Raw genomic sequence first — 57671 nt, forward strand, 5'->3', positions numbered from 1 at the left:
AACAGCACCATATTTGGTGAAGAATTGTAAAATTTCTTGCCCTGTTGCGAATCCAGCACCAACGATTGTCCCCATATAAGTGAAAGCAATTTGAATTGCTTCCGTTCGATTCGTACGCTGCTCCACCATTGAAAAACCTCCTGTCCTCACGAATACCTCTTTTCATCAGCGTATGATAGAAACGGGACAGGCATGACAATTGATCGAATAATTAATGTTTACATCGTTTTTAGTTGCGCAAAATGGATGGGATATGTTACGTTATGAAAAAGGTTTTAAGTAGGGGGAACAAACTATGGAAAAATTACAAACACTTATAAAAGAAGAAGCTATCGTTATCTCTGATCAAGTAATCGTAATGGACACTTTTTTGAATCATCAAGTTGACCCTGCTTTTATGATGGAACTTGGCGAGCAGTTCGCAAGTCGATTCAAAGAACATCACATTACAAAAGTAATTACGATTGAATCGTCCGGTATAACCGTTGCCTTTGCAACAGCTCTAGTATTAGGCGTACCACTTGTGTTTGCTCGTAGGAAAAAAACATTAGTTGGCGATACAGAAATGCTTGTGGAGCGGGTACCATCTTTCACCAAAGGAATGGTAACGGATATAATGGTGTCAAAGCAATTATTGTCTGAAACAGACCAAGTGTTATTTATTGATGATATTATTGCTAATGGTGATGCTGCTCGTGGCTTAATTAAAATTATTGAGCGAGCAGGGGCTACTTTAGTAGGTGCAGGTATAGTAGTAGAGAAAGCATTTCAATCTGGAGGAGCTTATTTGCGCGAAAGTGGTATACAGGTAGAATCTTTAGTAAAGATCGCTTCTCTGACAGATGGTGAAGTTCAATTTTCCTCTTAGTTACTAACATCCACTTTCAACTAGGAGCAAATTACTTTATAATAATGGTGAGGAATGGAGGGAGGCGCAAACATGGAAACGATGTCGGCTGACTTCATGAATGAAAAATTGGCAGCTGCTAAAATTCACTTCGAACGAGCGCTCGATTGTAAACATACAGAGTTTGATGATTTGTACCCTTACATGATCGAACATCCACAATTTTTTTGGTATAAACGTTATGTAGCATGGTCAGAATTATTAACAATCGTTCAATTATGCGATGAACTTGCTATAAGCTGGAAAGATCAATTTACAATAAAACAAAGTGCATATATATGCAACCGAGTAATGTCTTCCCGCGTATTAGATGAATGGTATGAAACGAATGACTCAAAGGAACATGTAGGTTAATGTTTCAAAGTAATGTTGATAATATAGTTTGTTTAAGGAGTTTGTTATGGTTACAGAACAATTATTAGATCAGTTTCGTCAAAGTGGTGAAACAGTTAGAGTAATTCGCGATGCACTGGAACAAAATGACGTCTTAGGAATTGTAGTTGCCTGGGATGATACAACCGTCATCATTAGAAGACCAAACAGACGTGTAGTGAAATTAAGTCGCGACTATACTTATCAAGCAGCAGAGCAAGAACGAACAGTATAGCGTTTTAACCTAACTAGGGAGTGTAGTAGTATGAAATGTCCAATTTGTAACGATGTACGTATGCGAGAAGTAGTTAAGGATAATATAATGATTGATGTTTGTCCGGATTGTAAAGGGGTTTGGCTTGATCGTGGAGAACTGGAAAAATTGCTAGAAAGCGAACGGCTTGCAGATGCAGCTTATGATGCTAATTATAATCCGATGAGTCATACAAATGAGCAGCAGCGTCAGCCTTATAGCCAATCCCAGCCGCCATATGGTCAAGTTCCACCGCCAGGCTATCAACAATCACATCCGTACCCAAAGCATGATAAATACAAACATGACGATAAGTATAAGTATGATAAATATGGACGTCCATACAAGAAAAAGAAAACAGTGCTAGACGTATTTGGAGATTTGTTCGATTAAATGAATTAGCGCATTCGCCAGTAAATGGGGGGTGCGCTTTTTTTGTTTGTACTTTAAGATTGCTCAAAATGCTAAATAATTATAGAACAGTAGCATAGTTTGATCGATATTGACAAACAATGTAACTGTATATAATTAATTGGAAGTGAGGAGGGGTCACGATTGTGTAATAAGTTATATGGAAATCGGATGAATCAAAGTAGTCGCATCTGGATGTTAGTCGTTATATTAATAATGTTTAGTTTGACTTCTAATGCCAAAGTGATTACAGCTGCTGAAGATAATTTGATGAAAGAAAAAACAGTTGCTATCGTTATTGATGATTTTGGTAACAATATGCAAGGTACGTTGCAAATGTTATCCATGTCTATTCCAATAACGGCAGCGATTATGCCTTTTCTGCCAAGTACGAAAAGCGATGCAGAGTTAGCTTATGAGCGAGGGCATGATGTCATTGTTCATTTGCCACTCGAACCAGAGGTGGGAAAACCAGAATGGCTTGGACCGGGCGCAATTTTTGTTCATTTGTCGGATGAAGAAATTAGGAAACGTACGATTGCTGCCATCAACGATGTTCCTCATGCTATCGGTATGAACAATCATATGGGTTCTAAAGCGACAGCTGATGAACGAGTAATGCGTATTATACTAACCGTATGTAAAGAACGAGGATTGTTTTATTTGGATAGTAAAACGACAAGTAAATCAGTTGTTGCTAAAGTGGCAAATGAATTGGGAGTAAGCTACGTCACTAATAATATCTTTTTGGATGATCAGTATACGGATGCTCATATCGATAAGCAAATGAATAAAATACATCAACTCATAAAAGAGAAAAATCAAATTATTGCTATCGGTCATGTCGGGCCTCCAGGCAAAATTACTGCATCTGCTATTAAACAAAATATACCTGCCCTAAGCAGGCAGGTAAAATTCATTCGTATTTCGGATTGGATTGCAATGTCTTACTTAATGGAGCAACCAATGATAATGCCCAATCCCTGATGCTATAGCTTCAGCAATTTTGTGTTGACTAGCAGGGTCGGTTAACATTTGACGATCCTGCTCATTACTGATGAATCCCATTTCTACAATAACGGCAGGTTTTTGTGTTTTTTTGAGCAAATAATAGGTTTTTCCTAATTTAGGTAAAAAATATGTTTGTTGTTGCTGATTCAAAGCATTTTGTATAAATTGAGCTAACAAGATACTTTCACCAGTTGGTTGATGAAGTACTAATGGTCCACTACTGCTGGGCTTTGGAGATGCATTACAATGCAAACTGACTAATATTTTACTATCAATTTCTTCCGTTAATTGTTTTCTTTGCGATAGGTCTCGTCCATGACGGGTTCGAGCATTAGACCAATGATTCTCTTCACTTAAAGCATAATCTCCCGCCCGATTAAGCACAACATTAATCCCATGATTTTGTAATACCTCATATAACTTTCTGGCAATTTGTAAGTTTACATTTTTCTCTAATACATTGCCATAATAAGCTCCGCCATCAATTCCTCCATGCCCAACATCGATAATTACTGTAGGTTGCGGAAATTCCCATTTGCTTCTTTCTTCTAATTGTGCGGTAGGAACGAACCAAGATTGCAAAAAAATAGTACTTGCTATGGCGAATTGAATAACTGATATCATATCTTTACCTCCACCTTGTTATGCTACGTATAATTAACTTATGAAATATAGCGTGCCATATTTGGTGGTAACTCATTCATCATAAATGTTTATGAAACAGATAGTTCGGAAAAGATAATAATATCGCTGCAGTGGTCAAGCATGGATTGAAATGAGGTGAAGCACATGGCGAAAGGTAATGATTTGGTTAGATATATGACAGAACAGTTCGTTCATTATGTCGATCAGCCTGTTACAGTGCGTAAAGAAGCGCGTCGGCAAGTAAAAGCGGGTCGAGAACACTGGTTATCCCGCTGGTTTGGTATTGGTGGCACAAGTGTTATGTTGTGGCGCTTAAAACGAAGCGAGCGAGCAGAACGAATTCGCAATGAAAAGATTAATGTTACTGGTATGACTTGCTCCATTACAGATAAATCTGACCAAATAGAATAAGTTCTGGCAATGGAATAAATCGTTCTAGAATTAGCGTGTCGGATGGCTGATAAAGTTTAATAAAAAGCTGCTCGCCATAATCGTGATATCCAGTAATAGAGTATGCTTCCAATAGCTGTTGATCAAACATTTCTGTAACAAACCGGATGTGACTGTTCTTATCCAGCATAGTCTTCAATTTTGACTGCAGCGATTTTATGTTGTCAGTGGTCCATTGCTTCGTTGTGAACAACGGTTCTTGTGTAAGCCAAGGTAAGCGATCATAAGGATCGAAAGATTGTAGATAGGTATGTTTTATTAGTTCAGTGTTGATAGCTACAGAGCTGGTAGGATAAGTTGTAGATAATTGCTTATAACTGTTTACTTCTTTTATCCAATCTGTATAATTAATCGGTAATGGATCATTAGTAAAAAATGTATTTAGTTCCAATTGATTTTCTTGCATGGATGTATTTAAAAAAGGACGTTTGTATTGTAAATGTTGCATATGCTGCTCATGTAATAGGGAAATATGATCCGCAAAAGTGGGATCATATTTCCCTATTCCGTATTCCACAACGTCATAGTTTGTACTGTCTTTTGACTCGATGATAATGTAACCAAGCTCCGAAGTTTGATCTGACAGAACGGCAAGCCAGCTACTTGTACCAGGTCCTAGCGGGTATACGTTTATAGTAGCAGTTGCCCAGCCGGTAAAGGTAGTATCATTTTGCAAATTTTCTATATGTTTTTGAATGGAACTGTGTAGCTTTTCATTTGTAGATATCACTGGTAATTCATGTTTACTAAGGGCAGCTACTGGATAATGAGCTTGTCCGATAAGAAAGAGTGTCAAAATACAGCATATTGCTTTAACTAAAAACTTTCTTGTACCTTTATTGTTTGTTATTTGTTTCATTTTATCACCTCGACAGTCAGTTTAAACTAGTTGTAGTAAAAAGGCTGTTGCAATATGTCTACATCAACCAATGTTTGAAACACTAATTTTGCTGATTTGCAATAGTTTACGTCAATCAATGCCTCGCAAATGAAAAAGACCGCAATTAATAGCAGAAGCTGTCACGCGTGGACTATATTGTGATCGAATTTCCGCTTTTCGTTGTTCAAACTGTTCCATTATTGCTGGTCGCTCTTCTTCATCGGTTTGCTCCAGCATTTTGTCGTAGTACGTGGAAATCAATTGTAATTCTTCCTCTAATCGTTCTGTTGCTTGTTCTGCCCATTGATAGTCGAGTGCTTTTAATTTTCTTTCCATTTGCTGTTCGATAATTTGTAGCGCCCGATTGAAGTTAATACCGTTTTTGGCGACATGAATATTAGCGGGAAGCTGCATAGACATTTTTTTGGTTAATAACAAGGAATGAAAATCTTCCATGCAATGTCCGGTAATTAAAGACACACCGAAGCTATAAATATCTTCTTTCTTTTGGTCGGATATAAATTCAATCTTCAAATTAACTCCAAGCCAAGTTGTATAAGCTGTTGATTCTAATGGATGATTTGATCGTGAAGCAGGTTGCTCGAATAAGCAGACATAGCTACCGTTTTTATTAGTTGCCGCAAAAATTTGTTCTAATTTAGCAGCGCCAAAGTAGAGATTTTCACGAGGGAATTGTCGTACATTTACAGTTGGTTGGACAAAACCCATTGTTCGAGCTAATGCTGCATCGGCGGGGGAAACTCCTAACTCTTGAGCGGCTTCGCTTTGAAAATTATGATGCTCGATTTGTGCATTTTTGTCTGCTTGTGCTTGTTCGTATTCCTCTACATTCGTAACAAATAAAAACGACATCGTTTCTGGTTCCACATCTGCTCGTTCTACAAAGCTCCAGTAGTAAGGGCGATTAGTTAGTGCCATATCTGCTTCTTTTGACAGTTTGACGATGAAGTGATTGTTATCTTTCTCGATAATGGAACAATTGGTCGCTTCCAAATAACGCCCGACATAGTGATGAATCATTTTTTCATTCATGTATAGTAATCTCCTCGCCCTTAACGTTTACCGTCTTTCGTTACCGTTATATTTGTAAAGTTTTGTCCCAGTTTATCTAATTGCTCTGTAATTTGTTGTTTGTTTTCTGACTTTAAAATAACTTCAGCAAATTGCTGCTCTAAGGTTGCACCTTCATTGACTATTTTTTCTAAAATATGGTCTAATTCTCCGATAACCAGCTCAAATAAATTAATTTTCTCGTGTAAAAGATGGACGATATGCTCTTCGATGGTGTTTTCCGTACATAAGTTATATATTTTTACATCATTCGTTTGTCCAAGTCGATGTACTCGACCAATTCGTTGCTCAATCCGCATAGGGTTCCAAGGTAAATCGAAATTAATAATATGGTGACAAAACTGAAGATTGATTCCTTCGCCGCCAGCTTCAGTTGCAATTAAAACTTGTGCTTTTCCACGAAATAAATCCATCATCCAATCTTTTTTACCACGATTCATGCCGCCACGATAGGGAACAGCCGCAATATTATGCTCTCGAAAAAATTGTAATAAATATTCTTGTGTTGCTCGGTACTCGGTAAAGACGATCACTTTTTCATTGACTTCTTGTATCACTTCTAATGTTTTTTCCGCTTTTGTATTGGCTTTTATACTACGAATTGTCTCTACTAATTCCCAAATTTTCGGTCGTAATGAAGAGTCTTCTGTCGTTTTTTTAAACATATTTACTAACGTTAAAAAGACAGCATCTCGGCTACTACAAACTTCTCTTTGCAGCGTCAATAGGGAAAGGACACTTGCCCCTGTTCCCTCACTTTCACTTTCAGAAACTTGTTCTTTTACAAAACGAGTTACAGCATCATAGAGTTGTTGTTCTTCTTCTGACAGTTGTAACGGGATGTTTTTGACATGTCGCTTCGTAAAGTTTATATCGCCGTCACTTCGCCGGTTGCGTATCATTACAGACGATAGTGCATCTTGTAATTGATCTTCGTTTTTTGGTAATCGTTTATCTACGACAAAGTTACTGGAAAATTCCGCTTGCCCTCCCAGCTGCCCAGGCTTTAATAATGTAATTAAGTTATACAGCTCATCCAAATCGTTTTGAATAGGTGTTGCTGTAAGTAATAAGCAATATTTTTTGCGTAGCTGAATAGCAAATTGATAATTAGTCGTTTTTTTATTTTTTAATTTGTGTGCTTCATCTATGATGACGATATCGTAATCCGTTTGTAGTATCGTATCTCGATGGGGGGGGCGTTTGGCAGTGTCTATCGATGCAACTACAACATCATATCCCCAACTATGTGCTTTTCTTTGGGCGACGGCAGCGATGCCAAACTTTTGATTAAGTTCTCTTACCCACTGTAATACTAGGGAAGCAGGTACTAAAATTAATGCTCGTTTGACAAGCCCACGAATCATATATTCTTTCAATATCAGCCCAGCTTCAATTGTTTTTCCAAGCCCAACTTCATCTGCTAGTATCGCTCGTCCGCCCATCTCTAATAGTACTCTTTTGGCCGCATCTATTTGATGAGGCAAAGGAGTTACATTCGGTAGCGTGGATAAGCAGCGCAATTGATCGAAGCTAGTAACCACTTTTGCTTGTTCTGCTTCCATTGATAATTGATATAAAGCCCAATCATCCCATGGACCGTTTCGATTGATTCGTTCTTTTAAATCATTAAACCAACTATAGTTATGCTGTAATTGCACCAGTGGATGAATAGCTCGCACAGCGATATCGTTTTGTTCTTCTTTTAGTTGACTAGTAGCAGGATCTGATCCTTGCGTAGAAAGTGTATGCATCAATGCGTCTAGCTCCTTTATCCCATTATCATAATAATTGCTATTAGTATGACCAATAATGACGAAAGCTAGTAGTTTATCGATGAAAATCGACAGATCATAAGAAAAATTGATAATTAATAAGAAATAAAAGGAATAACTTAAGGAAATCTTTATAATTATGCTGTCCTTTTTTTAAATAGTTTTTCCTATGCTATAGATGTACTAAATAAATCACAGACAAAATGAGCATTATTTTATATATTAAAATTTCCGTTGGAGGCGTAGATGGATGAACAAATTAATAGTCGCAGTTGTTTTCGGTGGTTGCTCTAACGAGTATTCTGTTTCTTTACAATCAGCTGCTTATATAGTGGAACAAATCGATCGAACGTTATACGACGTTGTTATGGTTGGCATAACGAAAGAGGGGCATTGGCTCACTTATCGTGGCGATACGGATAGCATAAGACAAGATAGCTGGCATCAACACCCAAGCTGCCTTCCAGCCTTTATTGCTCCAAGCCGTGAAATAGGGGGCATAGTGGAATTAGTGCAAACAGAATATCGAACGATCAAAGTAGATGTTGTGTTTCCTGCATTGCATGGTAAATACGGTGAAGATGGTACGGTGCAAGGATTGTTACAATTGGCGGGTATTCCTTATGTCGGTTGTGATAGCTTCGCATCTGTCCTCGCGATGGATAAAGTAGTAGCACATACGATTGTCCAAGCTTGCGGTATTACCGTTCCCAACTCGATGACAGTTTATGATGGTGATCGTATTTCGGAAGTGATAGCGGCAGCAACGGATCTGACTTTCCCGTTATTTGTGAAACCTGTGAAATCTGGATCATCCATTGGAATTACTAAAGTGAATGAAATTAGTCAATTAGAAGAGAGTATTGCGCTCGCTTTTACACATGATAACAAAGTGACGATCGAAGAAAATATTGTAGGATTTGAAGTTGGTTGTGCAATGTTAGGCTATGACGATCCGAAAATAGGCGTGTTAGATGAAATAGAAATTTCGACTGACTTTTTCGACTTTACGGAAAAATATCAATTGCTTCATTCTGCTATCCACGTACCAGCTAGAATAAACGAAGCGGTTGCGGAGCGAGTCAAGGAGCAAGCACGCACGATTTATAAACATCTAGGATTAAGTGGACTAGCTCGAATCGATTTCTTTATTACACCAGATCTGCAAGTTGTATTTAATGAAGTAAACACGATGCCTGGCTTTACAGAGCATTCTCGTTATCCAAAAATGATGCAAGCGAGCGGAATTAATGCACGGGCATGTATCCAATATTTAATACAAACAGCTGTTCAAGGAGGGGTTCAATAATGAGTATAACGATGGAGTATCTTGATGCGAATAAAGATTTCACAGCTATTCAACTAGATAGATCAGCTATTTATCGTGGAGAGCTTATATTGATTAACAGTGAGTTTCCACTACGGACTGCTCGTACAGATTTAATTCGAGTTCCGAAGCGGTTAATTCATCCTGTGGAGTCGGCTAGAACGGCAATGTATGTGGATCGGACATGTATGCGACAATTACAAGCATTGTTAACTGCTTGTAGGGCGAGAGGCAATATATTATTGGTCAGTGGCTATCGGTCAAATACAGAACAACATATGTTGTATGAAACTACGATGAAAGAACGTGGAGAGCAGTTTACGAAAAGCTTTGTAGCCAAGCCAAACGAAAGTGAGCATCAAAGTGGACTTGCTGTAGATGTTGGGGAGAATAGTGGAGATATTGATTTTATATGCCCTACCTTTTCTGATCGAGGAGCAAGTGGTGATTTCAAAAAATTAGCAGCACAATTCGGATTTATTCAGCGCTATACAGCATCCAAAAGCAACATTACGAAAATAGCGAATGAGCCTTGGCATTATCGTTACGTCGGTTATCCACATGCAGCGATTATGGAACAAGAACAATTATGTTTAGAAGAATATATAAGCTACGTCAAAAATTACGAAGTAAATGGTCGTCATCTGTTTTTTGAACAAGAAGATTGTGTTTATGAAATATACTATGCAGCAGCAACGGAGCGGACAACGATAATTCCAATTACAAATCCGGAGTACTTTACGGTGTCGGGCAATAATGTCGATGGGTTTATTATTACTACAGTACATCCTAAACATGGATGATGAATAGCACCCTTACACAATCGTCATATGGGGCGATTGATCGCTTTAAATTACTTGCTGCTATACTAGTGATTGCTATTCATACAGGACCGTTACTTACTTATAGTGAATATAGTAACTTTATCGTTACTAGTATTGTTGCCCGCATTGCTGTTCCATTTTTCTTTATGGTCGCTGGATATTTTTTGTTTGCCAAATTAGTCAACAAGCCTAATGATTACTGGGCTACGATTCATCAATATACAAAAAAAATCGGTTTGCTGTACGGTCTTGCGATTTTAATATACATCCCTATTAATTGGTACAGTGGATATTTGACAACAGAGCTATCATTTTTTCAAGTGATTAAAGATGTTGCATTCAATGGCACGTTTTATCATTTGTGGTATTTTCCTGCGTTGATCGTTGGTATTTATATAGTGGCTGTCATGTATCGTTATTTCTCGATGAAAGTCAATATCGTCATAGCTGCTTTGTTATATATAATCGGTCTACTCGGAGATAGTTATTATGGCGTTGTGCAGTTAGTGCCACAATTAGAACTTATCTACACCCAGTTATTTAGTTTGTTTGATTACACTCGCAACGGTTTATTTTTTGCTCCATTGTTTATTTTATTAGGAAGCTATTTAGTGATCCGACAACGAACAAAGGTATCTACAGAATGGTACGTTGGTTGGTTACTCATATCGTTATTAATAATGGCGTTAGAAGCGGTTATATTACAGTATGTACAGTTTCCTCGTCATGATAGTATGTATATATTTTTAGTGCCATCAGTCTTCTTTTTAGTTGCTTGTTTACTACAGATTAATATGTCAGCAAAAGTGACAGAGAGACAGATGAGTACTATTGTTTACTTGATTCATCCGTTAATGATTATCGTCGTGCGTGGAATAGCAAAAGTATTTGGCTGGACAGACCGGCTAGTACACAATAGTGGCATTCACTTTGTTGCTGTCGTTGTTTTATCATTAGCAGTTGCGTTTGTTATTGTCTATTTTAGCTCGAATAAAACAAGAGCAGGGGAGCAAGTTATCCCGACTCATGCTTGGGCTGAAATTGATCTTCATCGTCTGCAACGTAATGCGCAGCAGCTACAGCAGCTGCTACCTAATGACTGTTCATTGATGGCGGTCATTAAAGCGAACGCTTATGGTCATGGCTCTACGGAGATTGCACAAGCACTGTCGAAGACAGGAATTCGTCATTTTGCTGTAGCATCTATTAGCGAAGCGGTGGAGCTGCGTCAGGCAGGGATAAAAGAAAATATATTAGTGTTAGGTCGAACGTTTCCTGATCGTTTTATAGAATTACATCGTTACCAGCTCATCCAATCAGTTATCGATTATAACTATGCACAGCAATTGAATAGCTACGCTAAGTCGATTAAAGTACATGTAAAAGTAGATACGGGTATGGGGCGAGTAGGTGAGAATTATACGAATGTGACGGATATAGCCGAAATTTTTCAACTAAAACACATTAAAATAATCGGCATGTTTAGTCATCTGGCAACAGCTGATCATCAGCAACAAGCTGGAAAGAAGTATGCTCAACTGCAAATCGATCGCTTTTATCAGGTAGTCAGTGAGCTACAGTCGCGTGGCTTTGATACAGGACAACTGCATATTCAAAGTAGTTATGGTATATTACACCATCCGCAACAACAGTGCGACATCGCTCGGGCTGGTATTGCTTTGTTTGGTATAGGAGAAACTAGCGAGTTTAAATTACAGCCGGTATTATCGCTCAAAGCAGTCATTACGATGGTGAAAGCTGTTCCAGCTGACAGTCCAATCGGATATGATTGTGCCTATGTGACGAAGCGAACCAGTAAAATTGCTACCGTATCGTTTGGTTACGCAGACGGGATAAATCGAAAATGGTTTGATGTAGGAGGCTACGTTCTAGTTAGAGGTCAAAAAGCACCGCTTAGTGGAAAAATATCGATGGATCAATTGTTAATTGATGTGACGACTATTGCCGATGTACAAGTTGGTGATATCGTGACGTTAATTGGACAAGATGGGGAAGAAGAAATTACAGCGGAAGAGATGGCAGAGCGTCTGCACACAGTACCTAATGAAATATTTTGTCAAATTGGCACCAGAGTAGAAAGGGTCTATCATTATCGATAGACCCTTTTGTTTGCGGTTAGCTAACTTACGAAGTTACTTGTCGATGTTTAAAATGATAATAGCATCCAAAGCTAAACATACAAATTGCTACTATTACATAACTGTAAAAAATAGAAATGGGAAGCGATAATGTATAGTTGCCAATCATTACGAAACGTTCTCTACTGAACATGTTTTGTACACGCATCACATCAATAAGGGTCATATATTTCAATACCCATTCTACGGAGAAAACTGAAAAGTTGCGAATGAAAAAAGTAAGTGTCAATAGCAATCCACCGATAAAATAACTAATAATATAATGCCTCGTATGAACCGATACGTACAGAATGAACATGCTGAACGCAATGGCTCCGATCCAATTGGTCACTAACTGAACGAAGCTATATTGCCATAAAGAAAAGTGGTACGGTGTTTGTTCATGGTTAGTTAACGAAGCGATGGAAGCATATGGATCGGCATGTGTTGTGAACAACCAATGAATGATACTACCCAGTAACCAGCTTAATAAGACGACACTAGTGGTGAACAAGATAGTAGCAAGTATTTTAGCAAATATGACTTGTTTTTTTCCATGGCTACTACTTAATAACAACGCATCCATTTTCGATTCATATTCCCCACTAAACACAGCGGGTAGTGCTGCCAATAATATAGCTGCTTGCACAAGCGTACCTTCCATATAAGGAAAAGTAGCGATAGCTTCCCATGCGTTAGCTGTGGTCGAAGTAGTAGTCGATACATAATAAAAAATTTTAGTAACAATAAGTAGTAAGAAGCTGCAAATCGTAATTAACCAAACGACAGGTTGTTGGATAAGCTTAATAAACTCTAGCTTGATTAATGGCTTCATTATTCCTTCACCTGTCGTTTGCGCATTGTAACAATGATAAGAATGGAAGTAAGTAATATATAAACAATTGCTTGGGTAACCGTTAAGCTGGTGTATTCAACAGCGTAGCCAAATATATTAACATAACTGTAATCTGCAAAAGATTCAAACTGTAAAAATTCAAAAAATCGGAATGCTATAAATACGATTGTAACGAGTGAATAAGGTACAAAGCTTTCCATGAAAATAACAGCAAACGGTAATAAAAAGACAAAACCTCCGGCAAAAGCAGGCACTAATGGGGTACGGCTATGGGCTGAAATAAATAGAACAAATAGTGCTAAACTAGAAGTACCAATACAGACTAGTATAGTTCGTACTACTATGTAATAACCGATAGAGTACGGAAATAATGTACTACTAAAAAAAGAAGTTACATTAACAAGCGGTTTATCTATTCCATCTAATCCATAAATAAACGCATTGCATAAAAATTCTATTCCAAAGAAAGTAATAACGACGATGCAGCTGAACATAATAACAGCGATAATTTTGGCAATAGGAGCACGCGAACGTCCATAACGGCTACTTAATAGAAGTGCATCCATTTTTACATTGTATTCTCGACTATATAAGCCAGCTACACTAATAATAATCATTGCTCCAATTAGTAAGTGACCAGCTTCTTCAAAATAGTTTAAAATATTACGCCAACCATCTTTATAAAAAGCATGACTAGGATAGGATGCCATGTGTAGCAAAGCGTTGCGTTCCTTAGTTAAAAAAATGGCTTGTTGATCATAGGCTGGTGGCGGTTCATTTGCAGCTAATTTCTGCTCTATTCTAATTACTGATTCTTTTCTATGCTGGATATTCTCATCCAATTTTAGTATATCAATTGCTACCTCAAAGGGAGCTCTTATATTAACAAACTGTTCTCTCAATTGTTGTTTTGCAATAGGATCAGTTTCATCCTCTATTTGTTGGGCAAGTTCGCTATTATTTCCATACAACTCCTTATTTTCTATTGCCCAATTTAATTTTTCATCCGTTACTAGTCCGCCATACTGTTGAAAAGCTTGCCTAGTTACTTGGATTTGTTTTATGTCTGGCAATTGATTGAAAAATTGAAACACTTGCAAACCGATTAATAGTGAAAAAGCAATATAAACTATTTTTTGTGAAAATATTTTATACAATTCATGTCTGATCATCGTTATTTACCTCCTGCTTGTCCATCACATCGCCGAAGTAATATAAATAAATGTCTTCCAAACGAGGAGTTTGTAAAATAGCATCATCTGACGGCTGCTTCGTTGCAATCACTCGAGCTTCGATATCATTACCTTTTTGATGAATATGCCCCACGATATGACGTTTATATAGTTCATTTAATTGTGTTGCTGGAAGGGACACATGCCATACTTGCTGCTGTAGTTTTTCTAGTAATTTATCCGGTTTGTTTTGCTCAAGTAGCTGACCATCTTTCAAGATGATAATTTCTGAAGCGATAGCTTCAATATCCGTCGTAATATGGGTAGATAATAAAATAATTCGCTCTTGTGCCAATTCTGAGATAAGATTGCGAAACCTAATTCTTTCTTTCGGATCAAGACCAGCCGTCGGTTCGTCCAACAGCAATAGTTTGGGATCATTAAGTAACGATTGAGCGATGCCGAGTCTTTGTTTCATTCCTCCCGAAAACTTGCGGATTTTCACTTTCTTATATGGAGTTAAATGGACAACCGCAAGCATCTCGTCTATTTTTTGCTCCACTTGTTGTTTGGGTAAGCCCTTTAAAGCTGCAATATATTGCAAATAGCGATGGGCGGTAAAGTTTGGATAGAATCCGCAATCTTGCGGTAAGTACCCGAGTAAATCACGATATTTATAGTCTAATTTATAAATGTTTTGTTCATTAAACGTAATCGTGCCATTAGTTGGTTTTAGTACATCTGCAAGTATGCGCAATAAAGTAGTTTTTCCAGCACCATTTGGTCCTAACAATCCATATACTCCGTTCGTAAAAGTACAGCTGATGTCATGTAGTGCCACTTTTTCTTTATATTTTTTGGTCACCTTATTCAATTCGAGTTTCATATGTGATCCAGCCTTTCCAGTGCGTTGATATATAACGAATTTGTGAAAAATAAAGAAGGATAGCTCCCAGCATGATAGTAACTAAAATAGATGTGGGAATAGCTAGTAGCCAATCGACTAGATGAAAACTACTTTGATCCATGATGCAAAATACGAGCCAAATAATAGCAATCGCATGGGTAATAGAAGCATGGCGGAATAGCGTAGTTATTATTAGAGATAAACTGCTAATTACAATAAATGGAATCCACCAGATGAGCAATAGGGATGTCATATTAATAGTAGGTTCCACCCAATAAATAGTTAGAGAAAATAATCCATTAAGTAGTAGGTTATAACTATTAATAACGGTTAACTTAGCCAAAAACACTTGTTTACTGTTAAACGTAAATGACATTTCTAATTCGGTCATTCGGTTATTTCTGCTGCGCATAAGCTCCGTTAAACTAACAACAAAAATAAGGGGAGCAACAAAAAAGCTAACGGCATACCAATCATTCGTATAAAAGTACGATAAGATTAGGGCGAATAAAAAAGAGCCAATCGTTGTTAACCAATAAAAAGGAGAAAAGAAATAGAGTTCTGTTTTTGTGAGTCGTAATAGATCCAGCAAATATTGTTGTTTAGTTCGTTCCTTTCTTAAATGCCAGTCTAGCGTTACAGTATTTATCGTCTGTTGCATCATGGAAGGATCGGGTTCTGGTAAAATAGATTGGTTTAACCATTGTTTTAATGCTAATTCATCTTCTAATGGTACTTCCCATGACTCTAATTCGTTTTCGTTTGTTTGCTTACGCTCGCTCATCATATTCACCTCACATGTAATTGATGCTTTTGTAGTTTCTCTATTCCTTGCTTGAGTCGCGATTTCACCGTTGATAGTTCAGTGTCCGTCAATTCCGCGATGTCTGTTATCTTCAAGTCATAGTAATAGCGCAAAATAATGGTTTCTCGCTGATAATCTGGCAACATTTGTAGTAATTGTTGGATAAGCATCGCATCGTCCATTTGAGCTAAGGAATCTTTCTGCTGTCCGAGCTGCTCGGATATAGCATCTTCATACTCTACTTCTTTTTGGATCATTTGATTGCTTCGTATTTTGAAATGATCACGGCAAGTATTAAGCGCTATTTTTAATAACCAATGACGCAACTGCTCGATATTTTTCAGCGTGTGGATGTGGCGGACCATTTTAATAAATGTTTCTTGTGTTAAATCGTAGGCCAAATGGTAATCGGAACAGTAACGATAAATGTAGGCAAAAATATAGTTGTAATGCCTTTTGATTATGCGATCTAGCGCATCGCTATTTCCTTGCATCCATTGGTCATACAACTTTTGCTCGCTGAGCATATTGCTTCCCTCACTTCCTCTTATATTAAGACGATGGCTCGTATGTAAAAAGTTTTAATAATTATTTTATCATTTATTTGTTGTAATCATTTTAGGTAGTTTCTGCTATCTTTTGTAAAGTGGTTGCTTGACATAAAGGGGGAGACTGTTATCCTACATAGTAGGGGTTTTTAACCACACTGTTTTAGATCGTGCAATGGGGAGACAACAGGAGGAAACGATATGGTAAATGTACAGCAGCAACAAGACAATAAAAATATAGATAAATTATTGCGGGTATTAGTATTTGCCCTTATTTTTTCGGTTATGAATGGAACGATGTTTAATGTCGCACTTCCAATGATTAGTGAGCAGTTTTCGTTACTTCCCTCACAAGCAAGTTGGGTGCTTAGTGGATATATGATTGTGTTCGCTATCGGTTCTGTCGTTTATGGAAAGCTAGCCGATCGTTTTCAAATGAAAAATTTAATTACGTTTGGTTTATATTTATTTGCATTTGGTTCTATCGTTGGGATGTTCGCGCACCAATATTGGTTAGTTGTAGCGGGTCGATTGTTGCAGGCAGCAGGGGCTTCGGTCTTGCCAGCGGTTAGTATGATCATTCCTGTCCGTTACTTCCCGATAGAGCAGCGGGGGAAAGCGCTAGGCATCACTGCTGTGGGATTGGCACTTGGAGCTGCGTTAGGACCGATTGTAGCGGGTCTAGTATCTAACTTCGGTAGTTGGCGCCTATTATTTTTATTATCGATTATATCGCTAGCTACAGTACCTTTTTTTCGAAAATATTTGCAACAAGAACAAGTAACACAGGTGAAATTTGACTATTCGGGTGCAGCACTGTTAGCAGCAACGGTAGCTTTGTTGTTATTATCTATTACCCAAAGTAATTTATGGTTACTTGTCGTAGCAGTTTTACTTTTTGGTTTATTTCTCGCTCGTATTCATACAGCACAAGATCCATTTATTGAACCGGAATTATTTAAAAATAGTAAGTATTCTCTAGGCTTGTTTATCGCTTTTTTATCTACATCGATGAATTTCGGTTTATCTTTTATGACACCACAATTTTTAACATCACTTCATGGGCTTACACCAGCAAGCATTGGGATGGTTATGTTTCCAGCGGCAATTTGTGCAGCTTTTTTAGGGAAAAAGGGTGGTAGACTAGCTGATCAGAAAGGAAATATGTTTCTGGCTATGGTAGCAACTTCCTTAATGTTTGTCTGCTTTGCATTGTTATCATCCGCATTGGAGTTACCTGCTTATTGGATTGCACTGTTTTTAATTGCTGGTAATATTGGGGTAACATTTATGCAAATAGCAATGTCGAATACAGTTTCCAAAACATTGTTGAAGCATCAGGTTGGCGTTGGTATGGGATTGCTATCGTTGATGAATTTTATTTCTGGAGCGATAGCGATGGGGACTATTGGAAAATTATTAGATGGTCAACAGACAGCTCTTCAGCTTAATCCGATAGTTAATCAAAGTGCAGCATTTATTTATAGTAATATTTTTCTCGCCATGAGTTCTATTATCATCGTTATCATTATGTTATACCGTATCGTGTTTCGGGATGAAGTTGTACTTGTGGCAAAGAAGGGTAGCGCCACATTGTAGGAAATTAATTTGTTTATTATGGTGATGTAGTTTTATGTAAATATAGAAGTAGTTGTAGAGGGAAATAAAGAATTGGATGTAGATGGAAATAGTAGTGGTAGTGGATAATATAATGGTTATTACAATTAGGGAAAGGTAGGAGAGATCGCGTGGAAGTACCGCTTAAAGTATGGATTGTTATGGGGTTTATTGGATTATTAATTGTTGCTTTGACGTTATTCGCCATTCATTTAGCATATACGAAAAAGTGGGACAAAGACAATTGAACAAGATCAGAACTAAAAAAGCAGCTTCCTTAGGAAGCTGCTACTTGTTTAATTAGTGGGTAAAATGAATGGTCGGGACGACACGATTTGAACATGCGACCCCCTGGTCCCAAACCAGGTGCTCTACCAAGCTGAGCTACGTCCCGCAACACTTTGAATTATGTATGGTGCCGTCGAGAGGACTTGAACCCCCAACCTACTGATTACAAGTCAGTTGCTCTACCAGTTGAGCTACAACGGCACATCATCTGTTATTGATTGCAGGCACAAAATATATAATACACAGATAAAGTGAATTTGGCAAGCCTTTTTCATAAAAAAATTAAAGTTCTACTTTTCAAAAAATTCTAACAATTTAAAGTGGACGCGAGAGCTGTAAAGTTGTTGTTCGGAAAGTCAGCGAAAACAGGCTATCGGATGCATTTATTGATGAATTACACTGGGTTATACGATTATGCAAACGGTACAACGCAACAGGAGAAAGTTTGTGTGAAAAAACGTATAAAAGGTTATGTGCAATGGGTTGTAGTGATGACTTTGTATGAGAAATCGTATAAACGGTCATGTGTAGCGGCTTGAATTGTGGGCTTTGTACGAAAAAACGTATAAACAGTCACATACGGGGTTTGAATTGGTAAGTTTTGTACGAGAAATCGTATAAACCTCATCAAGAAAGGTACGGGTAACCGTTTCGCTACGTTGCTGCGAAAGCAGCTGCACCAAAAAAAGCTGGACGGAAAACCAACCTGATGGTTTTTCGTCCAACTTTTTAGATTGGGGACTTATTGGACAGTCCCAATCATTGATATCGATTGTTAAGCTGTTTCGCTATCTAATTCTGGTAGTGCGATTTGTAGTTCTACTTTGCGAATTCTATTTTTTCCGGTTTCACGGATAATAAATCGTAAGTGGTGAAACTCCAGTTCTTTGCCTGTTTTCGGTTCACTAATTTTACTGTATAGCCAACCGCCAATTGTATCTACGTCTTCATCTTCGAAATCAAGACCAGTCAATTCGGTTAATTCATCAAGCAACACTTTTCCATCGAGTAAGTAACAGTTTTCAGCTAATTGCTCAATCTCTCGGCGTTCGTCGGCATCAAATTCATCGCGAATATCACCAACAATCTCTTCTAGTATATCTTCAATGGTAATCAAACCGGAAGTTCCGCCATATTCATCGACCAATATAGCAATGTGAACTCGTTCTTGTTGCATCCGTTTAAGGAGCATTTTGACAGGTGTTACTTCCGAAACGGACAGTACAGGATGAATCAGCTTTTTAAAATCAAGTGCTTTGTTTGTATCATATTCCAAAAATAATTGCTTTGTATTTAGCATGCCGACTATATTATCTTTGCTCTCCAGAGCTACAGGAAAACGAGTATATTGTTCTTTACGAATGATTACTAAGTTTTCTTCCAATGTATAGTTTGTATATAGACAAACCATATCTGTACGAGGCACCATAATTTCTTTGGCCAATAATTCATCAAATGCAAAAATCCGACTAACATATCCAAATTCCGTATTATTAATTTTACCACTTTGGTAACTTTCATTCAAAATAATTTGAATTTCTTCTTCAGAATGGGCTTGTTCGTGTTCTTTCGTAGGTTTTAGCCCGAAAATACGTACTAAAGTAAGTGCTGACCCATTTAATATCCAAATAAAAGGAAACATAACTTTGTAGAAAAAGATAAGTGGTTTAGCAGTGTGTAAACTAATAAATTCCGCTTTTTGTATTGCCCAAGTCTTTGGAGCAAGCTCACCTACGACAACATGTAAGAAAGTTGTAAAAACAAAGGCGATCGCAACAGATAAAATAGCGCTAAACTGAGGATTAAGCTCTAATTTACTAAAGAGTGGTGCTAAAATGAGCTCTACCGTTGGTTGACCCAAAAAACCTAATCCTAAAGCCGTGATGGTAATACCAAGTTGACAAGCCGATAAGTAAGCATCAAGATTATTAATTACTTTTTGGACGGCCTGTGCGTTTTTACGTCCCTCTTGCATTAACTGATCTACACGACTAGGTCTTAACTTGACGATGGCAAATTCGGTCGCAACGAAAAAAGCAGTTAATAAAATGAGAAGAGCAAACATAAAAAGATTAAGTCCTATACCCATTATAGATATTCACAATCCTTTTCTAAATGAAATTAGTTGTATACTATATACTATAGCGAAAAAAGAGTAGCTGTGACAACTGTCAATTGCACCTTAATGGAGCGTTAATTGGTCAAAATAAGTCTAAATAGTGGATTTCTTACTATGTTCTCGTTTATTATCAACTCTTTACAACTTCATAGCTCACGCTTAAGATTAAATAGGTTGTATTTCGTACAATTAAAGTAGTACCATAGCTCTAGTAGTGAACAGAAAAGAAAGGCAGTGGAATGATGGTAAAACAGTTTTTGAAAGCTTCACGATTCCAAGTCATTCCGGTGATGTTAATTCCGGTATTGTTAGGTGCACTTGCGGCTTGGGCGTGGACGGGTACGTTTCATGTATGGTTATTTCTTTTAACGTTATTTGGCGCAGGAACCGCTCATCTATTTTCGAATATGGTGAACGATCTTTGGGATTATAAGAATGGAACAGATACTGCTGCAAAGGAACAGGAAGACGCTGTTTCTACAAACTCCGGTTTTTTAACGAGTGGCATTTGGACGTACGAGCGGTTTAAAAAGTTAACGTGGACACTATTTATTGTTGCGATTAGTAGTGGCATCATTTTAAGTGTATTTAGTGGTATTTGGGCGTTTATCTTTGGACTTGCAGGTGGGTTAATTGCTTATTTTTACGTTGCACCACCAATTCGGTTTGGATATCGGGGAAAAGGGTACAGTGAAATAGCTATTTTATTATCTTTTGGCGTACTTCCGGTAGCTGGAGCTTATTATGTACAAACATCGATGCTAGATTGGAACGCTATATTGTTATCACTTCCCATTGGTTTGTTGACAACACTAATTTTATTTAACCACCATTTCTTACATTGGAAAGCTGATAAAAAAGCTGGTAAGAAAACACTGGTCGTTGTATGGGGAGAAGCACGAGCACTTACTTTTTCTAAAATATTGTTGTTATTAGCATGTTTATCACTTATTGCATGTGTATTATATGGAACATTACCAATTTACGCCCTGCTTGGATTATTGGCAGCAATTCCGTTATACTTAGTTTATGGTCGATTAAAAAAAGAAAATGATTCAAAAGCATACGTACCACTAATGGGAGCTTCACTTAAAGCAACTATTCGTTGTGGGGCGATTCTTATTGTCGTTTTAATTATACAAGCTTTAACATTTTAATAGATAAGTCATAACGAGACTGATAGGAGAAGACTAGCAATGGAAGCAAAAGAATGGATTTTAGGCGATTTTGATACTATTTTAGATGAAGGAAAAGTGTGGAAAATGGGTGGGTTCCCCTTGCCGGATGGGAGTTACTGGGAGTACCGCGAGCCCGAAGCAGTAGTGATTGTACGCAACGGTATATTATATGTACGTGCTGCATTAAGTCGTGCTAATGATCAAATTCAAATTTTGGATAATGCCAAACATATGTATTACTCTGTAGATCCGGTACAAGTGCCAGAAAAGGGCGAAATTAGTTTTGAGTTGCAAATTAGAGCGAGATCTCGTAATACTACTCCAAATGACTTATATGATGGATATGTATCATTGAATTTACTTGATTTTACAACGGGAGCAGCACTTGATTTCTTTGCAGGTAATGATAAATATGCGAGCGTATATGCGATACTGCCATTCCCTGGAGTTACTGTTCCAGATAGTGATAAAACCAAATATTTTTGCATCTTTAAGGAAGATACTAATTTCCGGAAACAAGAATTTAATACGTATAAAATAACATATAGTAAAGAACGAAACGAAGCTGTTTTTTATTTAAATGGGGAGGAAGTAAGACGTGAGCAAAACATACCTGTTCCATTTAATCAGTTTACAGTCGCACTAGGGATTATGACAGAAAAGGATTTGACACCAGAAGGTAGTGTTTCTGTACATGGTCAGACTGTAATTGGAGAATGGTCACCGATTAAAATTGAAATGAAGCCGTAATATTTATTCGGAAACAGGCAATTGATACTAGTTTTTTTTAAGTGGAGCAGTTACAATATGGTGATAAAGATGTAACTGCTAATGAGAGGTGACACCAACAGTGACAATGCAGCCTCAAGTGATGAAGACAGTGCTTATGCACTACATGATGCCTAATGTGAATGCTTCATCCGTTGCCAATGCTAGTAGCCAGCCGTTAGGGGCGTCCACAACGTCGTTGTTTCAATCGTTATTAGACGAACAAATGGAGCAAACGGCAGCTTCAATTATGCAAACACGTACGGCTGTAGCGGGTAATAGGATGCCAACAACTGGCTATCGTGGATTTGATGTTGTACCACAACAGGCAATATGGAATCAAGGACAAGAGAGTACTGCTTACCCGGTATGGCAACCGGATTTATTTAAACATTTAACACAGTTGCCAGTAGCCAATACAGATCATGTTGTTCCTGCAATATCGGCTACCTCCAGTAAGCCAATACAGCATATTAGTGGTAGTGGTAAGGAGCAGATTGACAATTTGGTTATGTCAGCAGCTCGTTTATATGACGTAGATCCGGCACTTATTCACGCGGTCATTAAGACAGAGTCGAATTATAATGAGAATACGATATCTCATGCTGGTGCCAAAGGACTTATGCAATTAATGGATGGAACAGCGCGATATGTTGGCGTTAGCAATAGCTTTGATCCACAGCAGAATATTGAAGGTGGAACGAAGTATTTGGCTATGATGATAAAGAAATATGATGGTCATATACCAGTAGCTTTGGCTGCATACAATGCTGGTCCAGGTAGAGTTGATCGATTAGGGATCGCTACGGAACAACAATTGAAAGATAAGCTACATTTGTTGCCACAAGAAACACAGCGTTATATTACAAAGGTACTAGGGACTTGGTAGTAACATGTCAAAAGAGTCATTGTTGCAACCCACGAGAAAGTGGAGCGGCAGTGACTCTTTATATTGTTATGTATAGATGATAATAGAATAGATAAAGGCGATGAAAGAAAATGCTATATTTTGATCATGCCGCATCAACTCCACCATACGAGAGTGTAATAGAGACGCAATATGAAGTAATGAAGCAACATTACGCTAATCCCTCTTCATTGCATCAATCAGGAGTTGCTGCTCAAAAATTGTTAGAGCGAGCACGTGCCGCCATTGCTGCACAAATGAGAACGACATCAGGTCAATGGATATTTACAGCAAGTGCAACGCTTGCCAATAATGCAGCAATATTAGGTGTAGCTAAGCAGTATCGGCAACGTGGAAATCATATTATTACGACAAATATAGAACATCCATCAGTATTTGAAGTGATGCAGCAGCTAGAAAAAGAAGGTTTTAACATTACCTACTTACCAGTCAATGAAGCTGGTCATATTACTGCTGAGCAAGTCAATGGAGCAATTACGAAGCAGACGATACTGGTTAGTATTATGCATATTAATAATGAAATAGGTACGATCCAACCAATCGAAGAAATTGCTAATCTGCTTCAGCAATATCCGCAAGTGATCTTTCATGTGGATGCGGTACAAAGTATTGGTAAAATCGATAGCTCGCCAGAACAAATGGCGATTGACTTGTTGACAGCATCAGCTCATAAGTTTGGTGGTCCCCGTGGAGTAGGGTTGTTGTACAAAGCTAGTCATATCCAGCTTTCACCGATCGTATATGGGGGCGGTCAAGAGTTGGGTGTTGTACCTGGAACGGAAAATGTGCCAGCAATTGTAGCAACCGCGAAAGCAATGCGACTTACTTTGGAAAATCAAGAAAACAAAAGCTCCTACAAACAAAAGTTGCGTGATCAGTTACGAGCAGGTATTATGCAAATGAAGGAACTTCATCTGAATGGTGAATTACCTTTGGCACCGCATATTGTACATTTTTCCTATCCTGGAATGAAACCCGAAGTAGTTATTCATATGTTAGAGCAGCAAGGGTATTTAGTAGCAACAAGATCAGCTTGTTCTTCCAAAGAAAACACACCTAGTCGAATTATACAAGCGTTAGGTCGTTCATTTGAGAGTGCCACCAGTGGTATTCGTATAAGTATTGGTGATGAGCATACAGAGCAAGATATTGAACAGCTATTACACGCACTACAACAAATAATTCAAGAGTTGTCTCATTTAGAGAGGGGTTAAATATAGTAATGCAATACGATCAGATCGTAATGCGGTATGGTGATCTTACGATGAAAGGTCGTAACCGCAACATGTTTGAACAGAAGATGTTAAAGCAGGTAAAACATGCGCTATCCGGCTATCCAGCATTAGACTATTGGAAAACGTATGGCAGAATGTATATTAAATTAAATGGACAAGACCATGGGCCAGTGATGGAAAGGTTAAAAGATATATTTGGTATCGTTTCTTTTAGTCCCGTCGTCGTCTGTAAACCGGAGCTTGCAGATATTGAACAAACGGCATTAAAGTTGATGCGTAGTTTACCAGCAATTCCACAGACTTTTAAAATGAATGTTCGTCGTGTGTGGAAGCAATTTCCTCATGGTTCGCATGAAATGAATCATTTGATCGGTGCACCAGTATTGCGGGAATTTCCTGAGTTATCCGTTAATGTTAAGCAGCCAGAATTAGAACTACGAGTAGATATACAAGAGGAAGCTGCTTATGTTTTTTGTGAAGTGATTCCTGCTTCTGGTGGTTTTCCATTCGGTTCGAACGGCAAAGCTATGCTCCAATTGTCTGGCGGAATCGATAGTCCTGTTGCCGGTTGGATGGGATTACGTAAAGGATTAGAAATAGAAGCTGTTCATTTTCATAGTTATCCTTATACAAGTAGGCAAGCGCAGGACAAAGTGATTGAATTGGCAAAGCGGCTTGCTTATTACAGTGCAGCTCCAATAAAGTTGCATATGGTGTCCTTTACAGAAATTCAAACAGAGCTTGCCAAATCAAAGCAAAACCATTTGCTTATTACAATGATGCGTAGAGCGATGTTGCGAATTACAGAAAAGTTGGCTTTGGAGCATGGAGCAAAAGGAATCGTTACAGGAGAAAGCTTAGGGCAAGTAGCTAGTCAAACGTTATCCAGTATGAATGTCATTGGACGAGCTACTGTTTTACCGCTTATTAAACCATTAATTATGATGGATAAACAAGAAATAATTAATATTGCTACACGAATTAAAACATATGAAACATCGATATTGCCATTTGAAGATTGCTGTACATTATTCATTCCCAAAACACCAAGTACAAACCCGAGTTTGCGTGTTGTAGAAGGGCAAGAAGCAGCTCTAGAAGATCTGCCAGCAATGATTGAAAGAGCAGTACAAACAGTGGAAACGCTCATCATCAGTGCAGAAACATTAACTGAAGCTGTCACAGCGGGTGAAGAAGATTGGTTTTAATTAAATAATGAAGCAGTTTGAAAAAAACAAGGATGCTACAAGCGGATTTTCGCTCACAGCATCCTTGTTTGAATATCCCTCCAATTCCTTTGGCTTTAGTTCGTGTAATAGTTATACATATTGCACCAAACTTGTACATACTTCTTAGTATGGGAGGGAATAACGTGGAACATGCATTTATTTTTTTTGAGATTGTAGTTATAAATTTGTTGTTAAGTGGGGATAATGCGATAGTTATCGCTATGGCTAGTAAGCAGTTGCCGGCAAACGAGCGGAAAATAGCGCTTCGTACCGGAACGTTTGCTGCGATTGTATTACGTTGTCTATTAGCGGTTGTCGCTGTAACATTGTTAAAAGTTCCTTACCTACAAGCTGTAGGGGCGATCTTACTTTTTTATATTGCGTTAAAATTGTTATTAGATGCCAATAACCAAACACAGATGAAGCAAGTTGATACGAAGCAGCATCAATCTTTGTCAAAGGTACTACAAACCATTATTATCGCAGATTTAGTAATGAGTTTGGATAACGTGGTAGCGATAGCGGCTATAGCACAGGGCGATTTTGTATTAGTATTTAGTGGAATTGCTTTAAGTATCCCAATCATTATTTGGGGTAGCAACTTTTTAAGCAAACTGCTACAACGGTTTAGTTGGATTGCGTATGTTGGAGCGGCTTTATTAGCTTATACAGCTGGAAAGATGTTTGTAAGTGACGTAGCTATAGAAACATTTGGTTGGCTATATCATTATTCTCTGGATCAATTAATACCGCTTTTAAGTGTGCCACTCGTTATTGTTATTGCAATTTTGCGAGATAGAGTAACTGTTTGAATGAAAAACTAATATTTTTTTTGAAACTGAACGTTCGATACTGGCATTTTTGTTTCAGTTCCTTTAAACTAATAGAGATTAAAACTGTTGTCTTTCATTTATGTCATAGGTGAAAGCACGTATGAAGGAGCGGAACGAATGCCAAAAAATAAATTTTCCGCCGGTATTATTTTACTTCTGGCTGGGATCATTATAGTGCTAGGAAAGTGGGGCGTATTCGGCTTTTTAGGAAGTATCTTTTGGCCGCTGCTTGTTCTTATTCCAGGTATATTGATTCACGTTCTATACTTTGGAAGATTGATACCAGCTGTTTCACTTGTGCCAGGCGGAATACTTGTCGTTTATTCGTTGTTATTCATATTATGCAATATTTTCGGGTGGGACAATTTAAAATATTTATGGCCAATGTTTATACTCGGTATTGCAGTAGGTCTGTATGAATATTATATGTTCGGATCTGGAGTTCCGAAAGTAGTATGGACAAGTGCGATTGTACTTGCAGCAACAGCAGTTTTATTTTTTGTATTGGCTTTAATGTGGAGCTGGGGGATCTACCTTGTAGCAGCGCTTTTAATCGGAGCTGGGGCATGGTTAGCACTAAGCAATCGCAAACGTTATTGAACGTAATGGTAGGGCCATGTATTAACCCTATACTAAAGATGGAGTGGATTATAAGTTATGCAACAAAGAGAAAATATTCGTAATATCGCAATTATTGCTCACGTAGATCACGGTAAAACTACTTTAGTAGATCAGTTATTGAAACAATCAGGGTTGTTTCAGCAACATGAAGTTGTACAAGATCGGATGATGGATTCTAATGATCTGGAGCGTGAGCGTGGTATTACGATTTTGGCCAAAAATACGGCCATTACGTATAAAGATTATTTAATCAACATTGTAGATACGCCAGGTCACGCCGACTTCGGTGGTGAAGTAGAACGAATCATGAAAATGGTTGATGGAGTTCTACTTGTTGTAGATGCTTTTGAAGGATGTATGCCACAAACAAAAGTAGTGCTTCGTAAAGCACTAGAACATCAATTGATTCCAATTGTTGTTATTAATAAAATTGATCGACCTAATGCTAGAGCGGCAGAAGTAATTGATGAAGTAATTGACTTGTTTATTGAATTGGAAGCAACGGATACACAGCTAGAGTTTCCAGTTGTCTATGCATCTGCATTGATGGGCACAGCAAGTGCTACTGAAGATAAACAAGACGAAAATATGCTAGTTCTATATGATACTATTGTGGAACATATTCCATATCCGACGGAGCAGCTTGATGCGCCATTGCAATTTTTGGTGACATTGCTTGATTACAATGAGTATGTAGGTCGAATAGCTATCGGTCGTGTAAATAGAGGTATTATTCGTCAAGGTCAGTCTGTCGCTGTTATGATGCGAGATGGTGGCATTAAATCGGGACGGATTGAAAAACTATATGGCTTCCAAGGATTGAAGCGGATAGAGATTAGTGAAGCGGGAGCTGGCGATCTTGTCGCTATTGCCGGGATAAGAGAAATTAACATTGGCGAAACGATAGCTGATCCAGCACATCCAGAAGCGTTACCTGTATTTGCTATTGACGAACCAACGTTACAAATGACGTTTTTAGTTAATAATAGTCCATTTGCTGGACGAGAAGGAAAGTGGATTACATCACGTAAACTACGCGAAAGATTGTTTAAAGAATTAGAAACGGACGTAGCATTAAGAGTGGAAGAAACAGAAAGTCCAGATGCTTTTATCGTTGCTGGGCGGGGCGAACTTCACTTGACGGTCTTGATCGAAAATATGCGCCGTGAAGGTTATGAATTACAAGTATCTAAACCAGAAGTTATTGTAAAAGTGATAGAAGGAAAAAAACAAGAGCCATATGAGCGTTTGTTTGTTGATATTCCAGAAGAAAGCTTAGGCGCAGTAATGGAAAGTCTAGGATCAAGAAAAGCAGAAATGATTAATATGATTAATCATGGAAATGGTCAAGTACGCTTGGAATTCCGCATACCAGCTCGAGGCTTGATTGGTTATCGAACAGCGTTTTTAACATTGACTAGAGGTTACGGCATACTCAATCATGTCTTTGACAGCTACGGACCATTTGTAGGACAAACAGTAGGTGGAAGACACGAAGGTGTTCTTGTAGCTACGGAAAAAGGTGTTTCTTCTTTCTATGGTATGATGAGTGTAGAAGATCGAGGTACGATGTTCTTGGAGCCAGGTACAGAAATTTATGAAGGTATGATTGTCGGCGAACATAATCGCGATAGCGATATCGTTGTAAATATATGTAAAGAAAAGCAATTGACGAATATGCGTGCTGCTAACAAAGATGAAACTGTAAAATTGAAAACTCCGATTGTGTTTTCATTAGAGCAAGCTTTAGAATATTTAAACAATGATGAGTATTGTGAAATTACACCTGAATCTATCCGTTTGCGCAAAAAAATATTAGTAAAAAGCGAACGTGAAAGAGCAGAAAAGCATAAAAAAACAATTGAGTCCGGCGTATAACGCCGGGCTTCTAAATATTACATACCGTTAAAGGAGGAAGTTTGTAATGCAACAGTGGTTGAGCGAGCATATGTTAGTATCGTATATTTTAATCGTTTTATTTACGATTTTTATTTTTAATCAAGTGTTTCGTCCACAACAACAGAAGTTACCTGTTCTAAAAGAGGTAATGATATATGTCGTAATTGCAATAGGTTCTTTTGTTTTGACTATTTTGCAGGTGGACAAGCTTCCGATCATTCAATGTATGGCGATAGCTGTTGGTATGATGATGTTATTAAGAGGACGACAAATGTATGATAGATGGAAATATAAGTAAAAAAAGACGATGACATAATGACAATTATCGACTGTTAAATTATAATGAAAGAAAGTATGAAAAAGTGGGGATAATTTATGGTTGATAAAACTAACACACTTCCACCACGACAACGAAGTAATAGGTCAACCCAACCAACTTCTAAGTCGAAAAAGAAGAAAAAACGATCTAGTTTACGAATCTTATTTACGATTATTTTAAGTGTTTTTTTACTAGCTGGTGCAGCTATCGGCTACGTTTATGTCCAGATGTCCGGTGCCCTCGACAAAATTACTTTAGGTACTGGTGATGTGGCAGAAGCAGTGCAAGGTAGTATTACGGATACAGGCAAGCCTATTGCTATAGCGCTTTTAGGAATTGACCAGCGACCCAAAGGTGTGCGAGGCGGCGGGAAAAATACTGACGTAATGATGGTTGTTACGCTTCATCCAAAAACGAAAAAAATTGTGGCAGTAACGATGCCGCGAGATGCTTACGTTCAAGTGGATCATTATCGCGATCGCAAAGCTAACGGTTATTATGCTGCTTTTTACAATAATGCCAAAGGCAAAGGGATGTCGGCTGACGGAGCAGAACTAGAAGCGATGAAAGATATCCGCAAGATGTTAGGCGATTTGTATGGCATTAAGATTGATCATGTAGCGACGATTAACTTTCAAGGCTTTATGGATGTTGTCGATGCACTTGGTGGCGTGGAAGTCGATGTGCAGATGAGAATGCTTTATAACGATACTTATGATGGTACTGATATTAACTTACAACCAGGAATCCGAACATTAAATGGGGAGGAAGCGTTAGGGTATGTCCGATATCGTCAGTCGAAAAATGGTAAAAATATGACGACAGATATGGATCGTAATCGTAGGCAAGGAGAAGTCGTTGGAGCGATGTTCGACAAAGTGCTAACGATTAACGGGATGACCAAAATTGGATCGATCTTTGACGCTGCTGGAAAAAGTGTTAAAACAGATATGTCAGAAAAAGAAATTAAAGCACTTATAAAAAAATATTATAATATTAAACGATCCGATATTACGTTCTTAACAGTGGACGGTAGTTGGAAAAGTCCTTATATTTATTTGCACCAAGACAGCTTGGCGAAAGCACGACAACAGCTACAATCAAATATGGCAGAATGAACAGTCGCTCTCGCTAATATACTGAAAGTATAGTAGTAACTAATATTGTATACTATATATTTGCAGTAGAGGAGGGCGCATCATCATGAATCTAAATTCTGAACTTGTACACACGTATAGCGTTACTTTTGTAGATGTTCCAATAGTAAGCCTGGCGAGAAGTCGCCAGGCTTTTGCCTATGCCGACAAGTAGTCCTCTAAAAAAGGTTTTGTCACATGATCAAACGACAAGTGCAAAATTATAATACTGGAGGAATTACGATGAAGAAAATAATAGTGCTCGATACTAATGTGTTACTTCATGATCCACAAGCGTTATTTGCGTTCGGTATAGATGAAATTGTTATTCCTGCGGTTGTGTTAGAAGAGATCGATTCGAAGAAAAGGCTAGCGGATGAGTTAGGGAGAAACGCGCGTCATATTTCTCGATTGTTGGACTCCCTTCGCACGATTGGGCATTTACATGATGGAATACCTCTCGACAATGGTGGTTTACTGAAAGTAGAACTTAATCATAAAAGCTTTGCCAGTGTACAAGATATGTTTATTGAACAGACGAATGATAATCGGATATTAGCAGTTGCGCTAAATTATCATATGGAACAATTGGCATTAACCGAAGAAGAACGAAAGCAAGTTGTAATTGTAAGTAAAGATGTCCTGGTACGCATTAAAGCAGATGTATTGGGGCTTGTGGCGGAAGATTATTGGCCAGAAGACCGACCGTACTCCGAGGAACAGTATAGTGGGTATCAATCGCTTGCCGTTCATCCATCTGTTATCGATCAATTTTATTCTGATCGACACTTATTGGTAAATCAATTACCAAAGGAGACGAAGGTTGTCTCGAATGAGTTTGTCATACTAAAAGACGAAATTGGTTCATCCAAATCAGCGTTATTGAAAGTGAGTCAAGACGGTGCGCGTTTGGATTCTTTATATTTGAGCAATGAACCGATATGGGGGATTACTGCTCGTAATGCACAACAAAGAATGGCGTTAGAATTACTGCTTAACGATGACATTCCGCTTGTGACGCTATCGGGTAAAGCAGGTACGGGAAAAACACTACTGGCATTGGCAGCAGGGTTATTAAAGGTAGAAGATGAACGACAGTATAAAAAATTACTAATTGCTCGCCCCGTCGTTCCGATGGGTAAAGATATTGGTTATTTGCCAGGGGAAAAAGAGGAGAAGTTGCGTCCTTGGATGCAGCCGATTTATGACAATTTAGAATATCTATTTGATACGAAAAAGTCTGGAGATATCGATAAAATATTAGTAGGTATGAGCAGTATACAGGTAGAAGCGTTAACTTATATTCGAGGTAGATCGATACCAGGTCAGTTTATTATTATTGATGAAGCGCAAAATTTAACGAAACATGAAGTGAAAACGATAGTCTCAAGAGTTGGCGAAGGAAGTAAAATTGTATTGATGGGCGATCCTCAGCAAATTGATCATCCTTATCTCGATGCGTTAAGTAATGGACTAACATATATTATTGAGAAATTTCGGCAAGAACAAATTAGTGGTCATATGACTCTAGAAAAAGGAGAACGGTCACGACTAGCGCAGTTGGCAGCGGAATTGTTATGAAATTGTAATCAAATTGATTTGGACAGATTCCGAATTACCTGTTATTCTATACGCATATCAAACCGAGGAGGGTGAGGAGTGTCTTATCGCAAATTATTTCCATTTGTCATTGGGGGATTATTTGTGCTCGCCCTTTCTTTTATACCTAGTTCCAATCAACGTGGTCCAGGGGATGAATTAGCGAAGCATTTCAATCAACCTATGTTAGATCTAGAAGGAGAACGACAGGATGAGGGAAAAGCGGAGCTATCTGTAAACGTTTCCTTACCACAACTTGAATTTAATCTTTTATTACAAATGAATGAAGCATTTATGGTAGCTAATCCACGTATTAAAGTAAATGTAGTTAATGAACTGCCTGTTGAAAAAGCATATCAAGCCTGGGAAGCTAGTAGTGCGCTAGGGAGTGGGGCGGATGTGATGTTACTAGATAACAGTTTGGTGCGTTTGTTTGCGATACGGGGCTATTTAAAGCCGACTGATGGGCTGTTAGCTGGAGATGTGTTGACGAATCAATTACCGAGTGTTATCGATGCACTGAAGTGGAATGGTTATTTATGGGGAGTCCCGCATATGATTAACCCTTATATATGGTTTTGGAACGATCATGCTACGGAATCACTGCTCTCTCTTAGTAAAATTGAAAACTGGGATGAATGGGAGCTGTTAACAAACAATGTTCAGCACGACAGTGATTTGGAAACTGCTGTATTAGATCAAACTAAGGATGAACAATGGTTGCTCGCTATTAATCCAACTGACGTGAAGCAGTTAATCGTTTTTATGTATCAATTTCAAGCTAATAGTGATCGCAATTTATTACACGTTGATGAATGGCAAGAGACAGAACTTCAACAACTTCAATGGTTACAACAACAGATCGAACTAGATCAAGTGATGCTGACTACGGATCAGCATACGGTATCGCAATTGCTAGAAGACGGTAAATTATTGGCTGCTATATTACCTTGGAGTGATTATTTTACCATTGCTAAACAATCGACAGTTCGTTTGGTGCCAGATAGTCGTTCCATCGTGTTTCCTTGGATGAATGGGACAAGCTATGTAATCGCTGCGAAAACAAAGTATGAAAAAGAAGCGATCCAGTGGATTGAGCAAATGACGGCGCTATCTAATCAACAAGCGATGATGGAACAATTTCATTATTTACCGACTACTTTGAACGGATATAATTCAGGAGATGATCCTGCGCATAATGTGCCTAGTGCCGTAAAACAGCGTTTGCTTGAAAAACCTGCCGAACTTTTTAGTATGCGCGCCGATCCGCTTTGGCGTGTAAAATGGCAACAATGGGAAGAAATATGGAAGGATAGCGCAACCGACGCCATTGAACAAATATCGAAGATAGTAACAGATAAACCGTAGATAAACACGGTTGAAAGGCGAGGTTTGTATGATAAATCGTATAAAAGGTGATGGTTAAGGCTTGGAAAGCGAGCTTTGTATGATAAATCGTATAAATGGTGCTGGAAGGGGCTTGGAAGGCGAGGTTTGTATGATTAATCGTATAAATGGTGCTGGACGGCGGCTTGAATGGCGAGGTTTGTATGATAAATCGTATAAAAGGTGCTGGAAGGGGCTTGGAAGGCGAGGTTTGTATGATAAATCGTATAAACGGTGATGGACGGCGGCTTGAAAGGCGAGGTTTGTATGATTTATGGAAGGCAGCAGGCATCTGCCTTGCTGCCTGCCTACAAAAGCATAGGCATAAAAAAATGTGGAGAAAAACATTATGTTTTTCTTCACATTTTTATTTTAGGGACTTATTGGATAGTCCCTTTTTTTCATTTGTAACGGTACCACTATAGTTTAATAGCTAGCTTCATAATTAAATTTCCTTCTTCTACCGTTACTTCTTCTGCTTTGAGGAATGGAAGTAGTAGTTGGGGGTAGAATCCAAGATCGAATCGTTGCTCCAACTGAGTGCGAGTAGATTCTGGAAGGAGGAAGCCGTTGAATTTCAATTCATCCACATAGAATATGATTCCTTCTTTGGGCTGCTTTTCCACTTGATAATGACCGGTAACTTTGATTTCAGTTTGATTATTCATCCCGTAAGCGACTATTTTGTCTTTTTGAAAAGAAAATTGAAATTGCTCAAACATCGCATTTTGTTGTTTTAGAAATTGATTTAGTTCTTCGTCTGGCATTTTGACTGTATATGTTAATCCGTTCATCTCTAACAAATGGTTATTTTCTTGAATCCAAGCGGGAAGTTTGCCCATTGCATCAGCCAGTGCAGTAAAATATTGTTCAATGGCAGTTACACCTGTGTTGTTCCAATGGTCGGTTAGTTTACTAATCATCAATACTAATTTTTCGGCATCACTTCGTCCGAGTAGTTGGTTCTCTAGTTCTTCTTCCATCATAGCAACCTGATTGCGTTGTACCATTAACGCTTGTTCTAATTGGTGTAAAGTTGTTTCTTGTTGTTGCAGCTGCTGTAAATTTTGTTGTAGTTCTTTGTAAGTAAGAGCGTAGTCTGTTAGTGCTGACTGATCTTTCATATATATGATCTCGATCAAATCTAAAGTGCGCAACCAGTCAGTCCAAGAGTCGAAATGCAAAATAGCTGTTAACATAAAGTCTCTTTCGCCCATATAGTAGGCTTGTAGTACACGATCCGATTGCTGCTGCTGTTTACTTACGGTTACTTCTTGTTGCTTTAATTGTTCTAATAAACGCTCTATATCTATTTGTAAGACTTGCTGTTGTTGTTCTATTTTGCTAATTTCTTTATCTAGTTCAGTGACAGATAAACTTTTTTCTAGTATTTGTTGTACATCTTGCTCTAGCGGTTCATCTAATTCAGTTGCTGTTAATTCAAACGCAGAGGCGGAAAAATGTACAAAAATGAAGGTAGCTACAGTAAATAAGCTAACCCAATATATGTAATAGTGGCGATGACGAATGGAAGTTGGTTGCAACGTTTTCCCTCCTCTTAGCTACTAGTCTATGCGATCGACGACATGATTATATCTTATTAGATTAGAATACAGTGTTAGAAAATCAGCAGAAAAAAAGCTGTGCGCACATAATAAAAATTATGTGGGAACAGCTTTTTGCAGCTATATGTATAGTTTTCAGCTGCCTGTTACCTAACGTGTCTTAATAAGGGGTACCCATTTGGAACACTGACCAATAAGTGAATCCAATAAATGCAATGGCCATATATCCCCAGAACAGATACATATACGTTTTTTCGGTAAACTTCAGGTAGCCTAGAAAAACGAAAGCGACAGCTTGAACAAAGAAAAGTAGAGCGAATTCATACAATTCTCCTGCAAAACCCATCAGCCCAATCATCAAAGCGAAAACACCTAATACTCGAAACATGCGTGCCATCATCCGATCCCCCTTTCGCTACTCTCGAATTTCTAAACATTATTATACCTTTGTAATGATTTGGTGTCCACCAAAAACCACGAAAAATTGTAAAAAAGCAGAAGAAAATCGTTACAATAATATATTGTTCCTAAAGATGGAGTAAATATGTATGTTTATTTTAAGAATTGGTTATACAAAATAGTAGCCAATAGATTCTATGAACTCTACTAAGGGCATAGATTAAAAGTAAGCGTCTTTTACGTAAGGAGGTATTTTGTTTCATGACAACAATTAGGCAAGATGCGTGGAGCCCTGATGATGACTTAATATTAGCTGAGGTTACTTTGCGCCATATTAGAGAAGGTAGTACACAATTATCAGCGTTTGAGGAAGTAGGAGAACGAATCGCTAGAACGGCAGCAGCTTGTGGATTTCGTTGGAATAGTTATGTTCGAAAAAAATATAATGAAGCTATTCAAATAGCGAAACAACAACGACAAAAAAGAAGCTATTTTAAAAAACAATCTTTTCATGCCGTTCCGCAAATATCATCTGTTGCTACCTACGAAACGGAGGATAGTCTAGTAAGACCAGATGCACAATCTTTAGCAGGTTCATTGGAGGAAGGATTGTCTATTGATGCGGTTATTCGCTTTCTACGAAATTGGAAGACAACCTATCAAGATCTGTCTAGACAAATTAAGTTTTTTGAAAAGGAATTGAAAGAGAAAGAAGAAGTGTTACAAAGATTGAGTATGGAAAACGAAAGATTGTCTCGAGAAGTAAATAATGTACAAACGGATTATCAAGTAGTAAATGATGATTATAAAACATTAATTCAAATTATGGATCGAGCAAGAAAGTTAACCGTTTTAGCAAATGATAGTGAAATGAAACCACGTTTTAAAATGGATGCCAATGGAAACTTAGAACGAATGGAATAGAATCGGTTCATTATTAGTTAAAAATGAACGAGATTACCCGCCTGCTTATCGATACATTTGATAAGCAGGCTTTTCAATTTGGAGGGGAAAAGTATATAATACGCTTAGGAGTTACTGTATTTAATTATATAGGAGTGACCAAGCGATGATAGAAATTGTTGGCGCTGGTTCGATAGGTTTAATGCTAGCAGCCCGATTGGCAATAAGTGGAACCTCTGTTCACCTTTGGACAAGAACAGCAGAAACGGCAGAACAATTGACGAGTAAAGGTATTCAGTTTGTAGATATAGATGGAGTAAGTCATCTAGTAGGTGTTACAGCCAGCAGTATAGAGGAGGATGTGCCGCAATATATTACTTCTCGTACTAACAGATGGTTATTGCTTTGTATGAAACAAACCGATCTGACAACTGCTCTCTTTTATCATTTGCAACGAATAACGCAGCATGATCGTCAGGTTACTGCGCTATCAATGATTGCTCTACAAAATGGATTTGGTCATCTAAGCTTACTCGCTACAGAACTACCGGATGTTGCTATATATGCTGCTGTCTTAACGCACGGGGCGAGGAGAACAGCCCAAACAACTGTTTTACATACTGGTGCAGGGGAAATTTGGATTAGTAGTACAGCGGAGCAGGCTGTTGGCACAACTACTAGTATAGAAATGATCGAACAAACTACAAAAAACACCATAGATTTGCAAAAAAAAGTAGTACATATGATGAATAAAGCAGGATTAATGGTAAAATTGTCGAATGAGATGTACAATCGCTTATATGAGAAGCTGTTAATTAATGCTGTTATTAATCCATTAACAGCCATATATGATGTGTCCAATGGCGAACTGCCAAAGCATCGGACAAGATTATCGTTGATGAGACAACTCTGCGAAGAATCATATGCTGTTTTACAACTAGTAGGTTTACAACCACTCGGAGTTAACTATTATTGGGAAAGAATATTACAAATATGCGAGCAAACCGCTACTAATGTCTCATCTATGTTAGCGGATGTGCGAGCGGAGAAAGAAACGGAAATAATGGCGATTAATGGAGCCATAGTTATCATTGCAAGGGAACAAGAGGTTCAAGCACCGCTCAATACAGCGATGATAGAGCTAGTTCAAGTACTTTGTTTAGGTCGTAGAAAGGAGTGATGAAATGGGTGTATGGGATTATATGAAAACGATTTATGCAGTTATAGCAATTATTCCTATCATTCCGTTTGTTACCGTTCTTGTTTGTTATAGTTTATTTACTGGTGATCGTAAAAAAGCACTACGTTTAGCTATGGATATTTCTACTATGTTTTTTATTGGTACGGTTGCGGCTCTTTTTAATAATACATTCGATAGTAAATTCGGACTGTATGCTATTTTACTTATCATGCTAATCGGTGGTGGGTTGTTAGGTAATGCACAATATCGCAAGCGGGGCAGCGTAGATATTAAGCGAATATTTTTTATGGTATGGCGATTAACGTTTTTCCTCATGTGTATTTGTTATATTATTCTTGTACCTATTGAATTGGGGAAATTTTTATTTAATCCTACATAAGTAAATGAAAAAAATAGCTAGAAAGATCGCTTATCGTCTATTGGCGGTAGCGTTTCTTCTTTTTATAGCCGATTTTTTGATCGGAGCGTACATGTTAGTATATACTTAATGTTAGTAACGAAAAAAAATAAAGAGCAAGGATGAGAATCCAACATGACGATAAGATATGAGCAACATCCACTTAGTAGTGCGCAACGACTTTCTAACGATTTTATCCAACAAACGAATGATCAATTACAATTGTTATTTCCATATCATCCTTCTCAGGAACAAGATTGGAAGCAACGTTTGGAATCGATACAAAATAAGACGAAGCATCAAGTAGATCGGAGCAATTTAGCTGCTGTACTACGTACATATAATGAGAAGGCTGGAGCTGGTGCTGCTACATTTTCGTCAATAGATTCGATTGCATCAGGTTCACCTGTTATTATTGGTGGTCAACAAGCAGGACTATGGAGTGGTCCGTTACTTGTCGTATACAAGGTAGTTTCTATCATCCAATCGGCTCGCTATGCAACGGAGTTATTAGGAGAAAAAGTTGTACCAGTATTTTGGATTGCTGGAGAAGATCATGACTGGGACGAAGTGAATCATACGTATATATTATCGGCGGAACAAGAACTAAAAAAAGTAACCTTATCTCGTCCTCCGGGAGCAAATACTTCCGTTAGTCGAAGCAAAGTTACAGTGGACCAATGGGCAAAGCAACTTACTACATTAGAAGAAATATTGCCAAATACAGAATTTAAAGAACCACTTCTTGCATTATTACAGCAGTATAGTGAACAATCAGAGTCATTGTCTGATTTGTTCGCCAAAATGATGGTATCTTTGTTTCCAGAGGAAGGGTTAATCGTAATAGATGCGGATGATCCTAATTTACGGCATTTAGAGTCAGAAATGTTTCAATACTTCATAGAACATAACGATGCTTTAGCAGCGTCCTATCATAAAGATGCCGAAAAGGTAAAGCAATTGGGATATCCATTGCAGGTAGAGCCGCAATTAGGCTGTTCCAATTTGTTTTATTTTGCCCCCGAGTTAGAAGGAGAGCGTGTGTTGTTGTATAAGCAAGATGGATTGTTTGTTGATCGGAAACAGCGTATTCAATTGACCAAAGAACAATTGCTTCAAATAGCAGAGCAACAGCCAGAGCTACTAAGTAACAACGTATTAACTAGACCGTTAATGCAAGAGTTTTTATTTCCTGTATTAGGTACTGTGCTCGGCACAGGAGAAATCGCCTATTGGGCAGCTACGGGAACAGCGTTTGCATATGCTGCATTTGAACAACCGATCATTATACCGCGTACTTCATTTACACTGTTGGATGGTGTCGTGGACAAAAATATGAAGAAATACGAACTATCATTTACAGATGTAATAGAGCGATTCGACGAGTGTAAAGCAGCTTGGTTGAAAGAGCAAGATACGCTTCAATTAGAAGAACAATTTTCTGCTGTGGCAGAGTCTTTTACGAAAAGCTATACGCCGCTGTTGCAGACAGCAGTTTCTATTCAACCCGGACTAGCTAAGCTTGGCGATACTAATTTGAACAAAATATTGGAACAAATTCGCTTTATGGAGCAAAAAACAGTAGCGGCACATGAAAAGCAATTTGAAGCTGCGATACGTCAATTTGATCGTATTAAAGTGACCATTACTCCGGCAGATAGATTGCAAGAGCGCGCATTGACTGTAGTAAGTTATTTAAGTCGTTATGGACAGCAGTGGTTGGAGGAGTTACTGACGATACCATATAAACCGACAGGCGGACATTACATTATTTATTTGTAAATATTATGAGTAAGCGGGAGGACATAACATGACAGCAACAGAGCAAAGTATTATTGCAGATCCATCATTAGCAGCGGAAGGTCATTTGAAAATTGCTTGGGCGCAATCTCATATGCCTGTTTTGAATCGTATCCGCGAACAATTTGAGAAAGAGCAACCGTTTAAAGGGTTAAAGGTTTCCATATCATTACACTTGGAAGCAAAAACAGCATATTTGGCAAAAGTCATTCAAGCTGGCGGTGCGACTGTAACAATAACGGGTAGTAATCCATTATCGACGCAAGATGATGTCTGTGCAGCATTAGTGGAGGATGGTATTACTGTCTTTGCGAAATATAATCCTACAGAGGCGGAGTTTAAAGCACTCAACATCGAAGCATTAAAGTCGAAACCTGATTTATTGATAGATGATGGCGGCGATTTGGTAACTTTGCTACATGAGGGATATAGTTCATACGGAGAGCAACTGCGTGGTGGCGCAGAAGAAACAACGACAGGAATTATTCGGCTAAAAGCATTACAGCAAAGCGGGCAATTAGCTTTTCCGATGGTAGCTGTTAATGACGCTTATTGCAAATACTTATTTGATAATCGCTATGGTACAGGCCAATCGGTATTTGATGGTATTAATCGAACGACTAATTTAGTAGTAGCGGGTAAGACGGTTGTTGTTGTTGGTTATGGTTGGTGTGGCAAGGGTGTAGCCATGCGAGCAAAAGGATTAGGTGCTAATGTTATCGTTACTGAGATAGATCCGATTAAAGCTGTTGAAGCGTATATGGATGGTTTTACAGTAATGCCAATGATTGAGGCGGCTCGTCTAGGTAATTTATTTATAACGGTAACAGGTAATCGTGATGTTATTCACCGAGAGCATTATGCTGTCATGAAGGATGGAGCGATACTAGCAAATGCAGGTCATTTTGATGTAGAAATTAACAAACCAGATCTGTATGAAATGGCGAGCGAAGTTAGAAAAGTCCGTCACAATATCGAACAATTCCAATTAGCGAATGATCGCAGTATTTATTTACTGGCGGAAGGAAGACTTGTTAATTTGGCAGCTGGTGATGGACATCCGGCGGAAATTATGGATATGACGTTTGCTTTACAAGCATTGTCATTGCGATATGTGAATGAACATTTTGAAGAGATTGGTAAACAAGTAGTTGATGTTCCTTATGAACTCGATCAGCAAGTGGCACAATATAAATTAGAAGCATTAGGTATGGCGATAGACCAACTATCGGAACAACAAAAGACATATTTGGCTAGTTGGAAGGAATAATTTGGATTTAGACTGTCAATAAATATTTTTTTTCAAAAACCTGCTTTGTATAAGCAGGTTTTTTTATGTTTTTGGCGAATAATACTAGATTAGTGGGACAAAGTGGAGTAAAGTGGTGATATAGGGGGAAGGGGTGGAGCGAAGTATGTTTATGGGCGAATATCAACACACTATAGATGACAAAGGTCGTTTAATTATTCCGTCCAAATTTCGCGAAGCGCTCGGACCTGTATTTGTAGCCACTAGAGGGCTAGATAATTGCTTGTTTGTATACCCGATGGAAGAGTGGAAAGTAATGGAGGAAAAACTTCGTGCTTTACCATTAATGAAAGCTGATGCACGAGCATTTACACGGTTTTTTTTCTCAGGGGCGGCAGAATGTGAATTAGACAAGCAAGGTAGAGTAAATATTCCAGCACAATTGAGACAATATGCACAATTAGATAAAGATTGTATGGTGTTAGGTATTTCTGGTCGGGTTGAGATTTGGAGTAAGCAGCTATGGGATGGTTATTATGAACAGTCCGCAGAAGCTTACAATGATATGGCAGAGCAATTAGTTAATTATGATTTTAATTTTTAAATAAATCGCGTGTTTGACAACAGGAGGATGTAAGCATGTTTCAGCATACAACAGTATTATTGCACGAAGCGGTTGAAGGGCTGGCTATTAAACCAGATGGCATCTACGTTGACTGCACACTTGGTGGTGCAGGGCATAGTGAGCTAATACTGTCACAACTTGGTGATGAAGGTCGTTTAATCGCTTTTGATCAAGATGAGTTGGCGCTGAATAATGCACGTCAAAAGCTTGCGCCTTATCTTCATAAAGTGACATTAGTTCATCGGAATTTTCGGTATTTAGAAGAAGAGTTGTTGAAGTGTCAAGTTCCAGTACATAACGGAGTTCCGCAAGTAGACGGCATTTTGTTCGATCTGGGTGTATCTAGTCCGCAACTTGATGAAGCAGACCGTGGATTTAGTTACCATCAAGATGCTCCACTCGATATGCGAATGGATCAATCAAGTGATCTTACTGCTAAAGAGATCGTCAATGAGTGGTCAGAGCAAGAATTGACACGGATTTTGGATCGGTATGGTGAGGAAAAATTTGCTCGACAAATTGCACGAAATATTGTAAAAAAACGGCAAGTTGAACCGATAACCAATACTGCTGAGTTAGCAGAGATCATTAAAGAAGCAATACCTGCTGCTACTCGCAGAAGTGGTCCGCATCCAGCACGTCGTTCTTTTCAAGCGCTACGAATTGCAGTGAACGATGAGCTTGGAGCTGAGGAAACAGCATTGGAACAAGCGGTCCGCTGTCTAGCTCCGGAAGGACGTTTAGCTGTTATTACTTTTCATTCCTTAGAAGATCGGATTTGTAAACAGTTATTTGTTAGTTATATTGAAAAGTGTAGCTGTCCTCCTGATTTTCCACTTTGTGTATGTGAACGAAAAGGGGAGCTTAAGTTAGTTAAGCGTAAGCCAATTTTGCCATCAGAACAAGAAATAGCAAGTAATAGTCGATCTCGTTCTGCGAAGCTAAGAATTGCACAAAAATTGTAGGGGGAATGAAAATGGCCTATACGAGTGGCAACTTGGCACTTAAACCAAAACCGAAACAAGAGCAACCGAAAAAACAACCGCAATATCGAGAAACGAAACGAACAGTTATTAAGAAAAAGGCAATACCTGTAAAAGAAAAACTACTTTATTTGTTTACCGTTATACCTTGTGTGATCATTGCGGGAATCATTATTTTTCGATACGCTCAAATATATGATCTAAGCATGAATACAAAACAACTAAACTCACAATATCAAACGATGATCGTAGAGATGGAAGATATGAAAAAGCAAGTGGAAATGTTAAATGATCCTGAAAGAATTAGAGAAATTGCCGAAACACAAGGAATGACGATCAACATGGAAAGTAGTATTTCTGTCAAAAAAAGTGGTACACCAACTAATTCTAATTAGAGATATAGTAGTTATAGAGAAATAAGGTGATATTAATGTTGAGAAAAATTAGACTAAGAACACTACTATTTGGAGGGCTGTTCACCCTCCTTTTTGTTATTTTAATTGGTAGAATCTTCTATGTACAAATTGTAAATGGCGATCAATGGCATGATATGGCCAAAAATATTTGGTCCACTGCGGAAGTATTACCAGCAAAAAGAGGCGAAATTACCGACCGTGATGGTAACATATTAGCGATGGATACAATTGCTTATAACGTCATGCTTAATCCAAAAATGATCAATGAATCAGAAATAGTAGATGATGTAACAGAAGGACTTGCGGAAATTTTAGAAACGTCGAAATCAAACATATTAGAGCAATTAACAGCCAAAAGAGAAAACGGCAATTATTATGTACAGCGTGAATTGCGCAAAGATGGCTGGCAAATTGATAAGGAAAAAGCAGACAAAATTAAAGAATTTAGTGCAGAGTTAAATCAAAAAGTTAGAGACAAGAAAAAAAATGGATTGCTTGTTCAAGAAAATGTAGGCAGCGGTATTTATTTGGAAGAAACGTTAAAACGTTATTATCCAAAAAGAAAACGCGCATCGCACATACTTGGTTATATGACGTTGGATCGAGATACGAAGACAGGATTGGAATATTATTTTGATGAACAATTAACAGGGGAAGATGGCTACATCCATTATTTAAAGGATGGAATGCGTGTACAACTTTCTCAAGGCGAAGTAGATTATAAGTCAGCAAAAGATGGCGATCGCATTATGTTAACGATTGATAATGATATCCAAAACTATGCAGAAGAAGCACTAAAAGAAGTAGTCAAAAAACATGATCCGAAAAGTGCGACTGCTATCGTATTAGATCCGAAAACGATGGAAATATTGGCAATGGCAAATACACCTGATTTTGATCCCAACGAATATTGGGAGGGAGAATCTTATAATCACGCGGTACGTTCTTTATACGAACCGGGTTCCACGTTTAAAATTATGACATTAGCTGCAGCTGTCGAAGAGGGGCAGTTTGATCCTGAAGAAACTTACATGTCTGGTCGAATTAACGTACCAGGCGGTACGATTAGTGAGCATAATAAAGTAGGATGGGGTCAAATTACGTTTTTAGAAGGTGTAAAATATTCAAGTAACGTTGCTTTTGTCAAAATGGGTTATGAACGACTAGGAAAAGAAAAGTTAAAAGAATATTACGCTAATTTTGGTTTTGGTCAAAAGACAGGTATCGATCTAGGCGGTGAATTGCCAGGGACGATTGATTTTCATTGGCCACGAGACGTTGCATCAGCAACGTTTGGGCAAGGGGTTGTACAAGTAACGCCACTACAACAAGCGGTTGCGGTTGCAGCTGTAGCTAATGGCGGGAAATTATATAAACCACAAATTATTAAAGAAATAACCGATATGGAAACCAATACGACGACTGTACGAGAACCAGAGTTTGTGCGACAAGTCGTATCCGAGAAAACGTCGAAATTAGTCAATGAATATTTGGAACAAGTCGTTTCCGATCAACAACGAGGAACGGGTCGTCATGCTTATATTGAAGGATTTCGCGTCGCAGGGAAAACCGGTACAGCACAAAAAGCTGCTGCGGGAAAGAGTGGTTATTCCGAAAATAAATTTGTCGTGTCTTTTATCGGCTATGCACCAGTAGAAGATCCACAAATTGTTGTGTACGTTGTTGTTGATGAGCCGAGTGGAGCGCTAGCAGGTGGTGGATCAGTTGCTGCTCCAGCGTTTAAAGAAATTATGTTAAATAGTTTGCGTAAAATGGGAGTTCAACCGAACTATGATACAGGTACTGATCAAGCAGGCAAAAAAGAAGCTAGTGTTATCATTCCAGATGTGACGAAGAAAAAAGTAGCCCATGCTCGGGAACAGGTAAAAGGACTCGGCATGAATTTTGAAATTATCGGTACAGGTACTTCTGTTGTTAAACAAGTGCCGGCAGCGAAAACAGTGGCGCATCCGACACAAAAAGTGTATTTGATAACGGAACAAGAAGAAAATTTAGGCATTCCTGATTTGACAGGTGCTTCTTTACGAGACGCATTAGAAATCAGTTCTATCGTAGGAGTAAAGTTAGTCGTACAAGGAGAAGGGTACATTGTTTCGCAACAAGAAATAGTCGAAAATAATGTGCGACAGCTGAAAATAGTTCTAGCTCCACCCGCTGGCTCTGAAGCAGCAGAATATTATGTTGATCCAACAGATGAGGTTCCGGAGTCAGAAGAAGACTCGGAGGCAGGCGAAGAAGAGCAAGTAGCAGAAGAGGAAGAAGCTATAGAAGAGTCTCCAACTGAAGAAAGTTCTGCTCCAGCAAACTAACTCATTATCGATCTACGCTTGTTCTATCCCGAAATGCGATTGAATAGACTGGTATTAGCATTTTGTACATGCTTTCCAAGTTTAGTTGCGGAGGGGAGAACGAATGAAAGTATCGGCAATGACGTTACGACGTCGTTTGTATTTATTGTTATTATTAGCTGCACTTGTTTTTTTGGCACTTATTATACGATTAGCGTTTGTACAATTGGGGCAAGGGGAACAATTATCAGAGAAGGCAGAAGATTCCTGGCGACGCAATATTCCATACATCGAAAAGCGTGGAGAAATTTGGGATCGTAATGGGACACAGTTAGCCTATAATATTAGTTCACCCACTGTTTGGGCCATACCAGTCCAAATAAAAGATAAGCCGGCGACTGCTAAGCAATTAGCAAATATGCTCGGTATGACGGAAGATGTCGTGCTTGAAAAAATAAATACCAAAAAAATGCTTGTACAATTAGGACCTGGTGGGCGAAAAGTGACCATTGAAAAAGCAGCAGCCATTAAAGAGCTGCAACTGCCAGGTATTGTTGTAGCAGAAGATAATAAGCGATATTATCCTTATGGTAGTTTAGCAGCGCATGTCCTTGGTTTTACAGGGATTGACAATCAAGGTCTTACCGGGCTGGAAGCGAAGTATAATGAGGAGTTAAGCGGTGTTGCTGGCAATATCTCCTTTTTGTCTGATGCCGCTGGTAGACAGATGCCGAATTCTTCCGATGTGTATGTCGAACCCAAAGAAGGGTTGACGATGCAGTTAACTTTGGATAAAGATATTCAGAGCATTGTGGAGCGAGAATTGGAATTAGCATTGACGGAGCTTCATGCAGACCACGTTATCGGCATTGCTATGAATCCAAAAACAGGCGAAATTTTAGGTATGGCTAGTAGACCTACTTATCGACCGGATCAATATAAAGATGTACCACAGGAAGTTTATAATCGTAATTTACCTATTTGGATGACGTATGAGCCTGGTTCCACGTTTAAAATTATTACACTAGCAGCTGCTCTGGAAGAAAAGAAAGTGAATTTGATACATGAACATTTTTTTGATCCTGGTTCAATAGAAGTTGGTGGAGCGCGGCTACGTTGTTGGAAACGTGGAGGGCATGGTAGTCAAACGTTTTTGGAAGTAGTGGAGAACTCTTGTAACCCAGGGTTTGTAACACTAGGAAATCGACTGGGAAAAGAGACGCTCTTTCAATATATTAAAGACTTTGGATTTGGTAAAAAAACAGGGATTGATATTAGTGGTGAAGAAAACGGCATTCTATTTAAACTAAGTCAAGTAGGTCCAGTGGAGCTAGCTACGACTGCATTCGGACAAGGTGTTTCCGTTACTCCGATTCAACAAGTGGCAGCTGTGTCCGCAGCTATTAATGGCGGTACATTGTATAAGCCTTATGTCGTGAAATCTTGGCTTAATCGAGAAACAGGAGAAACAGTGCAAGCTGTTGAGCCAGAAGTAGTGCGAGAAGTGGTTTCGGAGGGAACGTCGAAACAAGTGCGAGATGCGTTGGAAAGTGTTGTTGCCAAAGGAACTGGTCGTAATGCATTTATCGATGGGTACCGTGTTGGTGGCAAAACAGGAACTGCTCAAAAAGTTATAAATGGACGTTATTCACCTAATGAACATATTGTTTCTTTTATTGGTTTTGCGCCAGCAGATGATCCGGAAATCGTCGTCTATGTCGCGGTTGATAATCCGCAAGGGATTCAATTCGGCGGTTTAGTAGCTGCACCTATCGTCCGCAACATATTAGAAGATGCGCTTCAAATATTAGAAGTGCCTAAGCGTAAAGATCAAATTGCCCGTGACTATCGTTATGGAGAAACGCCAATTGTTACCGTTCCTAACTTGGTCGGCAAAACAACGATTGATATTTATGAAGATATGAATATGAACTTTAATTTATCGGCAGCTGGTGCAGGTAAAGTAGTTGTGAAACAAGCGCCGGCAGCAGGGGAACGGATAGAGCGGGGCTCGACCATCCGGATTTATTTGGGTAAAGAGAGTGATATAGGCGATTAACCAGATTGTTATTTGTAGCATATAGTATTCCCATAGCGTATTATTGGGAGGCTAGAAGCAGATGGTTAAGCAAATGAAATGTGGTGAATTGACCAAATTGTTAATAACTGCACGATGGTTCTATGAATCAGATGTAGTTATTACTGGTATGACGAATGATTCCCGCAAAGTAGTACCAGGAGATCTGTTTGTTTGTTTGCATGGTTACCGTGTAGATGGGCATCAGTTTGTGCAAGAAGCAATAGAGCATGGCGCAGTTGCTATCGTCACTGAAAAACTTCTGGACATAACGATCCCTCAATTATTGGTAAACGATAGTGTACGAGCGATGGCGATGATAGCTACTTATTATTATGATTATCCACTCGAAAAACTTAGTCTGATCGGTGTAACGGGGACGAATGGTAAAACGACGACGACGTATTTGTTAGAGCGATTGCTGGAGTTTGCAGAAAAAAGGACTGGTGTTATTGGGACGATTGAAATGCGTTATGCAGATAAAAAGTTTCCGATGTTACAAACTACACCACATTCTTTAGAACTACAGCACTTTTTTGCAAATATGCGTGATGAACAAATCGATTATTGTGTGATGGAAGTTTCTTCTCATGCTTTAGAGCAAGGTAGAGTGTTGGGCTGTTCCTTTCGAACGGCTATATTTACCAATCTAACCCAAGATCATCTCGATTATCATCAAACGATGAGTCGATATGAAGCAGCGAAAGGATTAATCTTTAGCAGGCTTGGTAATCGATTTTATCGAGATGAACAGCAGCGCAGTTACGCTGTGTTAAATGCGGATGATCAAGTCGCCAAACGTTATGCAGCATCTACAGCTGTAGAAGTAGTTACTTATGGCATTGAAAATAAAGCAGATGTGAGAGCGACGAATATTCAAATTAGTCATCATGGTAGTCGATTTATGTTGCACAGTTTCCGAGGATCGTGTTTAATTGAATTGCCACTAGCAGGAAAGTTTAATATATATAATGCACTAGCAGCGATAACAGCAGCTTTATTAGAAAATATAAGCTTGGAGACAATCCGAGACGCATTGGCTGATTTATGTGGAGTGCCTGGTAGAGTAGAGAAAGTGGAGAGTAATCAAAAGTTCTCCGTATACATTGATTATGCACATACACCAGACGGGCTGCAAAACGTGTTGTATGCCGTTCGTGAAATAACAGATGGAAAGCTAATAACTGTGTTTGGATGTGGTGGGGAACGAGATCGTTCAAAACGACCGCTGATGGGGAAAATAGCGGCTACGCTATCTGATCATGTCATTGTAACGTCTGATAATCCACGTAGCGAAGATCCAGCATTGATTATGAAGGAGATAGAACAAGGGATAGAGTCGTTGCAGTTGCTTCATAAACAGCATCAATTGATTAGTGATCGTCGCGAAGCGATAAAAAAAGCAATTGAAATGGCAGGTCCATCAGATGTAGTATTAATAGCGGGGAAAGGTCATGAAACATATCAATTAATTGATGGTGTTTCCCACCCATTTGATGATCGAATAGTAGCTAAAGAGGCGATAAGGGGATTATAACAGTGATTAAAAGAACATTAAAACAAGTAGCGGAAATGTGTGGCGGTAATAGTCGCGGGTTTGAACCCACGACTATTATCGAAGGGGTGGCGATTGATTCTCGCAGTGTGCGACCTGGACAATTGTTTGTTCCAATCGTTGGTGAACGGTTTGATGGTCATCAGTTTGCCAAGCAAGCGATGGAGCAAGGGGCATCTGCTATGCTATGGCAGGCGAATCGTTCTTTACCGGAAGAACTGACTACCATACCACGTATTTTGGTGAAAGATACATTGATAGCATTACAACAATTAGCAAAAGCTTATCGCAGTGAATTAATGACGAGAGTAATTGGAGTGACAGGCAGCAATGGAAAGACAACAACGAAAGATTTGCTTGCTGCTGTGCTTGCAACAGTCTATGACGTACATAAAACGGAAGGTAATTTAAATAACGAAATCGGTTTGCCATTAACTATATTACAACTAGCGGAAGAAACGGAAGTAGCTGTGTTGGAAATGGGAATGAGCGAATTTGGTGAAATTGAGCTATTAAGTAATATTGCGCAGCCCGATGCTGCTATTATTACTAATATCGGCGAATCCCATATGGTCTCGCTAGGTTCACGGGCAGGGATCGCTAAGGCGAAGCTAGAAATAATAACAGGGCTTAACGAACAAGGATTGTTACTTATAAACGGTGATGACGATATACTAACACAACAAATGCAAGAAAAAAGTATAGATGAAATGACGTTTGACACGCGAACGTTCGGTTTGTTATCACATAATGATTGGTCGGCAGCAATAGTAGCTCTGGCTGAAGATAAATCGGAATTTAACGTTTATTATAACGGTGAATCGAGTAGTCTGGAAAATGTCGTATTAAAAGTGCCTGGTAAGCATAATATTAGCAATGCGCTTGCTGTTATTGCAGCAGCTCGTTTTTTTGGAGTTTCAGCAGAGAAAATTAAACAAGGCCTATTAACAGCGCAAATTACTGGTATGAGAATAGAATCTACACTTGCATTTAACGGTGCGAAATTATTTAATGATTGCTACAACGCTAGTCCAAGCTCGGTAAAGGCTGCTATCGATTATGTTGCTGGTTTATCAAATTACAAACGAAGGTTTGTAGTATTGGGTGATATGCTTGATCTCGGGGAGCAAGAGCGGAACATGCATGAAGAAATTGGGGAATATGTAGTTAATCATCCTATTGATGTGTTATTAGGCTATGGTCCATTGACAGTTGAGACGATCCGAGTGGCTAACGAGGGAAAAGCATCGTCTACTGCGTACCATTTTCAACAAAAGGAACAACTCGTCGATTGGTTAAAACAACAACTTACTGCAGAAGATGTGGTGCTTGTCAAAGGATCGCGTGGCATGCAAATGGAAGAAGTTGTGACGTTACTAGAAAAGGGGTGAACTAATGGATATAATGGTCATGTTGTTTACAATCGGAGTTTCTTTTTTAATAGCAGTTATTTTAGGGCCATTACTTATTCCATTGTTGCGACGCCTAAAGTTTGGACAGCAAATTCGTGATGATGGTCCTGAAAGTCATTTGAAAAAAAGCGGAACACCAACGATGGGCGGCATCATTATTATGGTGGCAGCAACGATTGCTTTTTTGCGTTTCGCTGACTTTACACCAGCATTTTGGGTGTTGTTAACCGCTGCACTTGGTTTTGGATTAGTCGGATTTTTAGATGATTATATTAAAATTGTATTTAAGCGTTCGCTTGGTTTAACAGCAATTCAAAAATTAATTGGGCAATTATTGTTTGCATTGATCGTTTGTGCATTGTTATTTAATATGGGTCATAGTACAGAAATTAGTATACCAGGCACTGGCGTGTCATTTGATATGGGCTGGTTTTACTATCCTTTTGTTATTATAATTATGTTCGCTGCTAGTAATTCCGTTAACTTTACGGATGGGGTAGATGGTTTGTTAGCTGGTACAAGTGCTATCGCCTTTGGTGCTTTTGCCATAATAGCTTTGCAAGTAAATGCAGTGGAATCAGCTGTTTTCTCAGTAGCAATGATCGGTGCTGTACTCGGTTTCCTTGTATTTAATGCTCATCCTGCTAAAGTGTTTATGGGTGATATGGGGTCACTTGGTATCGGTGGAGGAATTGCGGCTGTAGCCATATTGACCAAAACGGAATTGTTGCTTATTATTATTGGCGGTGTGTTCGTTATTGAAATGCTTAGCGTCATATTGCAAGTAGGTTCTTTCAAGTTACGTGGGAAACGAATTTTTAAAATGAGTCCGATTCATCATCATTTTGAATTAAGTGGTTGGTCAGAGTGGAAAGTGGTTTTCGTGTTCTGGACAGTAGGGTTACTGTTTGCCATTGTAGGGCTTGGCTTAATATTCATATAATGCTTATTCATTATAGAAAGGATTGTCACTATGTATCATCCATCGTCTTATAGCAATAAACGGGTAGTAGTGCTTGGTATGGCGAGAAGTGGCGCTAGTATTGCTAAGCTGTTTCACCAGTATGGAGCAAAAGTTACTATTAATGATATGAAAGATAGGAAACTTTGCAGTGAGGCAGATGAACTAGAGCAAATGGGCATTATCGTTATTTGTGGTTCTCATCCCGCTGATTTAGTTACAAGTGAGACTGCTTTGCTTATAAAAAATCCAGGGATACCATATAGTGCTCCGCCTGTTATTGCAGCCCAGCAATTACAGATCCCTATTATTACAGAAGTAGAAGCAGCTTATTATTTATCTCCAGCACCGATTATTGGTATTACGGGTTCGAATGGAAAGACGACAACGACATCCTTAACAGGCTTGTTGCTAAAAGCGGCAGGCTTGTTGCCAATTGTAGCCGGAAATATTGGTAGACCACTAAGTGAAGCGGCGCATGAAGCTACTGTCAATGATTGGTTAGTTGCGGAGCTTAGCAGTTTTCAGCTCAAAGGAACTGTTAATTTTCAACCGCACATCGCTGTCTTGTTAAATATTTCAGAAACTCATTTGGATTATCATGGTAGTATGGACGATTATGTCACAGCAAAAAGTAACATTTTTCGCAACCAAACGACAACCGATTATGCGATTTGGAATGCAGATGATCCACTATGTAATCGGATGATAGAGAAGAGTGATGCAAAAAAAATACCATTTTCATTATATGAACAATTACCTTATGGTGTTTATGTCAGCCCACCTTATAAGAAGGATGCTGCGGAGCCGCTCAACACTGATCCATCTCTACTGGAGGAGCGGTATATAGTATATCGTGAAGAGGCGAGTGATAGTGAAATAGAGCAAGAGGCAGTGCAAATTGTGAAGGTACGGGATCTGTCTATTCCCGGAAAACACAATGTTGCCAATGCATTAGCTGCTCTGGCGATTGTTATTGCGACAGGTGTTAAACCTCAGCAAGTAGTAGCGGAGCTCTGCCAATTTAAAGGTGTGGAGCATCGCTTGGAATTTGTTCGAGAAATGAATGGTGTAGCGTACTATAATGACTCTAAAGCTACAAATGCTGTAGCAACAATGATGTCCGTATCTTCTTTACCCGAAAAAGTAATTTTAATTGCTGGCGGGCTTGATCGAGGTTCTGACTACAGCGAGCTGTTACCTTTAATGAAGGAGAGAGTGAAGGCGGTAGTTTTGCTGGGGCAAACAAGGTTTAAGTTGGCGGAAATTGCCAAACAAGCAGGTTTAATATGCATCGAAATCGTCGAACCTGATGAGGACGTCGAAAAAGTGATGCAACAGGCAACTAGAAAAGCAGCATCTCTTGCTAATCCAGGAGATATTGTATTACTCTCACCAGCTTGTGCAAGTTGGGACATGTTTGATTCATTCGAACAAAGAGGAAGCATGTTTAAAAATTCGACGCATACCTTGTAGTAGGGGGCCTGTCCCTACTTTCAATATGTTAGAGGTGCGTTTAATGATGCCAAAAAAGCGATCTGCCCCAGATATTTATATGCTGTTGGCAATTGTTCTTATTTTAGTCATTGGTTTGGTGATGGTTTACAGTGCTAGTGCTGTACTCGCATTTAATCAGTTTGGTGATCGATTTTATTTTGTGAAACGGCAAGTGTTATTTGCTGGCTTAGGTATTGGCGCTTTACTATTAATGATGAGAATACACTATTCTACATGGAAAAAGTTCGCTCCGACGATACTTATTATTTGTTTTGTTTTGTTAGTTATCGTATTGATACCGGGTATTGGAGTTGTACGTGGTGGAGCACGAAGCTGGTTAGGTATTAGTTCCTTCGGTATTCAGCCATCAGAATTTATGAAATTAGCGATGGTTTTGTTTTTATCCAAATGGTTGTCAGAACGACAACAACAAATTACTCATTTTACAAAGGGACTATTGCCGTCACTTGCTTTTATGGGTACTGCATTTGCATTAATTATGTTGCAGCCTGACCTAGGTACAGGTGTAGTAATGGTCGGAGCGTCCGTATTGCTTATTTATGTAGCAGGAGCTAGAATCGCTCATTTGGGCTCTATAGCACTCGTCGGTGTTGCTGGGTTAGTAGGGTTGATTATAGCTGCTCCGTACCGTCTACAACGCATTACAGCATTTCTAGACCCTTGGTCTGACCCGCTCGGCAGTGGTTATCAAATTATACAATCATTGTTTGCTATTGGACCTGGTGGTTTGGTAGGGCTAGGGCTAGGGATGAGTAGACAAAAATTTAGTTATTTGCCAGAACCACAGACAGATTTCATTTTTTCTATTTTGGCAGAGGAATTAGGTTTTATCGGTGGCGCAACTTTAATTGTTTTATTTTTAATTTTAGTTTGGCGTGGAATACGAACAGCGATTGCAGCTCCCGATATATTCGGTAGTTTACTAGCTACTGGTATAACTAGCATTATTGGTGTGCAGGTGCTGATTAATATTGGGGTTGTCATAGGCATGATGCCCGTTACAGGTATTACGTTACCTTTAATTAGTTATGGTGGATCTTCCTTGACATTATTACTTACAGCATTAGGGATTTTATTAAATATTTCGCGATATTCGAGGTGAACTAGGCGATGCGGATCGTTTTAACAGGTGGAGGAACAGGCGGACACATTTATCCTGCACTCGCAATCGGAAAGTATATGCGACAGCAGCATCAGCAAACGGAGTTACTTTATATCGGAACGGAACGTGGATTAGAGAGTAAAATTGTACCGGATAGTAATATCCCATTTGAAGCAATCGAAATAACGGGCTTTCGTCGTTCAATATCAGTGGAAAATGTAAAGACGGTAATTCGATTTTTAAAAGGGACACAGCGTGCTAAACAACTACTCAAACAATTTCGGGCAGAAGTAGTCGTTGGGACAGGTGGTTATGTATGTGGTCCGGTCGTTTATGCTGCTGCAAAGTTAGGTATTCCAACATTTATTCATGAACAAAATGCCATTCCAGGGTTAACGAATAAGTTTTTATCGCAGTATGCTAGTGCGGTAGGAATTAGTTTTGAGCAATCATCATCCTTATTTCCTAAAGCAAAGCAAGTATCGTTAACCGGTAATCCATGTGCTACAAATGTATTAGAAACACGTGCTGGCGAAGGTTTGAAACAACTTTCACTGCCACGCGATGCCGAGATGGTCATTATGGTTGGGGGAAGTCGAGGGGCAAAGGCATTTAACGATGCATTGTTAGAAATGGCTGAATATTTGCCCAAATTGGCTCCTTTAACATTTGTTTTCATTACTGGTGAACTGTATTACGAATCGACACTTGCTAAACTACAAGCGATGGGAGTACGACAATCCAAAAACTTAATCGTTCTGCCATATGCACATCAAATGCCTGCTTTATTGCGTGATGCAAAATTGGTAATTAGTCGTTCTGGTGCATCGTCATTGGCGGAGATGACAGCACTTGGGTTGCCATCTATTTTAATTCCGTCACCCAATGTAACTAACAACCATCAAGAAGCAAATGCGAGAACGTTAGTAGATGCTGGTGCTGCTGAGTTAATTTTGGAGAAGGAATTAAGCGGTAAGAAGCTATATGCGACTATTGAACGAATATTTACGAATAAAGATCGATTGTCACAGATGTCGGAAGCGGCACGCAAGCTTGCTGTACCGGATGCAGCGTTGCGCATTGATCAGATTTTGCAAGCTATTAAACGTTAATATAGTCGGATAGGCAGTTGTCACACATAGGCTAACAAGAGCATATGATACCCTATAAACGTGACGATTTGCCGTACAGTATTTGTAAGAGAAGTTACTGGCAACCGATATTCAGACAGAAAGCGGCGCGCGCCTTTTACATCTGATGTGTCACGAATTTTCAAGTTACTGTGGAGTAATGTAAGCAATACTCTAGAGTGATTGACGTAGTTCTCACCTCAAAAATCATGCGATATTTTGTTGGTGAGTGTTAATTCGGAGGTGATACATTGGACAAATTAGTCATTGAAGGCGGCAGACCGCTATCAGGATCTATAGCGATCCAAGGAGCGAAAAATGCAGCATTACCTATTATGGCTGCCAGTATGCTGGCTTCAGGTAAGTTTATTATTGAGCAGGTTCCTGATTTGTTGGATATTCAAGTCATGCTATCTATTTTACGAGAACTAGGCTGTCAAGCAGAGCATAATGAAAAGATCGTAACTATTAATACAGAACTAGTCCATTCGCCGCATGTTCCCGAAACATTAATGAGACAAATGCGTTCTTCTATCTTTTTAATGGGCCCATTGTTGGCCCGATTTGGAGAAGCGAAAGTGTATCAGCCTGGCGGCTGTGCAATTGGAGAACGAAAGATTGATTTGCATTTAGAAGGATTGAAAGCACTCGGTGCCGAAATAGAAGAGAGTGGCAGTTTAATAGTATGCCGCGCGAAGCAACTTTATGGTGCTGATATTCATCTGAGCTTTCCAAGCGTAGGGGCAACGGAAAACATTATGATGGCAGCTGTTCTTGCAAAAGGTAGAACGACGATTAGTAATGCAGCCCGTGAACCGGAAATTCAAGATTTGCAAAACTTTTTAATTGCTATGGGTGCCAATATAATTGGGGCAGGAACGGACACGATTACAATTGAAGGCGTAGAACAATTACAGCCTTGTCGTTATCGCGTTATTCCAGATCGAATTGTTACTGGTACGATGATGGTCGCCGCCGCAGTTACGAGAGGAAACGTTACACTGCATAATACGCAACCTGCTCATTTAACTAGTTTAATTCACGTGATGCGTCGAGCGGGTGTTCAAATTATCATTGATAATGATATAATAATAGTTAGCAATTCAGGACGACCGAAAGCAATTGAAAGAGTAGTTACGTCTCCTTATCCAGCATTTCCGACCGATCTTCAGTCACAGTTGATGGTATTACTGTCGCTAGCAGATGGTGTCAGTTTGTTGAAAGAAACAATCTTCGAAGGTCGGTTTATGCATGTGGGAGAATTGAGTAGAATGGGTGCAGATATTAGAGTAGATATGAACATTGCGTTTATACGAGGTGTACAGCGATTGTATGGTGCCACTGTGGAAGCTACGGACTTAAGAGCAGGAGCTGCTCTTGTTATTGCAGGGCTGGCTGCTAAAGGTCGAACCGTAGTGGAGCAGATTCATCACATTGATCGTGGATATGACCGTATAGAGGAGACATTAGCTTCTCTCGGTGCCGATATTACTCGTCAGTCAACAATTAGTCCATAACGACTATATGTGATGTTATATACTGCAAAGAGTGAGCTGATATATTATGATACAGCCACTCTAGCGGTATAATTCTAATAAGAAGCCCGCTGATGGATGGGCTTTTGTTTCAAAGAAAGAAGGGACAAGCTGTGGATAAGCAATTACCGGTTTTGCAAGAGCCAGAAGTGAAAAAGAAAATAAATAAAAAACTGCTATTTATATTAATATTATTGTTCCTCGTATTATTAGCAGTACTCTTTTTTAACTCCTCATTAGGTAAAATTTCAGATATTCGAATTAGCGGCACAGCATTAACTAAGCATACTGAAATTGTACAAGTTTCTGGTTTAGCAAAGGGAGATGCATTTTTCCAAACGTCTTCGTCCAAAATTAAAAAACGTTTGTTAACGTTGCCTGAAGTTCAGTCTGCGGAAGTAAGCAAAAAGTTTCCTGGCGTTATCCAGATTAAAATAATAGAGCAACCAACAGTAGCATTTGATATCGCGGAAGACGGCACATTGTATGCGATACTAGCTAGTGGAACATCGGTGCCTATCGATCATACAAAAGATATCGTAATGGATAAACCGGTATTAACCGGATGGTTAGCGGATGATCCGATTAAACAACAGTTAGCTGAACAACTAGCGTTAATCCCTGCCAAACAGCTGTCAGATTTGTCAGAAATTATACCTGTACCATCTAATGCATATCCTGATAGAATAAGGATGTATACTAGAACGCAATTTGAAGTGATTACTGCTGTTTCTGTTCTTCCAGACAAAATTGATGCGCTTAATGCGGTAATCGAACAACAAGAGCCTGGAAAGATCACAATGTTACTAGCTGATACATATGTTCCTTTTGATTATGATGAGGATACTAGTGTACAATCGGAATAAACAGTATAATTAAAATGTGATAATAAAACGAGACTACTCAAAAGGTGCAAAGAATGGTAGAATTTTAATGTATTTACAACAAAATGTTAATAAACGTATTCTAATTGTAAAAACGTGTTCTTTTTAGTTGTAGACAAGAG

General features: G+C 38.8%; 53 protein-coding genes and 2 tRNA genes (1 of these 55 only partly in view). 40 read left to right on the forward strand and 15 right to left on the reverse strand.

Features of this window, described 5'->3' with window-relative positions; all coding sequences use genetic code 11:
- A protein-coding gene (locus ACFSTH_RS08655) for a YkvI family membrane protein (protein ID WP_377772278.1) crosses the window boundary here: on the reverse strand, positions 1-129 show its beginning. The gene continues 906 nt to the left of window position 1, outside the view; the window shows 129 of its 1035 coding nt (coding positions 1-129); it begins with the start codon at positions 127-129; its stop codon lies beyond the left edge, outside the window.
- A gap of 166 nt (positions 130-295) precedes the next feature.
- Between ACFSTH_RS08655 and ACFSTH_RS08660 the strand changes: the two genes are divergently transcribed.
- From ACFSTH_RS08660 to ACFSTH_RS08680, 5 genes are all read left to right on the forward strand, one after another.
- Complete coding sequence (locus ACFSTH_RS08660) at positions 296-868, forward strand: xanthine phosphoribosyltransferase (protein ID WP_377772276.1); 573 nt, start codon at positions 296-298, stop codon at positions 866-868.
- Positions 869-940: 72 nt separating this feature from the next.
- Positions 941-1261, forward strand: coding sequence for a hypothetical protein (locus ACFSTH_RS08665; RefSeq protein WP_377772274.1), 321 nt, complete (start codon positions 941-943; stop codon positions 1259-1261).
- A 46-nt stretch (positions 1262-1307) separates the two neighbouring features.
- A complete protein-coding gene (locus ACFSTH_RS08670) occupies positions 1308-1514 on the forward strand; it encodes a hypothetical protein (RefSeq protein ID WP_377772272.1) in 207 nt (68 codons plus the stop codon).
- Between the two features lie 30 nt (positions 1515-1544).
- The gene (locus ACFSTH_RS08675) at positions 1545-1925 is read left to right on the forward strand and encodes a TFIIB-type zinc ribbon-containing protein (protein WP_377772270.1); all 381 of its coding nucleotides are present in this window, start codon (positions 1545-1547) and stop codon (positions 1923-1925) included.
- A gap of 162 nt (positions 1926-2087) precedes the next feature.
- The gene (locus tag ACFSTH_RS08680; protein WP_377772268.1) at positions 2088-2930 is read left to right on the forward strand and encodes a divergent polysaccharide deacetylase family protein; all 843 of its coding nucleotides are present in this window, start codon (positions 2088-2090) and stop codon (positions 2928-2930) included.
- On the opposite strand, the gene ACFSTH_RS08685 is transcribed toward ACFSTH_RS08680, so the two are convergent.
- Positions 2895-3578, reverse strand: a complete 684-nt coding sequence (locus ACFSTH_RS08685) for an N-acetylmuramoyl-L-alanine amidase family protein (RefSeq protein ID WP_377772266.1) — start codon at positions 3576-3578, stop codon at positions 2895-2897. The two genes, ACFSTH_RS08680 and ACFSTH_RS08685, sit on opposite strands and share 36 nt — an antisense overlap.
- Before the next feature lie 165 nt (positions 3579-3743).
- Here ACFSTH_RS08685 and ACFSTH_RS08690 point away from each other — a divergent pair, with 165 nt between their 5' ends.
- Positions 3744-4010, forward strand: coding sequence for a YqzE family protein (locus tag ACFSTH_RS08690; protein ID WP_377772264.1), 267 nt, complete (start codon positions 3744-3746; stop codon positions 4008-4010).
- On the opposite strand, the gene ACFSTH_RS08695 is transcribed toward ACFSTH_RS08690, so the two are convergent.
- The 3 genes from ACFSTH_RS08695 to ACFSTH_RS08705 all read right to left on the reverse strand — a co-directional run bounded on the left by ACFSTH_RS08695 (position 3982) and on the right by ACFSTH_RS08705 (position 7775).
- Positions 3982-4908, reverse strand: coding sequence for a hypothetical protein (locus ACFSTH_RS08695; protein ID WP_377772262.1), 927 nt, complete (start codon positions 4906-4908; stop codon positions 3982-3984). The two genes, ACFSTH_RS08690 and ACFSTH_RS08695, sit on opposite strands and share 29 nt — an antisense overlap.
- A gap of 111 nt (positions 4909-5019) precedes the next feature.
- Complete coding sequence (locus tag ACFSTH_RS08700) at positions 5020-5982, reverse strand: YqhG family protein (RefSeq protein ID WP_377772260.1); 963 nt, start codon at positions 5980-5982, stop codon at positions 5020-5022.
- Positions 5983-6002: 20 nt separating this feature from the next.
- Positions 6003-7775 carry a DEAD/DEAH box helicase gene (locus tag ACFSTH_RS08705; RefSeq protein WP_377772873.1) on the reverse strand — a complete coding sequence of 591 codons (1773 nt, stop codon included), beginning with the start codon at positions 7773-7775 and terminating at the stop codon, positions 6003-6005.
- Positions 7776-8046: 271 nt separating this feature from the next.
- Between ACFSTH_RS08705 and vanG the strand changes: the two genes are divergently transcribed.
- The 3 genes from vanG to vanT are packed head-to-tail and all read left to right on the forward strand — an operon-like array spanning position 8047 to position 12067.
- Positions 8047-9105, forward strand: a complete 1059-nt coding sequence (gene vanG / locus ACFSTH_RS08710; RefSeq protein WP_377772258.1) for a D-alanine--D-serine ligase VanG — start codon at positions 8047-8049, stop codon at positions 9103-9105.
- Positions 9105-9926, forward strand: a complete 822-nt coding sequence (locus tag ACFSTH_RS08715) for a D-alanyl-D-alanine carboxypeptidase family protein (protein WP_377772256.1) — start codon at positions 9105-9107, stop codon at positions 9924-9926. Before vanG ends, ACFSTH_RS08715 begins: the two co-directional genes overlap by 1 nt.
- Positions 9923-12067 (forward strand): serine racemase VanT catalytic subunit, encoded by a 2145-nt coding sequence (vanT, locus tag ACFSTH_RS08720; protein WP_377772254.1) that lies wholly within the window; start codon positions 9923-9925, stop codon positions 12065-12067. The genes ACFSTH_RS08715 and vanT overlap by 4 nt, the downstream gene beginning before the upstream one ends.
- 25 nt (positions 12068-12092) lie before the next feature.
- Here vanT and ACFSTH_RS08725 read toward each other — a convergent pair whose 3' ends face one another.
- From ACFSTH_RS08725 to ACFSTH_RS08745, 5 genes are read right to left on the reverse strand one after another with little or no spacing between them, the layout of a single operon-like run.
- Positions 12093-12920 (reverse strand): hypothetical protein, encoded by an 828-nt coding sequence (locus ACFSTH_RS08725; protein ID WP_377772252.1) that lies wholly within the window; start codon positions 12918-12920, stop codon positions 12093-12095.
- The gene (locus tag ACFSTH_RS08730; protein WP_377772250.1) at positions 12920-14113 is read right to left on the reverse strand and encodes a hypothetical protein; all 1194 of its coding nucleotides are present in this window, start codon (positions 14111-14113) and stop codon (positions 12920-12922) included. The genes ACFSTH_RS08725 and ACFSTH_RS08730 overlap by 1 nt, the downstream gene beginning before the upstream one ends.
- A complete protein-coding gene (locus ACFSTH_RS08735) occupies positions 14100-14999 on the reverse strand; it encodes an ATP-binding cassette domain-containing protein (RefSeq protein WP_377772248.1) in 900 nt (299 codons plus the stop codon). Before ACFSTH_RS08735 ends, ACFSTH_RS08730 begins: the two co-directional genes overlap by 14 nt.
- Positions 14980-15807 carry a hypothetical protein gene (locus ACFSTH_RS08740; protein WP_377772246.1) on the reverse strand — a complete coding sequence of 276 codons (828 nt, stop codon included), beginning with the start codon at positions 15805-15807 and terminating at the stop codon, positions 14980-14982. Before ACFSTH_RS08740 ends, ACFSTH_RS08735 begins: the two co-directional genes overlap by 20 nt.
- Before the next feature lie 2 nt (positions 15808-15809).
- Positions 15810-16352 (reverse strand): RNA polymerase sigma factor, encoded by a 543-nt coding sequence (locus ACFSTH_RS08745; protein ID WP_377772244.1) that lies wholly within the window; start codon positions 16350-16352, stop codon positions 15810-15812.
- Positions 16353-16574: 222 nt separating this feature from the next.
- Between ACFSTH_RS08745 and ACFSTH_RS08750 the strand changes: the two genes are divergently transcribed.
- Positions 16575-17972: an MFS transporter gene (locus ACFSTH_RS08750; protein ID WP_377772242.1), complete on the forward strand. Its 1398-nt coding sequence runs from the start codon at positions 16575-16577 to the stop codon at positions 17970-17972.
- A 335-nt stretch (positions 17973-18307) separates the two neighbouring features.
- Here the strand turns inward: ACFSTH_RS08750 and ACFSTH_RS08755 are convergent.
- From ACFSTH_RS08755 to ACFSTH_RS08765, 3 genes are all read right to left on the reverse strand, one after another.
- A tRNA-Pro gene (locus tag ACFSTH_RS08755) sits at positions 18308-18384 on the reverse strand.
- A gap of 19 nt (positions 18385-18403) precedes the next feature.
- A tRNA-Thr gene (locus ACFSTH_RS08760) sits at positions 18404-18479 on the reverse strand.
- A gap of 574 nt (positions 18480-19053) precedes the next feature.
- Complete coding sequence (locus ACFSTH_RS08765) at positions 19054-20367, reverse strand: hemolysin family protein (protein ID WP_377772240.1); 1314 nt, start codon at positions 20365-20367, stop codon at positions 19054-19056.
- A gap of 269 nt (positions 20368-20636) precedes the next feature.
- Here ACFSTH_RS08765 and ACFSTH_RS08770 point away from each other — a divergent pair, with 269 nt between their 5' ends.
- From ACFSTH_RS08770 to ACFSTH_RS08825, 12 genes are all read left to right on the forward strand, one after another.
- Positions 20637-21554 carry a prenyltransferase gene (locus tag ACFSTH_RS08770; protein ID WP_377772238.1) on the forward strand — a complete coding sequence of 306 codons (918 nt, stop codon included), beginning with the start codon at positions 20637-20639 and terminating at the stop codon, positions 21552-21554.
- Between the two features lie 39 nt (positions 21555-21593).
- Positions 21594-22325, forward strand: a complete 732-nt coding sequence (locus ACFSTH_RS08775) for a DUF6081 family protein (RefSeq protein WP_377772236.1) — start codon at positions 21594-21596, stop codon at positions 22323-22325.
- A gap of 106 nt (positions 22326-22431) precedes the next feature.
- Positions 22432-23232, forward strand: coding sequence for a lytic transglycosylase domain-containing protein (locus ACFSTH_RS08780; protein ID WP_377772871.1), 801 nt, complete (start codon positions 22432-22434; stop codon positions 23230-23232).
- Positions 23233-23342: 110 nt separating this feature from the next.
- Positions 23343-24485 carry a cysteine desulfurase family protein gene (locus ACFSTH_RS08785; protein WP_377772234.1) on the forward strand — a complete coding sequence of 381 codons (1143 nt, stop codon included), beginning with the start codon at positions 23343-23345 and terminating at the stop codon, positions 24483-24485.
- An 8-nt stretch (positions 24486-24493) separates the two neighbouring features.
- Complete coding sequence (gene thiI, locus ACFSTH_RS08790; protein WP_377772232.1) at positions 24494-25714, forward strand: tRNA uracil 4-sulfurtransferase ThiI; 1221 nt, start codon at positions 24494-24496, stop codon at positions 25712-25714.
- A 164-nt stretch (positions 25715-25878) separates the two neighbouring features.
- Positions 25879-26547 carry a TerC family protein gene (locus ACFSTH_RS08795; RefSeq protein WP_377772230.1) on the forward strand — a complete coding sequence of 223 codons (669 nt, stop codon included), beginning with the start codon at positions 25879-25881 and terminating at the stop codon, positions 26545-26547.
- Positions 26548-26685: 138 nt separating this feature from the next.
- Entirely contained in the window at positions 26686-27168 is a 483-nt protein-coding gene (locus ACFSTH_RS08800) for a hypothetical protein (RefSeq protein WP_377772228.1), read from the forward strand.
- 57 nt (positions 27169-27225) lie between these two features.
- Positions 27226-29067 (forward strand): translational GTPase TypA, encoded by a 1842-nt coding sequence (gene typA / locus ACFSTH_RS08805; protein ID WP_377772226.1) that lies wholly within the window; start codon positions 27226-27228, stop codon positions 29065-29067.
- Positions 29068-29113: 46 nt separating this feature from the next.
- Entirely contained in the window at positions 29114-29386 is a 273-nt protein-coding gene (locus ACFSTH_RS08810; RefSeq protein ID WP_377772224.1) for a YlaH-like family protein, read from the forward strand.
- 77 nt (positions 29387-29463) lie between these two features.
- The gene (locus ACFSTH_RS08815; protein WP_377772223.1) at positions 29464-30525 is read left to right on the forward strand and encodes an LCP family protein; all 1062 of its coding nucleotides are present in this window, start codon (positions 29464-29466) and stop codon (positions 30523-30525) included.
- 261 nt (positions 30526-30786) lie between these two features.
- A complete protein-coding gene (locus ACFSTH_RS08820) occupies positions 30787-32124 on the forward strand; it encodes a PhoH family protein (RefSeq protein WP_377772221.1) in 1338 nt (445 codons plus the stop codon).
- Between the two features lie 78 nt (positions 32125-32202).
- Positions 32203-33510 carry an extracellular solute-binding protein gene (locus tag ACFSTH_RS08825; RefSeq protein ID WP_377772219.1) on the forward strand — a complete coding sequence of 436 codons (1308 nt, stop codon included), beginning with the start codon at positions 32203-32205 and terminating at the stop codon, positions 33508-33510.
- A gap of 437 nt (positions 33511-33947) precedes the next feature.
- Here ACFSTH_RS08825 and ACFSTH_RS08830 read toward each other — a convergent pair whose 3' ends face one another.
- Entirely contained in the window at positions 33948-35072 is a 1125-nt protein-coding gene (locus ACFSTH_RS08830; protein WP_377772215.1) for a hypothetical protein, read from the reverse strand.
- A 181-nt stretch (positions 35073-35253) separates the two neighbouring features.
- Positions 35254-35490, reverse strand: a complete 237-nt coding sequence (locus ACFSTH_RS08835) for a DUF2626 family protein (protein ID WP_377772869.1) — start codon at positions 35488-35490, stop codon at positions 35254-35256.
- 263 nt (positions 35491-35753) lie between these two features.
- Here ACFSTH_RS08835 and ACFSTH_RS08840 point away from each other — a divergent pair, with 263 nt between their 5' ends.
- The 18 genes from ACFSTH_RS08840 to ACFSTH_RS08925 all read left to right on the forward strand — a co-directional run bounded on the left by ACFSTH_RS08840 (position 35754) and on the right by ACFSTH_RS08925 (position 57531).
- Positions 35754-36416 (forward strand): RsfA family transcriptional regulator, encoded by a 663-nt coding sequence (locus ACFSTH_RS08840; protein ID WP_377772213.1) that lies wholly within the window; start codon positions 35754-35756, stop codon positions 36414-36416.
- A 145-nt stretch (positions 36417-36561) separates the two neighbouring features.
- Entirely contained in the window at positions 36562-37575 is a 1014-nt protein-coding gene (locus ACFSTH_RS08845) for a ketopantoate reductase family protein (RefSeq protein ID WP_377772211.1), read from the forward strand.
- Positions 37576-37579: 4 nt separating this feature from the next.
- Positions 37580-37975, forward strand: a complete 396-nt coding sequence (locus ACFSTH_RS08850) for a DUF3397 domain-containing protein (protein WP_377772209.1) — start codon at positions 37580-37582, stop codon at positions 37973-37975.
- Between the two features lie 153 nt (positions 37976-38128).
- On the forward strand, positions 38129-39775 hold the full coding sequence (bshC, locus tag ACFSTH_RS08855) for a bacillithiol biosynthesis cysteine-adding enzyme BshC (RefSeq protein WP_377772207.1): 1647 nt from the start codon (positions 38129-38131) through the stop codon (positions 39773-39775).
- A gap of 28 nt (positions 39776-39803) precedes the next feature.
- Positions 39804-41063 (forward strand): adenosylhomocysteinase, encoded by a 1260-nt coding sequence (locus tag ACFSTH_RS08860; RefSeq protein ID WP_377772205.1) that lies wholly within the window; start codon positions 39804-39806, stop codon positions 41061-41063.
- A 145-nt stretch (positions 41064-41208) separates the two neighbouring features.
- The gene (mraZ, locus tag ACFSTH_RS08865; protein WP_377772867.1) at positions 41209-41646 is read left to right on the forward strand and encodes a division/cell wall cluster transcriptional repressor MraZ; all 438 of its coding nucleotides are present in this window, start codon (positions 41209-41211) and stop codon (positions 41644-41646) included.
- 35 nt (positions 41647-41681) lie between these two features.
- Positions 41682-42632 carry a 16S rRNA (cytosine(1402)-N(4))-methyltransferase RsmH gene (gene rsmH / locus ACFSTH_RS08870; RefSeq protein ID WP_377772203.1) on the forward strand — a complete coding sequence of 317 codons (951 nt, stop codon included), beginning with the start codon at positions 41682-41684 and terminating at the stop codon, positions 42630-42632.
- An 11-nt stretch (positions 42633-42643) separates the two neighbouring features.
- On the forward strand, positions 42644-43045 hold the full coding sequence (gene ftsL2 / locus ACFSTH_RS08875) for a cell division protein FtsL (RefSeq protein ID WP_377772201.1): 402 nt from the start codon (positions 42644-42646) through the stop codon (positions 43043-43045).
- Between the two features lie 35 nt (positions 43046-43080).
- Positions 43081-45396 carry a penicillin-binding transpeptidase domain-containing protein gene (locus ACFSTH_RS08880; protein ID WP_377772199.1) on the forward strand — a complete coding sequence of 772 codons (2316 nt, stop codon included), beginning with the start codon at positions 43081-43083 and terminating at the stop codon, positions 45394-45396.
- 103 nt (positions 45397-45499) lie between these two features.
- Positions 45500-47434, forward strand: a complete 1935-nt coding sequence (locus ACFSTH_RS08885; RefSeq protein ID WP_377772197.1) for a stage V sporulation protein D — start codon at positions 45500-45502, stop codon at positions 47432-47434.
- Positions 47435-47507: 73 nt separating this feature from the next.
- Positions 47508-48989 (forward strand): UDP-N-acetylmuramoyl-L-alanyl-D-glutamate--2,6-diaminopimelate ligase, encoded by a 1482-nt coding sequence (locus tag ACFSTH_RS08890; RefSeq protein WP_377772865.1) that lies wholly within the window; start codon positions 47508-47510, stop codon positions 48987-48989.
- Between the two features lie 2 nt (positions 48990-48991).
- Entirely contained in the window at positions 48992-50398 is a 1407-nt protein-coding gene (locus tag ACFSTH_RS08895) for a UDP-N-acetylmuramoyl-tripeptide--D-alanyl-D-alanine ligase (RefSeq protein WP_377772195.1), read from the forward strand.
- 4 nt (positions 50399-50402) lie between these two features.
- On the forward strand, positions 50403-51362 hold the full coding sequence (gene mraY, locus ACFSTH_RS08900; RefSeq protein WP_377772193.1) for a phospho-N-acetylmuramoyl-pentapeptide-transferase: 960 nt from the start codon (positions 50403-50405) through the stop codon (positions 51360-51362).
- Between the two features lie 30 nt (positions 51363-51392).
- A complete protein-coding gene (murD, locus tag ACFSTH_RS08905) occupies positions 51393-52856 on the forward strand; it encodes a UDP-N-acetylmuramoyl-L-alanine--D-glutamate ligase (RefSeq protein ID WP_377772191.1) in 1464 nt (487 codons plus the stop codon).
- Positions 52857-52902: 46 nt separating this feature from the next.
- The gene (gene spoVE / locus ACFSTH_RS08910; protein ID WP_377772863.1) at positions 52903-54000 is read left to right on the forward strand and encodes a stage V sporulation protein E; all 1098 of its coding nucleotides are present in this window, start codon (positions 52903-52905) and stop codon (positions 53998-54000) included.
- Positions 54001-54008: 8 nt separating this feature from the next.
- Positions 54009-55112 (forward strand): undecaprenyldiphospho-muramoylpentapeptide beta-N-acetylglucosaminyltransferase, encoded by a 1104-nt coding sequence (murG, locus tag ACFSTH_RS08915; RefSeq protein ID WP_377772189.1) that lies wholly within the window; start codon positions 54009-54011, stop codon positions 55110-55112.
- A gap of 269 nt (positions 55113-55381) precedes the next feature.
- Entirely contained in the window at positions 55382-56647 is a 1266-nt protein-coding gene (gene murA / locus ACFSTH_RS08920; protein ID WP_377772187.1) for a UDP-N-acetylglucosamine 1-carboxyvinyltransferase, read from the forward strand.
- 131 nt (positions 56648-56778) lie between these two features.
- A complete protein-coding gene (locus ACFSTH_RS08925; protein WP_377772185.1) occupies positions 56779-57531 on the forward strand; it encodes a cell division protein FtsQ/DivIB in 753 nt (250 codons plus the stop codon).
- The last annotated feature ends 140 nt before the right edge of the window (positions 57532-57671 follow it).

Source organism: Paenibacillus yanchengensis, from assembly GCF_042684845.1.
In the GTDB taxonomy this organism is placed as follows: Bacteria; Bacillota; Bacilli; order Paenibacillales; family Paenibacillaceae; genus Pristimantibacillus; species Pristimantibacillus yanchengensis.

Coding starts and splice junctions, on each gene's coding strand:
- ACFSTH_RS08740 (WP_377772246.1), bottom strand. CDS start 15,807: ATGATGAGCGAGCGTAAGCAAACAAACGAAAACGAATTAGAGTCATGG.
- ACFSTH_RS08675 (WP_377772270.1), top strand. CDS start 1,545: ATGAAATGTCCAATTTGTAACGATGTACGTATGCGAGAAGTAGTTAAG.
- ACFSTH_RS08700 (WP_377772260.1), bottom strand. CDS start 5,982: ATGAATGAAAAAATGATTCATCACTATGTCGGGCGTTATTTGGAAGCG.
- ACFSTH_RS08745 (WP_377772244.1), bottom strand. CDS start 16,352: ATGCTCAGCGAGCAAAAGTTGTATGACCAATGGATGCAAGGAAATAGC.
- ACFSTH_RS08665 (WP_377772274.1), top strand. CDS start 941: ATGGAAACGATGTCGGCTGACTTCATGAATGAAAAATTGGCAGCTGCT.
- vanG (WP_377772258.1), top strand. CDS start 8,047: ATGAACAAATTAATAGTCGCAGTTGTTTTCGGTGGTTGCTCTAACGAG.
- ACFSTH_RS08835 (WP_377772869.1), bottom strand. CDS start 35,490: ATGGCACGCATGTTTCGAGTATTAGGTGTTTTCGCTTTGATGATTGGG.
- typA (WP_377772226.1), top strand. CDS start 27,226: ATGCAACAAAGAGAAAATATTCGTAATATCGCAATTATTGCTCACGTA.
- ACFSTH_RS08770 (WP_377772238.1), top strand. CDS start 20,637: ATGATGGTAAAACAGTTTTTGAAAGCTTCACGATTCCAAGTCATTCCG.
- ACFSTH_RS08750 (WP_377772242.1), top strand. CDS start 16,575: ATGGTAAATGTACAGCAGCAACAAGACAATAAAAATATAGATAAATTA.
- ACFSTH_RS08765 (WP_377772240.1), bottom strand. CDS start 20,367: ATGGGTATAGGACTTAATCTTTTTATGTTTGCTCTTCTCATTTTATTA.
- ACFSTH_RS08660 (WP_377772276.1), top strand. CDS start 296: ATGGAAAAATTACAAACACTTATAAAAGAAGAAGCTATCGTTATCTCT.
- ACFSTH_RS08815 (WP_377772223.1), top strand. CDS start 29,464: ATGGTTGATAAAACTAACACACTTCCACCACGACAACGAAGTAATAGG.
- ACFSTH_RS08705 (WP_377772873.1), bottom strand. CDS start 7,775: ATGCATACACTTTCTACGCAAGGATCAGATCCTGCTACTAGTCAACTA.
- ACFSTH_RS08840 (WP_377772213.1), top strand. CDS start 35,754: ATGACAACAATTAGGCAAGATGCGTGGAGCCCTGATGATGACTTAATA.
- mraZ (WP_377772867.1), top strand. CDS start 41,209: ATGTTTATGGGCGAATATCAACACACTATAGATGACAAAGGTCGTTTA.
- murG (WP_377772189.1), top strand. CDS start 54,009: ATGCGGATCGTTTTAACAGGTGGAGGAACAGGCGGACACATTTATCCT.
- ACFSTH_RS08785 (WP_377772234.1), top strand. CDS start 23,343: ATGCTATATTTTGATCATGCCGCATCAACTCCACCATACGAGAGTGTA.
- ACFSTH_RS08780 (WP_377772871.1), top strand. CDS start 22,432: ATGCAGCCTCAAGTGATGAAGACAGTGCTTATGCACTACATGATGCCT.
- ACFSTH_RS08845 (WP_377772211.1), top strand. CDS start 36,562: ATGATAGAAATTGTTGGCGCTGGTTCGATAGGTTTAATGCTAGCAGCC.
- ACFSTH_RS08880 (WP_377772199.1), top strand. CDS start 43,081: ATGTTGAGAAAAATTAGACTAAGAACACTACTATTTGGAGGGCTGTTC.
- thiI (WP_377772232.1), top strand. CDS start 24,494: ATGCAATACGATCAGATCGTAATGCGGTATGGTGATCTTACGATGAAA.
- ACFSTH_RS08730 (WP_377772250.1), bottom strand. CDS start 14,113: ATGATCAGACATGAATTGTATAAAATATTTTCACAAAAAATAGTTTAT.
- ACFSTH_RS08850 (WP_377772209.1), top strand. CDS start 37,580: ATGGGTGTATGGGATTATATGAAAACGATTTATGCAGTTATAGCAATT.
- ftsL2 (WP_377772201.1), top strand. CDS start 42,644: ATGGCCTATACGAGTGGCAACTTGGCACTTAAACCAAAACCGAAACAA.
- ACFSTH_RS08885 (WP_377772197.1), top strand. CDS start 45,500: ATGAAAGTATCGGCAATGACGTTACGACGTCGTTTGTATTTATTGTTA.
- ACFSTH_RS08810 (WP_377772224.1), top strand. CDS start 29,114: ATGCAACAGTGGTTGAGCGAGCATATGTTAGTATCGTATATTTTAATC.
- ACFSTH_RS08820 (WP_377772221.1), top strand. CDS start 30,787: ATGAAGAAAATAATAGTGCTCGATACTAATGTGTTACTTCATGATCCA.
- ACFSTH_RS08715 (WP_377772256.1), top strand. CDS start 9,105: ATGAGTATAACGATGGAGTATCTTGATGCGAATAAAGATTTCACAGCT.
- bshC (WP_377772207.1), top strand. CDS start 38,129: ATGACGATAAGATATGAGCAACATCCACTTAGTAGTGCGCAACGACTT.
- vanT (WP_377772254.1), top strand. CDS start 9,923: ATGATGAATAGCACCCTTACACAATCGTCATATGGGGCGATTGATCGC.
- ACFSTH_RS08735 (WP_377772248.1), bottom strand. CDS start 14,999: ATGAAACTCGAATTGAATAAGGTGACCAAAAAATATAAAGAAAAAGTG.
- ACFSTH_RS08670 (WP_377772272.1), top strand. CDS start 1,308: ATGGTTACAGAACAATTATTAGATCAGTTTCGTCAAAGTGGTGAAACA.
- ACFSTH_RS08695 (WP_377772262.1), bottom strand. CDS start 4,908: ATGAAACAAATAACAAACAATAAAGGTACAAGAAAGTTTTTAGTTAAA.
- ACFSTH_RS08725 (WP_377772252.1), bottom strand. CDS start 12,920: ATGAAGCCATTAATCAAGCTAGAGTTTATTAAGCTTATCCAACAACCT.
- ACFSTH_RS08690 (WP_377772264.1), top strand. CDS start 3,744: ATGGCGAAAGGTAATGATTTGGTTAGATATATGACAGAACAGTTCGTT.
- ACFSTH_RS08775 (WP_377772236.1), top strand. CDS start 21,594: ATGGAAGCAAAAGAATGGATTTTAGGCGATTTTGATACTATTTTAGAT.
- spoVE (WP_377772863.1), top strand. CDS start 52,903: ATGCCAAAAAAGCGATCTGCCCCAGATATTTATATGCTGTTGGCAATT.
- ACFSTH_RS08860 (WP_377772205.1), top strand. CDS start 39,804: ATGACAGCAACAGAGCAAAGTATTATTGCAGATCCATCATTAGCAGCG.
- ACFSTH_RS08800 (WP_377772228.1), top strand. CDS start 26,686: ATGCCAAAAAATAAATTTTCCGCCGGTATTATTTTACTTCTGGCTGGG.
- ACFSTH_RS08685 (WP_377772266.1), bottom strand. CDS start 3,578: ATGATATCAGTTATTCAATTCGCCATAGCAAGTACTATTTTTTTGCAA.
- mraY (WP_377772193.1), top strand. CDS start 50,403: ATGGATATAATGGTCATGTTGTTTACAATCGGAGTTTCTTTTTTAATA.
- murD (WP_377772191.1), top strand. CDS start 51,393: ATGTATCATCCATCGTCTTATAGCAATAAACGGGTAGTAGTGCTTGGT.
- rsmH (WP_377772203.1), top strand. CDS start 41,682: ATGTTTCAGCATACAACAGTATTATTGCACGAAGCGGTTGAAGGGCTG.
- ACFSTH_RS08890 (WP_377772865.1), top strand. CDS start 47,508: ATGAAATGTGGTGAATTGACCAAATTGTTAATAACTGCACGATGGTTC.